The following is a 56,898-nucleotide window of genomic DNA, read 5'->3' on the forward strand; positions in this document are numbered from 1 at the left end:
TCAACCAGTCTCGAACATTCCTTGCCCCTTGGGTATAGGGATGTTCGTTACTTTTAGCGTTGGCTCCGCCTCTCCTATGGAGAATCGCATTTCGCACTTCAAGAAAAACTTCGCACTGTCCAGTCATGAACAGAATCTCTTCAACTCCCTTCTCCAACGCGCATTCAAAGGCGACCTCTAACCCATGCCAGCCCGAGACTTCTACCACGCGATCGCGATCGCAAAATTCGTCATCTCTAGACCCAACTGTTTGAAAATCACTAAAGCCCCTAAAATTTCCATATATGCTTTCAATGTTGATTATGACAAAGCCATCTCAAGAAGTGCATAAAGCCGCACCGCAGCGCAGCCAAGTCTTAGAAGTGCTGCGCAAAATGAAGCCAGTGCTGAAAGAAAAATACGGCGTGACTCATCTAGGAATTTTCGGTTCAGTCGCACGAGACGAGGCCACAGCCCAAAGCGATGTAGATGTCGTTTTCGAGATAGAGCAGCCTAATCTATTCATCTCTGTAAATATCAAAGAAGACCTAGAAGCCGAGCTTAAGATCTCCGTTGACTTAGTGCGCTACCGAGAGCGAATGAATACTTATTTGAAAGCCAGAATCGAAAAGGAAGCGGTGTATGTCTGATCCATCCCTCATTCACGAAAAGCTGATTCAAATAGAAGAAGCGCTACAGCGCGTTAACCGACGCTTTTCTTCCATAAAATCTCCGAGCGATTTCTTAGATAACGAAAGCGGAACAGATATGCTAGACGCCATTGGCATGATGCTGATTGCCATTGGCGAAAACCTGAAGAAAATTGACTATGAAACGGATGGAGAACTGCTAAAACGCTACCCATCCGTCAATTGGCGCGGCGCAAAAGGAATGAGAGACATCCTTTCTCACCATTACTTTGACCTTGACGCGAACGAAGTCTTTAATATTTGCCAAACAAATATTCCTGAGCTTGCAACCGTTATACGAACAATGATTGACGATATAGACGAAGGATAAACCCACCACCGTCGAATATATATTCTTACTCCTATGACAAACTTCACCTTCCTCCGCGATTCCCCCCCACCCTCTACTCTCACGCCACCAAAGCCGAAAGCCTCATCCACACTGCCCCGCGCGCCAGCGGCTTCTGAAGTGGACCCCAGCCTGCTCGAGTCGCCTCACACCGACACCCACACAGCAGGGCTAGACGGCGTATTCAATAACGACGAAGCCAAGACAATCATCAACATCGTCCACTCATTCAATGCGTCGGTAGATACCAAATTTCCTTCAAGCGAGGCCGCCGTTAAAGCCCGCCTAGAGAGATTATGTAAGGGTTTGCGCCAGCCAGCTGGTCAGTGGCCCGAGTGCTAAGGCAGGTAAAAAGGAAGCGACGTGGATTTTGCCCACGTCTAGCAGATTGATGCCCAAGCCCAAAATCATAATGCCGCCGATGCCAGTCACTAGCAAGATGCTCGGTGCGGTAGTTGGGTCGGGAATAGCTTGAGCCAATCCGCTCGCTAGAAGAGAAAGCCCGCCCTGATAGAGCAGTACCGGCAGCACTGAAAAGCCAACGCCAATGCCGTAGGTGCCCGTCAGCGCCACAGAAACCAGGCCATCCATCGTGCTCTTGACAACTAAAATGGTGCCATCTCCCAGTAGCCCATTGTTCAAGCTGCCCAAAATCGCCATCGGGCCAATACAAAATAGCAGGCTAGCGGCCACAAAGCCCTCGGTAAAGCGACTGCCGCCTCGAAATTTAGTCTTCAACCAATTCCCCAAATCAACCAGCCGCGCTTCTATTTGCCACCATTCGCCCAGCAGTCCACCAAAGACCAGGGAGAGCAAAGCCAAAATTACTCCCTCTACGCCACCAGCGCTTGCCTCTGAGAGGGCTTGAGCCATTGAGATACCGATAAATATAGTCGTCAGCCCGACGGCCTGGGTAATCATGGTCTGCATTCTTGGCGATAGGCGATCGCGCAGCAAAAGTCCGCAGCCAGTACCCAGCAGCACCAGCGCAATATTCACCCAGGTGCCGCTCGTCTTTGCCCAAAAAGTTAACATTGAGAGGTTCTTCGCATCGGGGTAATCTGCAAATTGAAAGCCATATCAGGAAATGCTATGCCATCAGTCAGTTTGATTCGCGCAGAAACCTACGAGATTGAGGCGTTGCATCAGCATTTGGTCGCGCTGCTAGCACCGATGGGCGGCATCGAGCATTTTGTAAAGCCAGGCGATCGCGTCCTGCTCAAACCCAACCTGCTCACCGGCGCTCGCCCCACCAAAGAATGCACAACCCGCTCTGAGATAGTGTACTGCGTTGCCAAGCTCGTGCAGGCCGCTGGCGGTAACCCTTTTTTAGGCGATAGTCCTGCTTTTGGCAGTGCTCGCGGCGTGGCCGAAGCCAACGGCCTGCTGGAATGGGCCAACAAAGCCGATCTGCCAATTGAAGAGATGCACGGCCAGCGCTACCCGATTGAAAGCGCAGAGTTTGACAACCTTTTGCTCTCTAGAGAGGCGATGGCCGCCGATGTGGTGATCAATTTGCCCAAGGTAAAATCTCACGTTCAGCTGACGGTGACGCTGGGGGTGAAAAATCTGTTTGGCTGCGTGCCCGGCAAGATGAAAGCCTGGTGGCATATGGAAGCCGGTAAAGACAGCGATCGCTTTGGCACCATGCTGGTAGAGACAGCGCGGGCGATCGCTCCCGAACTAACCATCCTTGACGGCATTATCGGCCATGAAGGCAATGGGCCTAGCGGCGGCGAACCCAGAGCCTTAGGCGTATTAGCCGCCGCTGATAATGTATTTGCGCTAGACCGGGCGATGGTAGAAATTTTGGGCGTAGCCCCTGAGCGCATTCCAACGCTGGTGGCGTCGCAGCGGCTGGGCCTTTGTCCGCAGCTCTCAGCCATCGAATTTCCGCTGATGCAGCCTGCAGACCTGAAGATTGCAGACTGGCAGCTACCTGAGAAGATGATGCCGATAGACTTCGGTGCGCCGAGAGTGCTGCGTTCTACCTTTAAGCATTTGTACATCCGCTTTATCAAAGAGCCTATGGCCGCTTATGCCACTCGTTAGGGCGGTGATGAGAGCGATCTAACGAGTGGCCGCTGCGTATTGGTGCAAAAAAGCATCGGCAAAGAGCGTACGGGGTCTCCTAGCCGATGCTTTTGACTTGTTACCGCTGGGCACATGGCTTAGCAGATGGCTGCTGAGCTGAGCGTTAGCCTCTTAAACGGGGGTTAACTTCTTTAGCCATGCCTTTAAAGGATGCGAAGCTTGGCCCCGGTCGGCGACGGCTGCCGTTAGCAGCCGGCATGAGGTAGTCAGTCGCGAAGTTGGTAGGGCTGTCGTCTACCGCATTGCCTTCGCTGTCGGTCTTTTTGCTAGCAGCGGCGATCGCACTCACAATAATCTCTTCTGCCGAGCGCGGCTGAGATTGAGCCGATGGCTCTGGAGAATCCGATGCCGCGCCATTCTCAGACGACGCTGGCTGAGCTGACCTTTGATCGGCCTCTTTATTGGCTGCCTTCTTCGCCTTGTTTTTGCCCTTATCGGCAGCGGCTCGGGCTTTGTCTGCTGTCTCGTCAGTGGCTGACTGCACCTTACTGACAACCTCAGCAGAGACATCTTTGGCAGTCTCCACGGTCGCTTTTGCCGCTTTAGAGGCGGTTGATTTCAAATTTTTCACGCCTTTTTCAGCAGCGTCATCAAGTTCTAGAAAATACTTTTCTTTACCGAGTCCTATCGTCTTACCAATCGTCTCGAATATCCCACCAATCATGGTAACTTTCCAGCTATGTTCTTTAAAACTATGGCAGGTTGCTGAGCAATACTTACCCTTAGGTAGTCCGCAACCTCTATGTCAATTATTGATTTTCGTTGCTTGGCAGCACAAGGAAGCGTTACGTCTATTTACAAAAATTCTCGCTAGCGGGCGGTTAGCCACTATAGCGTTGGTCACTTTGCCCACTAAAAAGGTGCCCTGAGATGTATAGATCTCAAGGGCACCCGGTTTTGACTGGTTTTGACTGTGCTTTACAGGCTGACCACATGGCCAGCCAATCGGCCAGTTAGTCAGCCGCTGAAATCAGCTCTCGCTTCTCTGAAATGGATGAAGTCACGACAATCTTGCCATCTTCACCGACATCGACGACGGCTGTACTGCCGTCTTTAATGCGACCCGAGAGGATCTCTTCAGCCAGGCTGTCTTCCAGCAGTCGCATGATTGCGCGGCGTAGCGGTCTAGCGCCGTAACTGGGGTTATAGCCCTCTTCGACCAGTCGATCTTTGAACTTCTCAGTCACCTCCAGCCTAATGCCCTGCTCTTCTAAGCGGACGAAGACCTCTTTGAGCAAGATGACAGAGATTTCTTTGACTTCGTCCTTGGTGAGCTGACGGAAGACGATAATCTCGTCGAGCCGGTTTAAGAACTCTGGGCGGAAGTATTGCTTGAGTTCTTCGTTGACCAGGGAGCGAATCCGGTTGTACTGCGACTCTGCCTGGTCGGCCTCTAGCTCAAAGCCCAGACCGCCGCCACCTTTTTCGATGACTTTGGAGCCAATGTTAGAGGTGAGAATCAGCAGCGTGTTTTTAAAGTCTACTGTGCGGCCCTTAGCGTCGGTCAGACGACCGTCTTCTAAGATTTGCAGCAGCATGTTAAACACGTCGGGGTGAGCCTTCTCAATCTCGTCGAAGAGAACGACAGTGTATGGACGACGACGCACTGCTTCAGTGAGCTGACCACCCTCGTTATAGCCAACGTAGCCCGGCGGCGAACCAATCAGCTTAGAGACCGTGTGGCGCTCCATAAATTCGGACATGTCGAGGCGAATCATCGCTTCTTCTGCGCCGAAGAAGTAAGCCGCCAGCGACTTGGCTAGCTCAGTTTTACCGACACCCGTGGGGCCAGAGAAGACAAAGCTGGCAATCGGTCGGTTGGGGTTTTTAAGACCCACACGCGCTCGGCGAATAGCCTTAGAGATGGCTCTGACGGCTTCGTCTTGACCAATCAGGCGCTGGTGGAGCACATCTTCCATGTGCAGCAGCTTTTCAGTCTCGCTCTCAGTGAGCTTCTGTACTGGTACGCCCGTCCAAGAGGCGACAATGTGGGCGATGTCCTCTTCAGTTACCTCAGGCGAGGTTTCTTTAGGATTTTCTTCGTCTTCGGTCTTTTTGTTTTGAGCGATCGCCCGGATCTCAGACTTGATTTCCATTTCGCGATCACGCAGCTCTCCGGCCTGGTCAAAGTCCTGAGAGCGCACGGCGTTGTCTTTGTCTTTGAGCACTTGGCGCAGCTCTTTGTCTAGCTCTTTAGCCGCCGGGGGCAGCTGAGAGTTGAGCAGGCGCACCCGCGAACCGGCTTCGTCGATCAGGTCAATTGCCTTATCGGGTAAGAATCGGTCAGCGATATAGCGATCAGAAAGCTTGGCAGCGGCCTCTAAAGACTCGTCTAAAATCTTTAGCTTGTGGTGCTGCTCGTAGCGATCGCGCAATCCGTGAAGAATCTCAATCGTCTCATCAACGCTGGGTTCACCTACCATCACTGGCTGGAAGCGGCGCTCTAGAGCAGCATCTCGCTCAATGTGCTTGCGGTACTCATCGAGCGTGGTTGCGCCGATGCACTGCAACTCACCGCGAGCGAGGGCAGGCTTGAGAATGTTGGCCGCGTCGATTGCGCCTTCAGCCGCACCTGCACCAATCAGCGTATGCACTTCGTCAATCACCAGGATTACATTCCCAGCGGAACGAATCTCATCCATGATTTTCTTCAGGCGCTCTTCAAATTCGCCGCGATATTTGGTACCGGCTACTAATAGACCGATATCAAGCGTAACGACGCGCTTATCTTCAAGAATATCGGGAATGTCGCCATTGCCGATGCGCTGAGCTAGCCCTTCAGCTAAAGCGGTTTTACCCACGCCGGGTTCACCGATCAACACGGGGTTATTTTTAGTACGCCTGCCCAAAATTTGGATGACGCGCTCAATTTCTTTCTGACGGCCTACGACCGGGTCGAGCTTGCCGTCAATGGCCATCTGAGTCAGGTTGGAGCCAAACTCGTCTAGCGTTGGCGTCTTAGTGCGGCCCTGTCCGCTGCTGCTAGAAACTTCGGCAGTTTCTCCCAACATGCGAATGACCTGAGTGCGTACCTTAGAAAGATCGACGCCTAGATTTTCGAGGACGCGGGCAGCAACGCCTTCGCCTTCGCGGATGAGACCTAGCAGTAAGTGCTCTGTGCCAATGTAGTTGTGCCCAAGCTGACGGGCTTCCTCAAGCGATAGCTCAAGAACGCGCTTAGCCCGGGGGGTAAATGGGATCTCAACGGCGACAAAGCCAGAGCCACGGCCAATGATTTTTTCGACTTCAATCCGAGCGTCTTTTAAGTTGACCCCCATGGATTTCAGTACTTTGGCGGCGACTCCGGTCCCTTCTCCGATCAATCCTAGAAGAATTTGCTCTGTACCCACAAAGTTGTGACCGAGGCGGCGGGCCTCTTCTTGGGCGAGCATAATGACCTTAATGGCCTTTTCTGTAAAGCGTTCAAACATGGCGGTATTCCATCACCTGCTGCTGGCTGGTTAGGCTGATTCTAGCACAGCAAAATTTCAGAGGACGGTGGCGGTATTCACTACCCTCAGAGGAAACTGCCTTTTTAGCAGATAAAAAATCTATTTTGAGCCGACGTTAGGAAGCGGCTGATTGGAGATGCACAAAGTGCTATTTCAGGCGGTAACGGTTTGAACAAGTTTTTCTTAAATTCAGTGTCGGTCAGACCTGGAGATCGAAGATTTTTGAAAATACTTAAAGCTTTTACGGTGGAAAGTTTCTATGTCAGGAAGCCTGATGTTAGGAAGACGTGCTGGTTTGCGCTGAGGTGAGCGATCGCCTCTTGCTGGTACCGCCTGATTTGGGCCAGACAGTCCTCACTTTGCAGTCCGCTGCACCATAGAATCTGAGCATTTTCGCCATCGGCGTAATAGCGCTTGCGCTCTCCGGCTATTTGAAAGCCAAATTTTTGATAGAGGCTGAGGGCGCTCTGATTGGAGGCCCGCACTTCTAAGGTGGCGCGGGTTAGCCCCCGGTGATAGCCGCACAGCAGCAGATCACACAGCAGCAGCTGGCCCAGCTTTTGGCCCTGGTTGGCCGGTTCTATCACCAGCGTCGTAATATGCGCCTCCTCTAAAATGGCCCACAGACAGCCAACGCCAATGAGGGCAAGCGACGATGATGTTTTGATGTCTTGACTGGCTAGCTCATGGGCGGCCAGATCAGCGGGTCTCGGGCGAGTCAAATCAGCAGCATTGGCCGAACTGACCAGCACCTGCAGATCGCTGTGAGGACTGTCGAGTTCTCGCTGATAGCCTGAGCGCGTCCACAATCCGCCCAGGCAGCGCTGATCGAGCGCCAGGACGGCGGGCAGATCGGCTTCTATCAGCGGTAGGCAGGTAAAAAAAGGCAATAGACTGGCTCCCAGAGTATGGCCCAGAAGCTGACGCGCACAGGTCGGCCAAAATTGTACACTGATTAACTAAAGTCTATTTACCTTTCGCCCCGCTATGGTCTCCACTATCTCAGCTACGCCTGAAAGCTCTCGTCACCCGGCGTCAGGTCGGCAGGAGTCTAGCCGACAATACCTGGCTGACCCGACCACTGCTTCTCCCAACCAGCGTCTGCTGCCGCTGAGCGCAGATGTGAACGACGACGATCATCTGACGGTGGGCGGCTGCGATGTGGTGGCGCTGGTCGAAACCTTTGGTTCGCCGCTCTATATTTTAGATGAGCACACGCTGAGGACGGCCTGCCGTCAATATAAGGAATCGTTTGCGCGGCACTATCCAGACGAATCGCTGATTGTTTACGCATCTAAGGCTTGGAGCTGTTTGGCCGTGTGTGCGATCGCCACCCAAGAAGGCATTGCCATTGACGTGGTCTCAGGCGGTGAATTGCAAACCGCGATAGAGGCTGGAGCCCAACCCGAAAATCTCTACTTTCACGGCAATAATAAGTCTCTAGACGAACTCACTCTGGGTTTAGCGGCAGGTGCGCACATCGTTGTCGATAACTGGCATGAGCTAAAGTCGCTCGACCAGCTCGCACAGCAAACGGGCAAAGCAGCCACCCTTTTACTGCGGCTCACTCCTGGCATTGAGTGCCACACGCACGAATACATTCGCACCGGCCACATTGACAGCAAGTTTGGCTTTGATCCCGACCAGCTAGAGGAAGTGTTTGCCTTTATCGCTGAGCGGAAAGCAAGCCTGCGCTGCGTTGGTCTGCACGCTCACATTGGCTCACAGATTTTTGAGCTGCAGCCTCATCACGACCTGGCTGACGTGATGGCAGGCTGGTTCCAAACGGCTAACCGCTATGGCCTGCCGATTGAGCAGCTAGACATTGGCGGCGGCTTGGGCATTCGCTATACCGAGTCGGACGATCCGCCCAGTATTGACCAGTGGGCTAAGACCGTTTGCGAAAGCGTGGTGACGGCTTGTCAGGCGCGCGACTTGCCGCTGCCAAAGCTGCTGTGTGAGCCAGGGCGATCGCTGATCGGTTCTGCCTGCGTTACGGCCTACACCGTGGGCGGACAAAAAACGGTGCCGGGCATCCGTAACTACGTTGCTGTCGATGGCGGCATGTCCGACAATCCGCGCCCGATCACCTATCAGTCGGTGTATCGCATTTTGGCCGCTAGCCAGATGTCTGCGCCCCTGAGCGAAACAGTTACCGTCGCCGGTAAGCATTGCGAATCGGGCGATGTGGTGATTGAGTCGGCCAGTCTGCCGCCGCTAACGGCTGGAGAAGTGCTGGTGGTGCCTGCGACCGGCGCATATAACTACAGCATGGCCTCTAACTACAACCGGGTGCCCCGGCCTGCTGCCGTTTTGGTCAATCAGGGTGAGGCCGCGCTGATTTTACGCCGGGAGACCTATGCCGACCTAGTGCGGCAAGACTGCTTGCCCGAGTCGCTGCAGCCTGCGCGATAAGGAATTTTGCCAGCGGGGCAGCCGCCGCCCTGTGGGAAGATGCTTGAAACAGTTGAGGCAGTCAACGGCAGTTGACGGCGCTGGCGCGGTGCTTAAATGGCGATAACGGTGAAACAGGTCTGACTCTTGCGCACCATCATTGATATTGGTTTAGTAGTTGCGCTGGTCTACATGGTGCTGCTGGTGATTCGCGATCGCCGCACGACGTGGATGGTGCAGGGGCTGATTATGCTCATGGCAGCCACACTTTTGAGCAGAGTGCTCGGGCTACAGCTGCTGCATTTTGTCATGGAAAAGCTGCTGCTAGGGGCATCGGTCGCCCTGGCGATGATGCTGGTCCCCGAATTTAGACGGCTGCTAGAGCAGCTCGGACGCGGTGAAGTTGCCCAGCTCTTTGCCGCTCAAGAAAGCCACCTGTCCACGGCCAATAACGTGATTGACGAGCTAGTAGAAGCCGTTAAGGGGCTCTCGCAAAATCGCACCGGGGCGCTGATGATTTTAGAAACTGACGAACCGATTGAGGAGATTGATTTTTCGGTGCCGGGCGTCAGGCTCAATGCCGACCTGTCACGCGAGCTATTGCAAACCATTTTTCAGACTACGACGCTGCTGCACGACGGGGCTGTGCTGATTCGGGGCTCACGAATATTAGCAGCAGGGGTGATTTTACCCATCTCTGAAAAAGACGCCTCCCGGCAACTCGGCACCCGGCACCGGGCAGCAATGGGCATTACCGAACGGGTAGAGCACTGCCTTTGTGTCGTTGTTTCTGAAGAAACCGGCTCAATTTCGGTTGCCGAGCAGGGCGTCTTAAACCGACCGCTGACCAGCAGCAAACTGAGAGAATTGCTACTTGATAAATTTTCGCCCTCAGTAGATGGTGATACCGTTGCTCCACAGCTACGCAGTTTGGGCCGACGGCTGAGCCTGAAGGGTCTTAACTATCTCAGCTTTGTCAAGCGCAAGCTGCCCCGCCCCACTCCCAGGAAGAGAAATGACAGCTAATTCTAGTGTCTCTACTGCTTCGACCGCGCTGCCCCAAGACTTGGAGCAAGGCCGGATGCCTGCGCATGTCGCGGTCATTATGGATGGCAATGGGCGCTGGGCGAAACGACGGGGTCTGCCGCGCATCATGGGCCATCGCAAGGGCGTCGATACGCTCAAAAAGCTGCTGCGCTGCTGCCGGGACTGGGGCGTGGGGGCGCTGACGGCCTATGCGTTTTCGACTGAGAATTGGGGCCGGCCAACGCACGAGGTCGATTTTTTGATGACGCTGTTTGAGCGAGTGCTGCGTCAAGAAATTAAAGAAATGATGGCGGAGGATGTGCGCATTCAGTTTGTCGGCAACTTAGCGGCGCTGCCGGATACGCTACAGCGAGAAATCGACCGGGCGGTGACGATGACGCAGGCGAATCAGGGCATTCGCTTTTCGGTCGCGACGAACTACGGCGGCAGGCAAGAGATTTTGCAGGCTTGTCGGGCGATCGCCACCCAAGTCCAGCAGGGCCACCTCCAGCCCGAAGATATTGACGAATCGCTCTTTAGCCGCCACCTGTATACCGCCAACATCAGCGACCCCGACTTATTAATCCGCACCAGCGGCGAAATGCGCATCAGCAATTTTCTACTGTGGCAGCTCGCCTATTCGGAGTTTTACATTACCGATACGCTGTGGCCTGATTTTGATACGGACGAGTTTCACCAGGCAATGAAGGCATTTCAGAAGCGCGATCGCCGCTTCGGCAAAGTCAACGACAGCGAAGAAACCTAGCCATACCGCAAGATAGATGTCGGACTGGTAGAGCGCTTGGAGGGCGTCACTATCTGAACGAACTGAAACGGACGTTGGTTAAGGTACAAGCCGTGACAGGAAGTGAAAGAGCTACCAGACTATTTCTAAGCTCAAGCCCATAGCGGCTCAATATCTGGCAGTAGCGTGATCGCTAGAAATCGAGGTTGAGAACGGCAGCAGCTACCGCTACCCAGTAGAGCGATTCGACTTTAGCCACTGGAACGGCATACCTACGTACCCACAGAACCCAACCCAACCGATCCAGATTTAGAAACCAGCGTGCTGCGGCCCATTCATGGGCGTCAACTTGAGATCGGAAAAGTTAATACTTTCGCTTTTTCTGGTTAGGCCTCAGGGTAAATCCGTTTTTCGGTCTCTATATTTAGGAATCCCAAACTTTATGAAGTAGCCTGTCGCTACACCAGAAGCAATCGGAGCAATATACTTATAAGCTGTCCAAACAAAGCTGTTCGCATTGTCAGAGCTTGGGCAATAACCCCTTGAATCGTTAAAATCTCTGCAAAAGAGGGGGCCAAGAGCCAGCATATTGATGAACACCCATGCTATGGCTATCAGAGTCATCGAAAACAGCCATATCCGAGCCGCTGCTGCAACCTTGTTTTTCCCTTTCAGGGATTTATGTACAAAAGCTGTATATAGGACAGAGCTTGGTAGGAGGACAGCACTAGCGATTATGACAACAATTAAAAAAGACATGAAAGGCACCTTCCCTACTTTTCACTGGCATAGCTCAGCGTAGATTAAGATTGCCCAGCACCAACTTAAGATGAGACTAAGAAGACAGAAAACAGCTCTATTCTTATAACGAGACCTAACAAAACGTATTTTGGGCTAATCAGGAAAACATCCGTGATTCTCTGAAGATTAGAAGATTAGATTTTGTATTTACTTATGCTAGTGGCGGAGTCCGTAATAAGCAAAGTGAGGCAATATTCCGAATTCTTTCGGTTCTAATCTTGTACCCTCGTCACCCAGCAAAAAGCATGGGTTTAATCAGTAATATTACTGGTCTCGCAGAGTTGATTAGAAAATTGACTATTGAGACAAGTTTTATGTGGATAGGCGTTCGGTCAGATGTCAGTGGGATTGGGACGCATCTCTACAGTCAAGCTCAGCCAATGCCCTCAATTACTGGATGAAAGTAAAAAGATAGGCTGATGACGGCGTAAGTGGCGAGTAGCAGCGTGCCTTCTAGCCAGTTGGATTTGCCATCGGCGCTGATGGAGTTGGCGACCAGTACGGCAACGACCACCGAGAGCAGTTCAAAATTATTAAAGTCTAAGTCCATCGGCTGGCCCATGAGTGCGCCGATGATGACGAGTAGCGGGCCGACAAAGAGGGCAATTTGTAGGCTGGAGCCGACCGCGACGTTTACGGAGAGATCCATTTTGTTTTTGAGGGCGACGGTGACGGCGGTGGCGTGCTCGGCGGCGTTGCCAATTACCGGCAGAATGATGACGCCGGTAAATAGTTCAGAAAGCCCTAGCTGCTTAGAGGCGACTTCTAAAGTGCCGACCAAAAATTCGGATTCTATCGCTACGGCCAAAGTCGCGGCCAAAAGCACGCCGACCCAAAGCTTTAGGTTGGGCTTTTCGCCATGCTCCTCATGTCCGTTTTCATGGGCTTTCTCCGCGTGAGAATTTGACTCAGGATCTGTACCTTCGACTGGGGCTTCCGCCATACCAACGTCGTACAAGTAGGCGTGGGTTTTCATCGAAAATAGCAGGGTGAGGCCGTATACCAGCATGAGCACGACGGCCACTGCGATAGAAAGGCGCTGCAAAATCGGTTGTTCGATTCCGGTCGAGGTGAAGTCGACGGCGGTGGGCAGCAAAATTGCAATGACTGCTAAGTTCATCGAAGAGGCGTTGAGGCGGGCGATGGTGGGCTGAAAGGTTTGCTCTTTGAATTTGAGGCCGCCCAGCAGCATGGAAAGGCCCATCACCAGCAGCAGGTTGCTGATGATGGAGCCAGTGATGCTGGATTTGACGACATTTACCAGGCCCGCTCGGAGAGCGAAAATGGCGATGATTAGCTCGGTGGCGTTGCCAAAGGTGGCGTTCATTAACCCGCCTAGCGAGGGGCCGACGACGATGGCGATTTCTTCGGTGGCAGCGCCCATCCACCCGGCGAGTGGGATAATGGCTAAAGCTGCGGTGACAAATACAATCAAGTCGCCCCAGCCTAAAAAGTGAGCCGCCAGGGAAACCGGGATAAATCCTAGAAAACCGAAGAAAATTACATTTTTGATGGACATCTAGCAGCTCCGAAAGAAGTAGGCAAAGCGGCGATGCTCCACAGGAGCGGCTTCGCCATCGCACCCACAGATTACCCAGCGGGAATCATCCTACCAAAATACGTTGTTTTAGACAGAGTACCGGGCGGATAAGGCGATGAAAATGCTATTGAAAGGGCTAGGTTTGCTGGTGGGATTGCCGACAGCGGCGATCGCGCTTTTTTACTTTTGGGGCACCTCCGGCAGCGGCAACAAGCAAAACTATGCGGCTACTGTCAACTACTCCGCTGGTGGTCTGAACGAGGGCGAGGTGGTAATGCTAGATGAGGTTAGTCATACCATTGTGAGCTATAACCTGGGCTATCTCTCAGGGCTGGCAAATAATACGACGGCTAAAACCGACAGAGATTTTTTTGAGGCAAATCAGCGACAGGTAATCGCGGCTCTCAAGCAGGTTAAGCCAGATATTGTGGCCTTTCAGGAGATTGATTTTGACTCGAAGCGTTCTTACGGCGTGAATCAAGCGAAGGCGATCGCTCAAGGATTAGACCTGATTAATGGCGCGATCGCCATCAGTTGGGACAAAAACTACGTGCCGTTTCCCTTCTGGCCGCTGTCGGCGCACTTTGGCAAAATTCTCTCTGGTCAGGCCATTCTCAGCCGCTGGCCCTTTCCTATTCAAAAAAACAGTCGGGTGGTGCTAGAAAAAGTTGCCAGCAATCCTTTTTACTACAACGCTTTTTATTTAGACCGGCTAGCTCAGGTAGCAGAAATTTCCCTCTACGACAAAACTCTCATTGTGATTAGCGTTCACTTAGAAGCGTTTGATGAGCCGACTCGGGTTAGTCAGACCCGGTTTGTGCGATCGCTGGCTGAGGACTACGCCAAAACCTACCCGGTGATTGTGCTAGGCGACTTCAATAGCTCACCTAATCGAGCGGAAGAAACCGAATTCTCTATTAAGGAGATGGCAGCATCTGAGCAGTTTGTCTCAGCCGTGCCTGAAGCAGACTGGGGTAAAGCCGCCGCCACGTTTCCCTCTGACCAGCCTGAGTACAAGCTAGATTACATTTGGTACACGCCCAGCACCATCGAAGTGCTCAAGACTGAAGTCGTTAGCGCAGCGGGCGAAGCCTCTGACCACTTGCCGCTGATGATGAACTTTCGGCTGAAGCAGTACTAGCAACGTGGCATGATTCAAAGGCATTAGCACGTTCCTTTACTTTAGTTTTTTCATGCTTGGCCTTGCCATTCACACCACCAGCCCTCAGCTTGGATTGGCGATCGCCGCTATCGATTCACAAGAGCCGATAGCGCGTCATCAGGTATGGGACTTGGGCCGGGATGTTTCTAGCCATTTGCACGTCAAGCTCATAGAATTTATCGCACCCTACACATGGCAAGACTTGAGCTTTATCGCGGTGGCAAAGGGGCCAGGCGGCTTCACCGGCACTCGAATTGGCGTGGTGGCAGCGCGGACATTGGCGCAGCAGCTAGAAATTCCTTTGTTTGGAGTGTCTGCTTTGGCGGCGATCGCCGCTCAATCACTCGCGCAAACCACCTTCGACTGCTCTGGAGACGTTGCCGTCTCTATGCCCGCCAAACGAGAAGCTGTTTATGGCGCTATCTACCGGCCCGATGAAGCAGGCGACTTGACGCCATTAGTCGCTGAGGCTGTCGTTCCGCAAGGTGAGTGGGCAAACATCGTGGCGACGTGGAAACAGCCGCTGAGAGAAGTCACTATGGAGGCAGGTGTGGGGACGGCGAATTCGGTTAGCGGGGTGATGGCTTTGGCTAAGTGGCGCTGGGAACGCGGCGATCGCCCCGAATGGGCATCAGTGCTTCCCTTTTACGGACAACACCCGGTTCACCGCTAATCTAGATTTGCCAATCATTTTTTTCGCTCTGTGACTAGCGTCAGGCTGCTCCAAGCCCCAGCCGCATCGTAGCTGCGAATCATCCGCTGGCGAGTATTGGCATCTAGCAGCCAGCCCACTTCTAAAAATAGCGGTTGGCGCGGGGTGATGCGCAGCGGACAGGTGGCAGAGGCACCATCGGGCAGCAGCAGTATCTGTACTGGCTGAGATCTGCCTGTGAATAAGATTTTTTGGCCCTCGACCGTACCCGTAGAGCGAATCGGCGGCGAATCACCAAAAGTAATTGTCTGGCGAACCTGCTTGTCGCCTGTCATTTCGACCGTGAGCTGAGTGTGCTGCTGCTGCTCAGGTCGCAGATCGGCATACTGAGTCACCGATTCCCCTTGCCAGGTGCCAACCAAGTCTGATAGCGCTAGCGGTTCCCTTTCGGGAGTTTCAGAGCCCTGCAAGCGCTCTCGAATTAGCGTGAGTTGCTTCAGGTCGGATTGCTCGAATAGCTGCACCAGGCGCAGACGGCGATCGCCCGCAATCAATCCTAGCTCTGCGCCAAATTCGGAAAAAGGGCCCCACTGGATCGTGCCCTGCGAAAATGCGCCGTCTTCAAAAAACAGCGTAGACCGGCTGAGCGAGCGATATTCTAAGACGGTGGTTTGGGTGGGTTCGCTTGGCGGATAGCGACGAATCTCTTGGCGCATGGCCCGATCATTATCTTGAGGAATCAGCGCCACCTCAGTCGGCAGATCAGCCAAAACTTTCCCCTCAGGAGAAATCTGCGTGAATGACCCTTGCCAGGTACCGACATTTTTTAGCAGGCGCTGCCATTGAGAAAGGTAGGGTTCGCTCATAAGCCGGGTAGCGTGTCGATAGGGAATGGGCCATAAGACTCAATAACAGAGTATTTTCTTACAATGTGAGTCACCGGCTGAACAGTCGAATTGTGTAATTACTGATATCTTCGCTGATATCTTCTAAGGGGCCTCTGCCTTCTAAACTGTAGAGCGGCGATCGCCAAATTCACCTGGGACTCTCATGACTTCAGATTCATCTAACGCCGCTACTTTGCCTGCGAAGGACGAAGCAACCGGGCTTGGTACCTTTGGCGGGGTGTTTACGCCCTCTATTTTGACCATTTTAGGCGTGATCATGTATCTGCGCTTTGGCTGGGTAGTCGGCCAGGTGGGGCTGTGGCCGACGCTGCTGATTGTGACGATCGCCACCTCAATCACCTTTTTAACGGCGCTGTCGATCAGTGCGATCGCCACTGACAAAGTCATCCGAGCCGGCGGCGCGTACTTCATGATCAGCCGCTCGCTAGGGATCGAAACCGGGGGGGCAGTCGGGATTCCGCTGTATTTTGCCCAGGCCCTTTCGGTGGCGCTGTACACCATTGGTTTTGCTGAGAGCGTCAATACGATTTTTCCAAACCTGACAATTGTGCCAGTAGCGCTGATTACGACGGTGCTGGTGACCGCGCTAGCGTTGATCTCAGCCGAGGCCGCGATTAAGGCGCAGTATGTGATTATGGCGGCGATCGCCATCTCGCTAGTCGCCCTGTTTTTCGGTCACGATGTGACGATTGATCCCTCCGATGCAATCAACGCGGCAAAGGTGCCTAAGGTAGGCTTTTGGGCGGTATTTGCCGTCTTTTTCCCGGCGGTAACCGGAATTATGGCTGGCGTCAATATGTCAGGCGACCTCAAAGACCCGATTCGTTCAATCCCTCGGGGCACGCTGGCCGCTGTCGCCGTGGGCTACGTCATTTATATGGCCATTCCCTACATTTTGGTCAGCCGTACCCCGACCGCCTACAACGCCCTGCTCAACCCGGATATGCTGGTGATGAAGCGGATTGCCATTGGCGGTCAGTATTTAATCGACTCCATTGTGCTGGGCGTGTGGGGGGCGACGCTTTCGAGTGCGATCGGCAGCATTTTAGGCGCACCGCGAATTTTGCAGGCGCTGGCTCGTGACAACATTTTGCCCAGGCCATTACGCTGGCTCGGTAAGGGCAATGGTCCGACGGACGATCCTCGATATGGCACGCTCTTTACGCTGGGAATTGTGCTGGCAGTGGTGAGCTTGGGGAGCTTGGATGCGATCGCCCCAGTTCTCTCTATGTTCTTTCTCACCACCTACACGGTGCTCAACATCGCGGCGGGCATCGAAGGTTTCTTACAGAGCCCCTCTTTTCGCCCGACTTTTAAGGTGCCTTGGTCGCTATCTTTATTAGGCGCGATTGGCTGTATCGCCGTGATGTTTTTGATCAACCCGGTGGCGACCATTGTGGCGCTAATTATCGTCGGGCTGATTTACTTCTGGCTGGAGCGTCGGCAGATAGAAAGCACTTGGGGTGACGTGCGCCAGGGTGTGTGGATGACCATTGTACGAACGGCCCTGCTCAACATCGACGACAACGCCGATCCGAAAAACTGGCGGCCTCACCTGCTGGTCCTCTCAGGCACGCCGACCAAACGGTGGTACCTGATCGAAATTGCCCGCGCCTTTACCCACAACCGGGGGCTGATAACGGTCGCCAGCGTGCTGCCTAGCGGCTCTCGCAGCATTGCTCAGCAGGAAAAAGCCGAAGTCACCCTGCGCGACTTTTTAGATCGTAAAGGCGTCCAGGCTTTCGCCAAGATCATTACCGCCGACGATCCGTTTACCGGCGCGCAAAAGCTGATCGAAGCCTACGGCATGGGGCCGCTGGTGCCGAATACTGTGCTTTTAGGCGATACCGAGAATCCGGAGATCGAAAGCATCGAGCGCTATTGCAACACTATTCGGATCTGCCACGAGGCCCAGCGCAACGTAATTATTTTTCGGGGCGAAAAAAATGAAGCCGACGATACTGAATCCTTTTTACCGCCGATGTTTGTCCGTGATGAAAAGCGCCAGATAGACGTGTGGTGGGGCGGACTGCAGTCCAACGGCGGGCTAATGCTAATTTTGGCTTATCTCTTGCGAACCAGTTGGCTGTGGCGCGCTGCGGAAATTCGCTTGAAGCTGGTAGTGCCCAACCAAGCCGCCGCTGAAGCTGCGCAGACTAACATGGAGAGTCTGACCAGCAGCCTGCGCATTGGTGCGACTTCTGAAATCATTCTGGCTGAAGATCGGCCCTTCGATGCCATTCTGCAAAAGTCCTCTGCTGCCGCAGATTTAGTGTTTCTGGGAATAGCCGTTCCCTCGGAAGATTTTCCGCAGTATTACCAAACTCTGAGAGATCGGACTGAGGGCCTGCCGCCGACGATTCTGGTGCTGGCTTCAGAAAACCTGGATTTCTCTGAAATGCTGAGTAAGGAGTAGATGGGCACTGTCGCGATCGCTAAGATGGCTTGGTGAGCAGCGCGTCTACTGACAGATGGAGCAAGGGGAAGGCTGCGGAGATGATTTCGTCTCCCCCCTGGTAGATCGCTTCCTGATAAGTCTTGTTGGCGAGCGTCAGCACCATGATTTGGCCTCGATGCGGATCAATAATCCAGTATTCCGGAATTTGCCACCACTCGTACTGCTGCCGCTTCCAAACATAGTCTCGCTGGTAGCTAATGCTAGATTTGCTGCCCGGACTCACTACTTCAGCGACAAAGGCGGGGGCGGGCATATCAAAGAAGATGGCTTTTCGGGTAATTTCCAGGTGCTCTGGCTGCATTACCATCAGGTCAGGCTTGCGGTTGACCCATCTGTCGCCTACGGGTTGAACCTGAAGTTCTTTATCGCCCCGGCGAATACGCCTGATAAATGAAACGCCATACGCCTTTAAGAAGGCTTCGATAAGGGTATAGGCAATGATGCGATTTAATTCATCTTCTGAGGCCACTTCTATCACTTCTCCTGTACTGAGCAGGCGATAGTCTTTTTCACCGTAGAGCTGCTCATCGTCTAAGTAGTCCTGGTAGCTTCGGTAGCGAGGAAGTGTGTAGGTCATTGACGTTGCCTGTTGTGCGCTAGGGTTGGGCATGGCAATTTAGCCAGGTGACGAAAGCGGCATGTTTCTTGGTTGCGAGTCCTGCTGGTGTGGGCGCTACCTGGGAGTCATTTTCCTATTGTATTAAATCTCGATGAAATCCCTTAACCCGATATGATCAGAGCATTCGCAAATCTATTTAGAGCGAGGTTCGGGCATTGATGAGTTTATTGCGTACGCTAGGGGCCAGAGCGCTGCTGGTTTCGGTGATGATATTACTGCTGGTCACTGGCATGAGTGACCCTGCCTGGGCGCAGGACAACCGGGTGGACTATACCCTCACCAATCAGTCTGGCGCTGATTTTTCGGGCAAAGATCTCTCGGGCACCTCCTTTGCAGCGGCGGAAGTGCGCGATGCCAACTTTGCTGGGGCCGATATGAGCGGCACTATTTTAACCAAGGCGACGTTTATGCGTACCGATCTATCGAACGTCGATTTTACAAAGACCTTTGCTGATCGGGTGATTTTTGATGGCTCTGATCTGACGAATGCGATCTTTATTGAGGCGATCGCTACCAGCAGTTCTTTCGCCAATACTATAATTACCGGCGCAGACTTTTCTGATTCAATTTTGGATCGCTATCAGGTAAAGCAGATGTGCGATCGCGCGGCGGGTGTCAACCCAGTGACCGGCGTGGCTACTCGCGATAGCCTGGGCTGCCGGGACTAATACATGAGCAAAGGAGGGCTACAGCTTACGCTCTATTGTCTCAGTCAGCTGCTGCATCGTCAGATCTAGCTTTTCAGTCGGTGTGGGCTCAGCCACGACTTCTTCTTTGCGCTTAAAGCGCTCAAACAGGCGCACGAGTAAGAACAGCACAAAGCCAATCACCACAAAGTTAATCACTGCCGCTAGAAAAGTTCCGTATTTGATGCCCCCAGCTGACAGCTCAGCAATGTTCTCCGCACCAGCTGCCTTCAAGGCTGGATTTAGAAGAATAGGGGTGATGATATCTTCGATGAAAGAAGTGACGACTGCCCCAAAAGCAGCCCCAATCACAACGGCAACTGCCAGGTCTACAACGTTGCCGCGCATCAAAAATGCTTTAAAGCCGTAGGCGAAACTGCTGACGGAGCTGATCGCTCTAGCTCTGGTCTGTCGGTTGGCCATTTTGGAACGCCTAATTTATAGAACTGGACTGAATGCCGTCAGAATATCAGTATTCTCTGGGCGTTCCAAGCGTTTTTGTTGCTCAGACCAGTCGATACTCTGCGACCATGACTGGTCTGAGCAACTGCCGTCTGTATTCTCAAGCGGCTACCTGAGACCTTTACAATTAAAAAGTGATTTAACGACCTAGTTTATGGCCACTGTTGTCGTCGCGACGGGCAATCCGGGCAAGCTGACCGAACTCAAAGACTATCTGCAGACGCTGGACTGGACACTAGCGCTCAAGCCGCAGGATTTGGAAGTAGAAGAAACGGGTAAAACGTTTATCGAGAACGCCCGGATGAAAGCTTCGGAAGTGGCGATCGCAACTCAAAACTGGGCGATCGCCGATGACTCTGGCCTCTCAGTCATGGCGCTAGGCGGTGCACCGGGCGTATACTCAGCCCGCTACGGTCACAGCGACGCCGACCGCATTAATCGGGTGCTCAGAGAGCTAGGCGATGAGCCCGACCGCCGAGCAGAATTTGTCTGTGCCATTGCCCTCGCCCGCCCAGACGGCACCATCGCCCTTGAAACAGAGGGCCGCTGCCCCGGCGCAATTCTCACCGCCGGACAGGGTGTGGGTGGCTTTGGCTACGACCCCATTTTCTATGTGCGCTCTCAGGGTAAAACCTTTGCCGAAATGACCCCGACCGAAAAAGAAAAATACAGTCACCGGGGCATTGCCTTTGAGCAGCTCCTGCCCGCTCTCAAGCAGTTAGAGATGGACATCTAGAGATACGCCAGTCATGACATACCCGGCAGTCAGCTCTACTACAAAAGGCCACCTCATAAATGAAGTGACCTTGTGAGATGATCCCTATGACTAGCCCTGATCGTGCCAGTCGTCAGACCGCTTTCAGACCGCTTAAATAGACAGGCTAGACGGCGTTGTTTTTGTTTAACAGATCTTGAACCTGACCTAGAGCGGCTCTGAAGATATTAAACCCTGCCCAGCTCGCAGCGATTAGCACTGGCGATAACACAGCCACAACACGAAAATCCAAGTCCATTTTTAGCCCTCTCTGTAAAAGTCTGCTTAAAAGGTTGTAACAATCCTCTCATATAATCTACACCATTCCTCATAAAACAGGCCAAGCTCGAAATTTTTAAACACTGTATTCAAAATAACCGCTGCTCATATCCTTACCCCTCGTGACCCTAAGCTGATGACAGACACCCCCTCTAGACCTGTGGCAATCGTGACTGGAGCCTCTAGCGGCATTGGACTAGCGATCGCCCGACGCTTGGCGGCTGCCGGGTACGATTTGGCCATTTGTGCCCGCCGTCAGGATCGCCTCTCAGAAGCCGCTGAGACCTTGCGCCGTCAGGATATTGACGTGCTCGCTCAGACCGTAGACCTGCGGGATGAGGCTCAGATCTTGAGCTTTTTTGCCGCTGTAAAGGGCCGCTGGGGCCGCTTAGATGCGCTGATTAACAATGCTGGGCTCGGCTATAAAGAGCCGCTAATGACCGGCAGCACCGCCGCCTGGCGGGAAATACTCGATGTGAATGTGCTGGCTCTGTGCATTTGCACGCGCGAAGCGGTCACCCTGATGCAGCCTGCGGGCACGGGTCATATTTTGCATGTCAGTTCGATGTCGGGGCACCGGGTACCGGCGATCGCGGGCATTTATTCAGCCACTAAGTTTGCCGTGCGATCGCTTACAGAAACGCTGCGCCGAGAGCTACGCGCCGCCGATAGCCGCATTCGCATCTCGTCTATTAGCCCCGGCATTGTCGAAACCGAATTTGCGCAGAAATATCATCAGAGCGCTGAAAAAGCTCAAGCAACCTACAGCCAGTTTCCAGTGCTGCAGGCGGTTGATGTTGCTAATGCTGTGGCCTACGTGCTCAGTCAGCCCGACTATGTAGAAATCAACGACATCCTCATCCGCCCCACTCAGCAGACCAGCTAATCCTGCTCGTGCTCAACGCCTAGCCCACCACTTATGCCTAGCCCACCAGTTCTAGCTCATCTTCGTGCAGGTGCGCCTTAAACGGACGCTTGGCCCCTTCCACTTCAAATGCGGTCACAATTTTGTAGTTAGGGCTGATCGGTCTACCTTTCCAATCGGAAAGAATGGCGGCAACGGTACCTTCCATGCCTTCGACATTGTGAGGCTGGTTACGGTGTTTGGGATGATTAAACAGCGTCAGGGGAGATTTGATGCGAACGCGATCGCCAACTTTCATGAGAGATATCAACAGAAGCTACAGGTCAAAAGCGCTTGAGAACTTAGGGCATTGTCCAAATTTAAGAGGGCAGCGCCCTCTACAAGCCTGCTTTATCGGGTGAAATCTATTCTCTCACAGCAGCGGACGTTCTCCGGTTGAGCCCAGATGATGAGTTCAGCGAACGGCTATGTAGACCCTTCGCTCTCAGAGGCATCGGGCTCAGGCGCATCGGGTAGCGCTGGCTGATCTTCAGGCAGCGGTGGCTCTGACTTTAAGGGTTCAAAAGTACGCCACAGCAGCCAGCCAATCGCGCCAATCGCGCCCAGCACAGCCACCGCCAAAAGCGCTGTGATCAGCTTTCGACCCACTGAGCGCTTGCCTGCTGGCGGCGTCTCAACAGCGGCCATTTCTTCTGCGGTCAGAGGCGTATCGTCATCTTCAGTTTCGCCATAGAGCAGCGCCCTAGAAGCGGCGGTCATTTCTGCAAACGGCTGGGGCGGGACGCCCCCGGCGGGCCGTCCGCCCTCTAGCTGCGGCATGGCCTCCCTTCCCAGTCTGGTGCTGCTCTCGTCGCCGGTCGCCGCGCCGGGTTCAGCCATTTCTTTGGGCAGGTAAACATTTACCAGCACCACGGCCACGTTGTCATGGCCGTTTTTTTGGTTGGCCAGCTCTATCCAGGCATCTACGGCAGCTTCAAGCGGCACAATCTGCTGCACAATCAGCCCAATATAGTTGGCCCAAGATGCCTCTACCTGATGATTATCACTGAGGCCATCTGAGCACAGCAGTAAGACGCCATCAGAGTCAAACAAAAAGCGCTGAGTGTGTGGGCGCAGCTGGTCGAATTCGCGCAGGCCCAGGGCTTGGGTGAGCGCGCTGGCATCGGACCGCTGCAAAGCTTGGGCGTAAAAGCTGTGACCGGCGCTGACTTCTCGGCCCGCGATGTCATCATCGACGGTGAGTAGCTGGCAGTGTTTGGGCGTAATCCAGTAGGCCCGGCTATCGCCGATGTGAGTGAGGTAAAGCTCATTGACTTCTGCAGGGCCAGCGGGGGTGTCAATCCGCTGCGGCAAAATCAGCGCCATCACCAGTGTTGTTCCCATGCGCTGGCGGTCGGCGCGGCCTTGCTGATCGTTTTGCTGCGCGACTAGATTATTAGCCACTCGGATGGCCGCTTCAATCTGATCGATGACGACTCGCGGAGGAATGGCTTGCTCTTGTTCCATCGCTTCGGTGAGCAGACTGCGGAGCTGGAGCTGGAGCGATCGCACCACCATTTGACTGGCCACTTCACCACCCGCATGGCCGCCTACCCCATCGCAGACAATCGCCAGCCGAGGCAGCAGCGGTAGATCAGCAGCGCTCGTGCGCTTTAGCTCTATGCGGCTGGGGTAGCAGGCATCTTCGTTGCGAGGTTTTTTAGGTCCAGTGCTAGTTGCGCCCGCAATCTGAAACTCAATGGCCGCGCCTGCGGCTGCTTGCAGTAGCTGCTCATTGATCTGCGCTTTAATCGCTGTCAGGTCAGGCTCATCCGCCTGTAACATTTCGCAGACAGACACTAGCAGCTCGGCCACAGCGGGTTTGGCACCGGGTAGATAGTAGCGCTGCCACGTCAAGCCCAGCTCGCTCAAAGGCGGATCACCCGGGTTGACCGATAGCCCGATCAGGCGCACTCGCCACGCCTCAACCCGGATATTGCTTTTTTTCAGCAGGCTGGCGGCAGCTCCAAAACTTTTCAGGGGCTCCCATAGGCCAACCATTTGCCAGAGCCAATAGAGCTGACGAAAGGCGGAGGCTTCCGGCCAGACTTTGCCAATGACGGGCATTAGCTGGCCCTGGTGGTTAACCGGCACATTGCTAAGCAGCAGCACTGCTTCCCCTGATGCCTGGTGACAGATGCCATAGACACCCGGCAAATTGAGCTGGTAAGCATAGGCTTTGAGGTAGGGCAACGCAAAGTTAGGCACCGGATCGGGCGCTTTGGGCGGCTGCTCGGGCTGGGTGTCGAGCCAGATAGAGGGGCCTACCACCTGATAGCGACCGTCAACGCGATCGCCAATCGGAATTTTGTTGGTGCCATGACCCAAGGCCCAAACGTACTGTCTGAAGGGATATTTGCTCTCTTCGCCGTTCATAGAGGAGGACTGCCCGGGGGCGAGTGCCGTTAATTTAGGTCAATGGTAAGGGAAAAGGGATTGAGCGCAAATAAATTTGGTGCGATTGAGACAAGGTGGCCGCTATAGCGTTGGTCACTTTGTTGAGGTCCATCACACCGGCTGAAAGCCTTATGTTGCAACGAGCAAAGTGACTCGCGGTTCCCGAATGCACCCGGAAACCGCTATGTTTTCCTGCAAATCACCTTCGTTAGAGGCCTACTCGCCTCGCCGCTGCCAAAAATTAGTAGCCGATCATCTGATCGCCTCTCTCGGGAGTAAAGTTCCATTTCTGGTACGTCAACACTGATCAGTCTGCTGGATTAGGCTATGGATAGAATGACTTATAACGACCTCTGGGCGACAAGCCCACGCACCCCCCTATGAACGCCGCCTTGCTATGGGTAATCATTGGCGCAGTGCTCTGCGCAATGGAAATACTGCTGCCGACTGCCTTTATTGAGTCAGCCCTGGGAGTGAGCGCGTTTATAGTGGCGCTGCTAACGACGGTAGTACCCAGCCTAAACTACCAGATTGCGCTGTGGATGCTGCTTTCGGTTGTAATTTTTTGGGCGCTCAAGCGGTTTATTCCCAACCGCACCGCTCCCGCCCTGCGAGACGCGACCGAAGCGAGAACCACCACCGCCATTCCGCCAGGGCAGTCAGGCAGAGTCATCTACGAAGGCAACTCATGGCAGGCACGCTGTAGCGATGACCAGGTCTCCATCGATCCTGATCAGGAGGTCTTTGTCGTCGAGCGACAGGGCAACACGCTAATTGTGATTCCTTTGGCTACCCTGCGGTGAATCTGATCGCCCCTTGCCCACGTTACAGCAGACCACCACACGCTAGACCACCACACGCTAAAACACCACTTATACAGGAACTAATATCTCAATGAACCCCTTTGCACTGCTAATTATGTTGGCACTCGGCGGTGGCGTTGCCGCTAATTCCATTCGCATTATCAACCAGGGCGACGAAGCGCTGGTTGAAACCCTGGGGCGCTATAACGGCAAAAAGCTCAAGCCCGGCCTTAACTTCACCGTCCCCTTTGTAGATCGCATGGTTTACAAGCAAACCATCCGCGAAAAAGTGCTCGATGTGCCTCCTCAGCAGTGCATTACTCGTGATAATGTCTCCATCAGCGTCGATGCCGTTGTTTACTGGCGCATTGTCGATCTAGAAAAAGCCTATTACAAGGTAGAGAGTCTGCAGGCGGCGATGGTCAATCTGATACTTACCCAAATTCGCTCTGAAATGGGCCAGCTCGAACTCGACGAGACCTTCACGGCCCGCGCCGAAATCAATGAACTGCTGCTACGTGAGCTAGATATTTCTACCGATCCGTGGGGGGTAAAAGTCACCCGCGTCGAGCTACGCGACATTGCCCCTTCTAAAGCTGTGCAAGACTCAATGGAGCTGCAGATGACCGCCGAGCGGAAAAAGCGAGCCAGCGTCCTCACCTCTGAGGGTGAACGCGATTCGGCCATCAATTCAGCTCGGGGCCGGGCCGAATCTGCCGTGCTCGACGCCGAAGCGCGACAAAAATCCGTGATTTTAGACGCCGAAGCTGAGCAAAAAACCATCGTGCTGCGCGCTCAGGCCCACCGGCAAGAGCATGTTTTGCGCGCTCAAGCCACAGCAGAAGCGGTAGAGGTGCTAGCTCAAAAGATCAAGACTGACCCTAACGCTCGTGAAGCCTTGCAGTTCATATTGGCCCAAGAATATTTAGCGATGGGCCGTCAGATTGGCGAGAGCGAGAGTAGCAAAGTTATGTTCCTCGATCCGCGTAGCATTCCGGGTGCCCTGGAGAGTATGAAATCCATCGTAGGCGAGGAGGCCGACAACCAACGCCTGGGCTAGACCCACACATCGTTCGCTGCCGTGAATTCGCTATCGGTCTCGCCTGTATTCACCACGCCACGAGGCTCGATTAACATAGCTTGACACTCACTCTCCGCGTGAGGACGGTGCTCCACACCTTTCGTAATAACAACCATCTCACCTTTCGTAAGGGTAACGGTACGGTCGCGAAACTCAATTTTCATTTCGCCTGCTATCACCAAAAATACCTCGTCTGTATCAGCATGATCGTGCCAGACAAAATTCCCTTGAAGTTTCACCAGTTTGAACTGGTAGTCATTCATCTCGGCCACCACTTTCGGTGACCAGTGATCAGAAAACTTAGCAAACTTTTGTGCGAGATTAATTGCGTCAGCCATTCTTTGAGTTCTACCAAAAGCACCATCCATAGCTTACTTTTCAGCTTCGCGAAGTGGTGCCGAAGAACTGAGCGGCAGAGGTGCTTGGGTGATTGCACGGCAGATCTGTTAGCTACCTGAGAGTATGCAGCCGACTATCGCGAATCTGCACGATGGGGTAGCTGAGCTGGCGCACCATGACTTCGTCGTGGGTGGTGATGACGACCGAAATGCCGATGCTGTTTAGCTTGCGCAAAATATTGATCACTTGGCGGGCGTTGTCGCTGTCGAGGTTGCCGGTGGGTTCGTCGGCTAAGAGTAAGGGCGGGGTACCGACGACGGCGCGGGCAATGCTGGCCCTCTGCTGCTCGCCGCCCGAGAGCTGAGCGGGAAATCGGTCGGCTTTGTCTTGCAGGCCAACCATTTTTAGGGCAACGGGCAGACGGCGGTTGATTTCTTTGCGGCTGTAGCCCTGCGCGTGCAGCACAAAGGCCACATTCTCGGCGACGGTGCGGCGCGGGATTAGCTTGTAGTCTTGAAAGACGACACCGATGCGACGGCGCAGCATGGCTAAGCGATCGCCCCGTAGCTGAGTAATATCCTGACCATTGATACAGATGCTGCCTGCAGTCGGGTTTTCCTCGCCGTAGAGCATCTTGAGCAGCGTCGATTTGCCTGCACCTGACGGGCCGGTGACAAAGAGAAAGCTGCCCCGTTTTACGGTAAGAGTGATATCAAGTAAAGCCGGGGTGCCATTGGCGTAAGTTTTGCTGACGCGATTGAGCGCAATGATCGGTACGGCTGCGTTTGGCTGTGGCGATCGCCCTTCGGTGAGCGCAGTCTCAGCGGTGATCACAGCAGGCGCTGCTACCTGGAAAGCACCGACTGGACCGACGGCTGGAGACGGCTGAACTTTAGGCTTACGCGAGAGAATAGAAACCATAGCGGGAATGACTCGGGGAATAAAGTCCGAAGGGGGATCGCACTAAATTCAAGGTTCCCTAAATCAGCCACCGTTGATAGTTCGGCTAAGAATTGCTGATGCCTAACGCGACGGGTACCAGAGCGCAGACCAGGCAAACTGAGGGAGTGCCAGCATTCGCCGCCAGCGCCAGGGCTCTTGATAGAGCCGGTAAAGCCATTCCAAGTGAGCGCTGCGCATCCACTGCGGTGCCCGGGCTTTCATGCCTGACCAAATGTCATAGCTGCCGCCTACGCCGATCCACACCGCCTGAGGGCACAGATGCCGGTGCTCAGCAATCCAAAACTCTTGGCGGGGCACACCCAGACCCACAAAGATCAGATCTGGCTGTACCTGCTTTAAATCGGTGAGGAACTGATCTAAAGCAGGGCCTTTGGCGTAGCCGTGCTGAACGATGGCTAAATTGAGTTGGGGCGATCGCGCTCTCCAGCGCTCAGCCGCCGCTGTTACCACCTCCGGCTTGCCCCCATAAAAAGCTACTTTCTGATTAGGATCAAGACTCTCCAGTAAATCAGCCGCTAGCTCTATGCCCGGGTAGCGCCTGATCGACGGCACTGCCGCTGCGATCGCAGATCGCCCTTGCAGCCGAAAGTACAGCTCAATTCCCGAGCCATCAGGTGCGACTAAATCAGCCTTCTCAATGAACTGGCGTAGCTGCGGGTCTTGCTGAGCCTGCATACACATTTCAGCATTAAGCGTTACCACGTGCGTGCCCTGCCGCTGCTCCACCCGGCGGCGCAGCCAGCCCACATAGTCTTCAGACTGATGAACGGGCAGGCCCATCACCGACAGCGTTTTTAATTTTTCGGATTCCGCCACAGCCATTTGCTGGTCTTGCCTGCCTGATTGAGGAATGTAGTATAAAGCCGCCCTAATCATACCGTGAGGCTAGTCACACATCTGCCAGCCTGACTGCGATTTTACTGAAGTATTACCGCTGTGTTAATAGTCAGTTTCCTCTTCATATTCCATGACTTTTTTCTTCGGAATATTCAGCGGCTTAGCTTCGATCAGCTCTTCTTCTCTCACTGGCTCATCCCAAATATCGCCGACCACATCCACATCTTCTACAGGCAGATCAACTACGTCTTGACGAGGGGCTCTCTGGGGCGGTCTCTGCTCTCTTCTTTGCTCCATCCGCTGAGGAGGCGATTCCTCACGCCGCCGCTCTTCTACTGCGGGGCGGCTACGAGCGCTCTGCGGCTGGCCCTCATTGCGCATACCAGAAGGCAGTTGATTAGAAGAAGATACTCGCATCATCGCACCGTCGCTGAGGCCGCGTTCCCAAGGCGCATTCCCTAGCCCCAAGCGCTCTAGCAAACCAACGCTGAGCTGCACCAGTTTTTCTTCACTGCCTTCAAAGACGATGATGCGGTCAGGCCCGGTGCTGACAATTTCTTCTACCGGCAGCTCATAGGTGCTCACGACCTGATCGGGAATCTGCGGCAGCCCTAAAGAGGCCACTACCAAAGTCTCTAACTTGCCGGTAATCACATTAAACTTAAAGCCCCGCACCCGGCCCAGTACTTCGCCAGATTCGGTAATGACTTCGTTGTTAACAATGCTGCTAAACGGGGCCGTATTAACATCGCCATCAAGTGCGGTGTCGTCATCGACGAGCAGCACATCCCCCATTTGCCGAATGTCGCTGAGCAGCATGACTCGCTCATTGCTGGCGATCACCTTAGAAAGAATATTTTCTTGCAGGCCCAGAGCCACGACTTCTAGACGGTCTAAATCCACCCACATCTGACTGACCACCCCCAAGCGGCGACCATTGCTGCGGGTGATGACCTGGGTGCCTACAATGTCAGAGCGGAGTCGGCTTTGTTCAAAAGTCATGACTGTTCAAAAATTGCCTCGAAACGGCATCACGCAGCTTGAGGGACTATACCTTATTAACTGACTATTGTATCGAATTGCCTACGCTTTGCCCGCTGGGGAATGCCGAACTCCTCAGGCCGACCCTGCCCACTATCCTCTAGCTGCTCGCTTTTGCTAAGTTAATGCCCAGCACCTGGGTGTAAGCGCCTCTGGCCTGCGTGACGCCAATGGTGCGCTCTGCTGATTCGATCATCGGGCGGCGCAGACTGACGACGATGAACTGCGCTTGTTGGGCCTGCTGCTGAATCATTTTCGAGAGCCGCTCGACGTTGGCCCCATCTAAGAACATGTCAACTTCGTCAAAGGCGTAGAAGGGAGACGGACGATAGCGCTGCAAGGCAAAGATAAAGCTCAGGGCCGTTAGCGATTTTTCGCCCCCTGACATCGAGGCCAGGCGGCGAACGGGTTTGCCCTTGGGGTGAGCGACCAGGGTGAGGCCACCGTTAAAGGGAGCGTTCGCATCGTCAAGCTGCAAGTGGCCGTCGCCATCGGAGAGTTCGGCAAAGATCGTCTGAAAGTTTTCGTTGACTGCGTCAAACGCCTCGCGGAAGGCTTCTGTGCGCAGCGTGGTGAAGTTTTCAATCCGCAGCAGCAGCTCCGTGCGCTCTTCTTCTAAGGTGGTGAGCTTTTCGGTGAGTTCTTCCAGGCGCTCTAGGGTGCGCCCGTATTCTTCGAGGGCCAGCATGTTCACCGGCTCCAGGGCTTCTAAGCGGCGCTGCAAAGACTTGAGCGATTTGCCCAGCTCTTCTAGCGTCAGGTCTGGGGGAATTTCGGGCAGGGGATCAGGCAGTTCTAAAGACTGTCTTTGAATGGATGCTTGCAGGTCGTGCAGCTGCTGCTGACGCAGGCTCTGGGTTTCCTGTAGCTTTTGAAGCTGCCACTGCTGCTGCTGCTGCTGGTTTTGCTCGTCTTTATACTGGCGCTCGACGCTGTCTCGGGCGTTTTTCTCTTGCTTCAGCCGGTCGTCAAGGATGGTTAAAGCCTGCTGACTTTGGGCAATGGTTTCGGTGAGGCTTTGCTGCTGCTGATTGACGGCTGATTGCTGATTGATCTGCTGCTGCTGCTGCTGGCGCAAGGTTTGAATTTGCTCACCGCCGAGCTGAATTTTTTCCTGCAGTCGCTGCTGCTGCAAGGCCAGTTCTTGCTGCTGCCTTTCGGCGGCTTGTAGGCGCTGCTGCTGCTCAGTGAGCCGGGTTTCAAACGCCCGCACTTGCCCCTGGGCCTGCTGCCATTCGCTGTGAGTTTGAGAATTTTCGAGATCTGCTAGCGCCTGACGCCGCTGGGCTAGCACTTGCTCTTGCTCAGGTAGGGTCTGCTCAATTTCAGCCAGCCGCGCCTTCGCCTGAGCCTGCTCCCGGTCGGCCTGGTCGAGCTGTTCTTTGGCCTGAGCGAGCCTTTGGCTCAGCGCCTGACGCTGAGTGGTGGCCTGGCTGGCTTTAAGCTCTGCTTCCCGGTAGGTTTGCCGAATTTCGATCATGGCCTGAGATTTGGTTTTAGCAGCCAGGGTGAGCTGGGCCACTTTTTGTTCGCAGCGGCTGAGAATGCTGGCGATTTCGGTGAGGCGATCGCGCAACCCCCGAGCCTCTTCAGACTCTCCCGGTGCAACCGTGCCAAAGTGCATTCGCCCCCGGCTGCGCAAGCTGCCACCCGTCATCGCCCCGCTCGATTCTAGAATTTCGCCCTCTAGCGTTACCATTCGGTACTGGCCCAGGTTGCGCCGCGCCGCTGCCAGATTTTCAAAGACCACTGTGCTGCCAAAGACGAAGGCAAACACATCGGCATATTGGCGATCGCACTCAATCAGATTCACGGCGTAGTCAATAAATCCCTCGGGCCGATTCCACTTGTCAGCCGCTCTAAACTGCGGCACCCGAATTTTATTCAGCGGCAAAAAGGTCGCCCGTCCGGCCCGGTTTTGCTTCAGCAGGTCGATGCCTTTCGCGGCTACCCGGTCGTCTTCTACCACCATAAAGCCCAAGCGCCCGCCCGCCGCAATCTCTAGCGCCAGCTGAAACTTCGGATCGACCCGGCCTAGCTCCGCTACCAACCCGCACAGCCCGCCGAGCCCGCTTCGCTTCAGCGCTTCTGTTGCCTGCGTTCCTTGAGACTCCTTAATCGCCTGCTCTTGCGCCTCTAGCCGGTCTAGCTCTCGCTGTTTTTCCCGCTGCTCTTGCAGCAGTCGGTTCAAGGTCTGCGTCTGCGTCTGCATCTCCGACTCTACCGCTGCGATCGCCTGCGCCGCCGCCTGAATCGCTGCCTGCCCAGCCGCTTCATCTCCCTGGCTTCCCGGCTCCCCAGCGCCCAGCGCCCCCATCTCTGTCTCCAGCGCCGACAGTGCCCGCCGCTGCGCAATCCCCTGCGCCTCTAGCTGACTAATGCGCTCTTGCAGTCGCACCCGCTCAGTCCGCTGCGGCTCTAGCTCGCTCAGCAGCGTCTCTACCTGACGGCGCAGATTGGTCTGCTGCTGTACCCAGGCTTGCGATTGGGAGGCGATCGCCGTCGTCTCCTCACGCTTTGCTTCTAATTGAGCGATCGCCCGGTCGCGGTCAGCTCTAATGTCAGCCAGTTCCTTTTGCGTCAGCGTGGTCAGCCGCTGAGAGAGCACGCCGAGTTCGCCCTCCTGCGTTTGCATATTCGCCTGAATCTCGGCTAGCTGACTAGCCAGATCTCGCGTAGACGTGCTCAAGTTCTCGGCCTGACGAACCAGCTGCCGCAGCTCTGCCTCCTGTGTGGCAATCTTTGCCTGCAGCGCCAAATACTCTTCTTCGCCCAGTGCCTTCACCTGAGCATTTAGCGCTGTCAGCTCGGCAGCGGTTTTCTCCATCTGCTCGGTCAGTGCCGCTATCTTTTGCTCAGTCGCTTCGCCTTCCTGGTGACCCTGAGCAATCTGGCTCTGAAGCTGCTGAGCCTGCTGCTGCTGCTGCCGCCACTGCAAGACGCCTTCCCACTGCTGCTTTTCTTGCAGGGTGGCCTTGATCTGCTGATATTTTTCCGCCTTTTTGCGGTCTTGATCGAGGCGCTCTAGCTGGTCTGTCAGCTCGGTTTCGACGATGCGAAAGCGCTCTTCGCGGTCTTTGACCACGTCTAGCTTGACCTTGGCCTGATCGATTTTGCGATCAAATGAGGCGACCCCGGCTAGCTCGTCAATAATTTCTCGCCGCTCTCGGGCGTTCATTGAGATGATGCTGGTTACGTCGCCCTGCAGCACCACGTTGTAGCCTTCGGGATAGATGCGAAAGCGCTGTAGCTGGTCGTGTAGCTGGTTGAGCGTACAGGGCGCGCCGTTGATGTAGTAGTTAGAGGTGTAGGTGCCCTGAACAGTGACGCGCAGCCGCCGGGTGACCTGCCACTCTTGCGGTGGCGGACTGCCGTTGGCATGGCTACCGCTATTACTACTGCCATTACTGTTGACGCTACCGTTTGAGCTAGCGCCGTTGGCTGCGCTCCCATCCAGGCCATTGCTGACAGGGTCAGTGCCCGCACTGCCCAGCTCATCGCTCAGATCGTTTCCCAGATCGGGCTGTAGCTTGTTTAAATCTTCAGCAGTGGGCTCATCTTCACTAGCTTCACCAATTAGCCTGTCTGCGACATCGCTAATGTCAAAAGTTGCTGTTACAACGGTCTCTACAGTAGAGCGGCGTTTGGCCTGATTTTGGTTGACCAAGTCGGGCAGGCGCTCGGCCCGCATGCCGCGAGAGCTGGCTAACCCCAGGCAAAACAGCAGCGAATCTAGAATATTTGATTTGCCAGAACCATTTGGGCCAGAGATTACCGTAAACCCTGGCAGCAGTGGGACATCTGTCGCCCCACCAAACGATTTGAAATTTGAAAGTTCGACTCGTTTGACGTGCACTCAGGCGTCGCACTGTGCAGTGCGTACGTATGTACTCAATAAAATAGCATTGGTTAAGTCGTATTCTTAACAGAGAATGGTGCAAAGATCACGCTTTTCTCCAAAAAGTCTGAGCTTGTAAGGGCGACTGACTGGCAAAATATAGCGGCGCGCGGATGCATTCGTAAGTCGCGAGTTACTTGGCCCGTTGTCGGATAAGGGTTTCGCCTGTAATGCTGTATTTCAGCTAAGTAACCAAAGCTATAGAGCCGACTGAACCATCCCTAATTGCCCTTTTTGAGCTTATCGAGTGTCTTCTACGCCTGACCTACCTCAGCTTGCTTCTCAGTCGTCACCTGGCCCTGCTCTGATCGGCATTGACCCGGGCCGTGCTAAGTGCGGTCTGGCGGTGGTGGGGCTAGATCGGGCGCTGCTCTATCACCAGGTGGTGCCGGTCGATCAGGTCACTGAGACGATTCAGACCCTGCGCGAGAGCTACCCGATTTCTAATATTGTGATGGGCGACCAAACGGGATCTAAGCAGTGGCAGCAGCGGCTGGCAGAACTGCCCAATGCGCCGCGAATTATCTTAGTAGATGAGCGCTATAGCTCTTTGGAAGCGCGCGATCGCTACTGGCAAATGTACCCCCCCAAAGGGTTGGGCAAGCTGGTGCCGCAGAGCCTGCGCAGCATTTCCAGGCCAATTGACGATATCGTCGCAATCTTGCTGATAGAGCGCTATCTGAAGCGGCTCTCGGGTGAAGACTAGCGCCGCGAAGCTCAAATACTGCACAGGCTGAACCCTGCTAGAGCTGAGCGCGAATGGTAAACGAATAGTCGCCCCCGGGTTCTAGCTGATAGTCAGACTGCTCTAAAAATCGGCCTAGCGGCTCCTGAATTAAAGCTCTGCCCAGCGAAGGCTCTACCGTGAGCTGCCCCTTGCGAAACCGCCAGCGAAACTGCCACTGAAAATCATTCGCACTGACTTCGCCTTCAATCTTGCCGTTTTGCCAGGACTGATGGGTGATGCGGACATGGGCTGTGGTGGCGGGCAGGTGTTTGCTAGAACTCACGCGGGCGGGGCGCTCCTGGGAGGGTGGGCTGAGGGGGAAGGGGGAAGGGGAAACTTCTCTTTTAAACAAGATAGCGGGCGGTCTCTTCTGTAACTACCCCTATAAACCTGAAAGTTTTGTTAAGAAATATTTTTCGTAACGACTTGTTATAAATCAACATAACTGGCCGTTGTCTTTGTGCCCTCTATTCAAGGTATTGCTAAAGACGGTAGCCTATGAGGTATTCACCTCCTCGCCTTTAAAGAACATACCGTGCCCAAGGTTGGCATTATTTATAACGACATTAAGCCTATCGCTAATGAAGCGGCTCACAGTCTTTGTGATCGGCTTAAGGCAATGAACCATGAGGTTTGTCTGGCGACCGGTGTAGCCGGAATTTTGGGCTATTCGCAGGCGGGTAAGCCGGTGTGTCATACACCGATAGATAGCCTGGTGCCGCCTGGTTTTGACCAGGCGATGGATTTTGCAGTGGTGTTTGGGGGCGATGGTACGGTGCTGTCGGCTTTTCGTCAGGTTGCGCCCAAGGGCATTCCGCTGCTGGCGGTGAATACGGGGCATATGGGCTTTTTGACGGAGATCTATCTCAATCAGCTCAACCAGGCGGTTGATCAGGTGATTGCGGGTAAGTATGAGATAGAAGATCGGGTGATGGTGCGGGTGCAGCTCTATAGCCACGATCGCCTGGCCTGGGAAGCACTCTGTATGAATGAGATGGTGCTGCACCGGCAGCCGCTGACCAGCATGTGTCATTTTGAAGTGCGCGTGGGCAACCATGCGCCGGTCGATATTGCTGCCGATGGCATCATTATTTCGACGCCGACGGGCTCTACGGCCTATTCGCTCTCTGCCGGGGGGCCGGTGATTGCGCCGGGGGTGCCAGTGCTACAGCTGATCCCGATTTGCCCGCATTCGCTGGCTTCTCGGGGGCTGGTGTTTCCCGATTCGGACCCGGTGACGGTTACTTCTGCTAACCCCGAATCTTTGGTGATGGTGGTCGATGGCAATGCGGGCTGCTATGTAGTGCCTTCAGATCGGGTGAGGTTGGCGCGATCGCCCTACTCAGCCAAATTTATCCGCCTCAAATCGCCCGAATTTTTTAGAGTGCTGCGTGAAAAGCTCGGCTGGGGGTTACCCCATATTGCCAAGCCGACTTCGGTAGAGCTACCCTGAGCGGCATAAGCCAGAAGATAACTTAGAGAAACTGCCATGAGTAGTGTGCCGTCTGCCTCAGCCGCTGTCACCGGGGGTCTGCCCCAAGTGCTGATTGTAGAAAGTGATGAGAGCCTAGCCAGCGAAATTGGCGTCGATCTGCACGAAGCGGGCTACGCGCCACTCAAAGCCTACAGCCTGGCAGCGGGGATGACGGCTGTCCGCACGGCTCTGCCTGCCCTGGTCGTGGTCGCTCGCCGCCTGGCGGAAGACTCGGGTTTGGCGCTATGCCGCCAGCTCCGCGCCGAGCAAAACCGCGTACCCATCTTACTGATGATGGCTCACGATGCTATAGACGACCGGGTTGCCTGCTTAGAATCGGGCGCAGACGACTATTTTTTGGCTCCCTATCGCAGCGACGAATTTATCAAGCTGGTCAATGCCTACTTGCAGCCCAGCGCCACCAGCGGCGAGCAGCTCCGCTTTGCCGATCTCGTACTCGACCTGGCCCATCGCCACGTGCTCCGCAATGATCGGGTGGTTGAGCTGACGATGAAAGAATTTGAGCTACTAAAGTATCTAATGGAGCATCCGCGCGAAGTCCTGACCCGCAAACAAATCTTAGAAAGCGTATGGGGCTACGACTTCATCGGTGAATCGAACGTAATTGAAGTGTACATTCGCTATCTACGCCTCAAAATCGACGGCGAAAACGAAAAGCGCCTGATCCAAACCGTCCGCAGCGTCGGCTACGTCATGCGAGAAAGCTAACCCCGCCTCCTGCTTACTGCTTAACTGTCTCCTCCCACCCCACACCATGCCCATCTCCCCCTGGTCCCGCTACGCCGCCCTCCCATTCCTCCTCAGCGCTCTCATCACCAGCTGCTCTGTGCCCGATGGCCCCAACTCTGAGGCCGCGAGCCCGATGCCAGCGCCCGAAGCGAGAGCCGCCGACCCAATTACCTTAAATGGGCCGGGTCAACTGCTACCTGTGACCGCCACTGCTGAAATCAAGGGTGAAATGTTTGATTTGGAAGTAGCGGAAACGCAGCCGCAGCAGGCTTTGGGCCTGATGTTTCGCTCTGCTCTGCCCGATGATCGGGGGATGCTGTTTCCGTTTGATCCGCCCCGGCGCACCAGCTTTTGGATGAAGGATGTGCCAGTGCCTTTGGATATGGTGTTTATTCGGGGGGGTGAGGTAGTGGCGATCGCTCCCGAGGCCCCCCCATGCCCTGCTTTGCCCTGTCCTTCTTATGGCCCCAACGACCAAATTATTGACCAGGTGTTGGAATTACGCAGTGGTCGGGCGGCTGAAATCGGCTTGCAGGTGGGCGATACCGTAATGATTCGGAGTTTGCCTGCGGGGGAGTAGGCGGACAATGCTTAAGCAAATCGATAAAAAAGATCGCAGATTTGCATATCTACCGTAGAATTACGGAATTAAATAAACCCTGCTGCTTCTTTAGCTCCAGAAGATGAAAATTGGGTTCACTAAATCTCAAATTTGGCGAGTTTGTTTAAGCCTGAGTTAAACAATCTGCGATAAGCCTGACTTGATGTAGGTGATCTGCTAATTTGGCTTTGCGCCGTTGAGTCTTCTGGTTTTTCTGAGCATGTCATCTCTATAGATATATATAGCTGTGTGTTCAGGGCGGTATCCATTAAAAAGGTTTGGCTTTAAAGTCACAAAAGCGTTACTGTGTGCTCGCGAGAATTTATAACTGAGTTTTCAGATTCTCTACTGGCACGGTTTTGCTCTAGATAAAGAGGCCAACTTTTTAGAAACTCTGGCTTTAGACGGAGTTCTGTTTTGTAGCTATACGCAAAATTATTAGTATAAATCGCTGCAGCAAGACTCTTCCTTTTACCCATCTACAACCCAACTCCATCTACCTTTAATAAGACAATGATTTCGAGCGATTACACCAAACTCATTCGTTTTTTGCAAGACGAACTGGCGATTCCTCCCACGTCTATTAAGCTGGCGCTGCAGCAGTGCAGAGAAGACCTTGGCCCTCTGCCGATGGTGCTCTGGCAGCAGGGCGTGTTGACGGTGCAGCAGCTTGAAAGAATTTTTGACTGGATGGAAGTAGCTTAGTGGGCAGTGCGGCCTCGCTTCAAGCGGCTGCGCTGCTCTACTGACATATCAATTTTGTAAAAAATAGCGGGATTTACAGCAGTTTGCTGTGATGGATGCAATATTCGTAGAGTTGCTCTGCCGTTGCAATCTATGACGACTGATAGCCCGCCGCCTAGCCCTGAGTCGCGTTTCGTCACTAAAGTTGCCAATGCCATTATCCAGTGGACGCCAGTGGGTGGGAGTGGCTGGCTGCTGATTCATTTTTTGCTGCGGCAAGACTGGCTGTTTTCGCTGCTGATGTTTCCAGTGATGCTGGTGACGGCAGTGTGGGCGAAATATACCGAAAACTTTATTGAAACTTTTAGCCAAAGTGCGGGAGAGCGAGGCAAAAGTGATGCCAGGTCTCTTTCGCGGTGGCTAGGGCAGATGAGTCAATCGCTGCAGTGGCGCTTTGCCAATGCAGATGATCAGTATCGACGGGCACAGGCGGACGCTTGCCGGGACTATCGAATTGAGGGCGTAGGCGAGGCCCGGTGGAATGCTGTGCCGATGATGGAAGAGGTGTACGTGCCTTTGGGTCTGAGAAGCAGCTTTGCAAGAGGGGGCTTTGTCGGGGCGATGCGCTCGGGTGAAATGGGCGCTGAAGGATTGAAGGCTGAAGGATTGAAGGCTGAAGAAGAGAAGCCTCAATATATTTGGGATTTGCTGCGGCAGTCAAAGCAGCGGCCTGGTTACCGGCGGATTGCGGTGATTGCGCGGGGTGGATTTGGCAAGACGACACTGCTGCGCCACATTACCTATCGCTATGGGCTTAATCCTCATCGCATTTGCCGTGACAAGCAGGTGCCAAAGCTGATTCCGGTGCTGCTGTATTTGCGAGTTTGGCGAGATGTGATTGCGCGGGCAGATGCACCAGACTTGCCGACGCTGATTGCCGATTATCATGTGCCTCAGCTACCGGGGAAGTTGCCGGGTTTAGATGCTGACTGGGCGATAAGTTTGCTCAGTAGCGGTAAGGCGCTGGTGATGATCGATGGTTTTGATGAAGTGGCAGCAGATCAGTGCGAAATAGTGAGCCGTTGGATCGATGCGGCCATTCGGGAATATGGAAGAACGGCCACCTTTATTTTGACTTCGCGCCCGGCGGGGTATGAGCGCTACACCGGGGAAGCGTCTTGGACGCCAGTGGAGGTAAAAGAGTTTGATGCGGAGCAGCGCAACGACTTTTTGCAGCGGTGGTATTACTGCCAGGCGCGTCATGCTCGCGGTGGGCGTGAGACAGCAGATGTGAAAGATACGGCTGTGAAAGCGGCGAATAATTTGATTGAACAGATAGAGCGGCGGAAAGAACTAGCGAAAATGGCGGACAATCCGCTGCTGCTTTGCATGATTGCGACCTACCATCGGTTTCACCCGACGCGCAGGTTACCCATCGCACGGCCCCGGCTATATCAGGGCTTTTGCCAGATGCTGCTAGAAGATCGGCCTGCCTCTAAAGGAATTGAGATGGTGCTGTCGGCTGAAAAGAGTCAGGCGGTGCTGCAAGGGGTAGCACTGGAGATGGTGCAACAAGATCAGATTGCGCTACCGATGGCTGAGATGGCGCAGTTGGTAGAGCGAGAGTTGGGTAACTGCGCAGCAACGATGAATCGCTCAGCAAACACCGACAAGTTTATTGAACAAATTGAAGAAGTGAGCGAGCTGTTTGTGCGCAAACAGTCTTCAGATGAGTATGAGTTTGCTCATCGCAGTTTTCAGGAGTATCTGGCAGCGGTAGAGATCAAGCGAAGACAGGAAGATAGTTTGTTGCTAGGGCTGAGTAAAGAGTGGCGTGATACGGCAGTGCTGTATGCGGCGCTGGCAGAGCCGACGAATTTGATAGAGCAGCTATGCGAGCGGGGAGACCGCGAAGCGTTGGATTTGGCTTATGATTGCTGGCTGGAGAAGCAGAACCTAGTGCCGACAGCAACCCGCGAAAGGTTACAAGAAAAATGCTATGCGCAGCTAGAGCAATATATGGTTGCGGGCGACTGGAGAGCAGCCGATCAGTACAACTATCGGCTGATGATTCAGGTGCTAGGGAAGCGGTACGGAGATTACTTCTCAGCGGCGGAACTGATGACCTTTCCCTGCGCCGATTTGCTGCGGATAGACGGGCTATGGACAAGACACAGCAACGGGCGATTTGGCTTCAGCGTTCAAAAAGACATTTATGTTAGATGTGGCGGCGTGCTGGATGGCAAATACTACGAGAAGCCTTTTGTAAAATTTATTCAGGCTGTAGGCTGGTGCAAAGCAGACGCAAAGCAGTACGATAGCCTTAACGAGCTGATCGGAGATAGTGCGTTGCGAGACTACGATCAATTTATTTTTTCGTCAGAGAAAGGTGTTGAGGGGACATTTCCCTATTTTGTCGGTGGGGTGGTTGGGGTTGGTTTTTATTGGGGTGTTGGGGGAGTGGGGGATCTCTTTTCTCGCATCCAGACTTGTGAACTGTAGCACAAGGTAGCTTCAGCCCATTTTTAAATTTCGTAAACGCTAGCTATTCATACCAATCCTGGTCGTTTCATCAATTCAGTACCTGGCACCGTGCGATCTCTGGGTTGAGCGCATTTGCCTGTAAAAAACGGTCAGTTACAGCCTGAATTTCTTCTAGCGGAATGTCCCAGTTTTCCCACAGAGACTTTTGACCAGGGCTTTGCTTCTTTTTTGGCCTGCGGCTAAGCTTTATGCCCGCTAGTAGCTGAGTGCCCCAGTGATTTTTGCGCTCTGGCTTGGGTTTGGGTTTATATCGCTTGCAAAAGCGCCGGTAAGCTTCAGCGCATAGTTCCAACGTAGCCCCCAACGCCAAAAAGGCCGGGTGCCACTGCGTAATGCCATCCTGCGTGAGTCGGTCGTAAGTGCCGTAGTTGCTAAAGTCGTAAAAAAAGCCCTGCTGCATATTTGCCGCCTTTGGGTTGGCATGAATGTAGCGAATGGTATTGAGCGCTCTGCGATAGTCGCTCATCGGGAAGCCGCTGCTGTGATAGCGCTTCTCCCAAAAGTGACCTGTGCGGTTGAGCAGCCGATTGAAGCACATGGCGCTATACCAATTCAGCCAGTGCATGATTTTAGGCAAGTCTGCTGGCTGCTGCGGCCCGATCAGATAGTGAATATGGTTGCTCATAATGCACAGCGCATAGAGCCTGAATTCATATTTCGCCTGACATTTTTGAATGGCATAGAGCAACACCTCACGACACTCAAACCGGGTCAGGCGAAACTCCCGGTTGTTGCAGCGCACCGTGACGTGATAGCAAAAGTCAGGCTGTAGTTGACGCGGTAATCGGGCCATTGCCATATCATTCCTCAGTAACTGCCAAGATTAACTGCCAAAATTTCCTGTCAAAAATAGTTGCGCCGTAAAAATAAGACTGCTACGCTAAAACGCATAGCTGTTGCCTGGTAGAAGAAAGGCTCTTGGCAATAGCTTGACCAACCGCTCGAAAATTTAGTCGCTGCCGATGATTGCTTGAGACCCAATCACCGACAGCTAGCCCACTGAACTGACGAAACCAGTCCAGGTGGCTACGGCCATGATGCCATAGCCGCCCTGACTTTTGACAAGTTTGGGCGGCTAAATTTTCGTGCTTTTCTTCCTAAAACAAATAGAAGAGAACATGAAAACAATGGCCTATTTCGCTAGCGATCTGCTCGGCCCCCGTCAGAGCAGCCTACAGACCGATCCCTTTTTACTCCGCACCGATCCGCGCCCCGACGCGCCGCCAAGAGAAGACCTGCGCCACATTTTGCTAGGCAGCCCAGCGGTCATTCAGCAAACGATTCACCTGCTGCATCGGCTAAATTACGCTGAGCCAGGGCTATGGAGCCCGACAATAGCAGTGGAGGGGCAGCTGGTGATTACGCCAGCGCAGGGAGAGGCGATGAGTTTGTTGCGGCGGTTTGTGTAGGAGGTAGGAGAAGGAGACAGGGCTTTGACTACGCTCAGCCCTCGGTTGTTGCCTAATGCTTTTCTAAGGCATCCTTACCGCATCTGCGCTGACCCAGCCGCGCGCGCCTGATGCAAACTGCACCTGTGCCCACATGCGGCCATCGTCGCCTTTGGCGGTGTTGAGCACGGTGACGCGATCGCCCACCAATCCATAATGCGGCGAGTTAGAAGAAGAAGACGGCGCTGAGTGTACGTCTACCTGGTCGCCGGGTGAGCCGCCCTCTAGCTGAGGAGTCTGCGTGGGGGTTGGTGTGGGTTCGGGTGGCTGCGTCGGCGCGGGAGCGGGGGCAGGTTGTTGCGTGGGTGCTGCTGGTTCGGGTGCAGGCTCAGGTGCGGGCGGGGCGGCGCTGCCCGAAGACGCATAGGCCGAAGAGACCCAGCCTTCGGCACCCGAGTCGTAGCGCACGTAATACCAGGTCGCGCCATCGTCGCCCTGAGACTGTCGCAAAATGGTGGCGCGATCGCCGCTCACCCCCGACCCAGAAGACGAAGCGGCAAATGAAGGACTGTCGTACAGCGCAATCTGGTTGCTAGACGAACTGCTCAGCGTGATTTGTTCACCGCTCCGCGCGTCTGATGTTGCAGACGAATTCTCTTCAGGAATCTCCTCGCTATCTGTTGCGTCATCTGATGAGTTTTCTTCTTCGCGCTCCTGACTATCTGCCGCTTCCTCTTGATCTTCTCTATCTGACGGTCTCGCAGGTCGGTCGGCTGACTGTATGCGAGCCGAGTCAGTCGTCTCTTCTCCTGTCCGAGTCAAGAAAAATCCGCCCGCGATCGCACCCAAACTCACAACCGCAACGAGTAGCCCTAACAGAATCGGTGAAAGCCCTTTGCGGCCTGACTGACTTTGAGAGTTGTTATCTGCTTCGCCAACCTGCGTCGGCTCCATTGCCTGTTGATAGGTTGAAGGGTCTCTATTAGTAGGGCCTCTATTCGTAGGGCCTGTTTGAGTAGGGGTTGTCTGAGAGTAGGGTGACTGGGCAGGGGCCGCTTGAGCTGGGGAGACCACCACTGTTTTTAGCGTGCTGGCCTGGTCTCTAGCAGGCGGCTTGGCCGGGGCGCTGATCGGATTAACCGGAATGATCGGCAGTTGGCTAGGCGGGGCAACGGCTCCCGGTAGCGCAGAGAGGGCGGCTAACATTTGGCTGGCGCTGCTGTAGCGATCGCGTGGGTGCGATCGCACCGCCCGATCAATCACATCTACTAGCCCCGAACTCACATGCCCGGCCACTGGTCGCCAGATCAGCTCTCCCGTCTGCGGATCAGAGTCTAAAGACTGCGGTAGCTGGCGCGTCAGCAAGAAAATCGCCGTCAGCCCCAAACTGTACAAATCGCTAGAGGGAATCGGTCGCCCCGCCGCCTGCTCAGACGGCATGAAGCCCGGTGTGCCAATCACAATTGAGCTGCGCGGGCTGTTGTAGCTGCTCACAACGGTGCCCATCGTCTCGCGCACCGCCCCAAAGTCGATCAGCACTGGCTGCTGCGTATCGGCCCTGAGCATAATATTGTCTGGTTTCAGATCGCGGTGAATAATCCCTTGAGTGTGGATAAAATCGAGCACGGGCAGCAGCGCCACCAAAATTGACCTCACCGCCGCTTCTGAGAGCGCCCCTTGCTGGGCGACTAACGCCTCTAGCGTCGTCCCTTCGATCCACTCCTGCACCAGGTAAAAGCGCTGATTTTCGCTGAAGTAGGCATACAGCCGGGGGATTTGCTTATGATCTTCGCCCAGCCGTTCTAAAATAGCGGCCTCACGCTGAAACCGGGCCTGCACCACCTGATAAATTTCTGGTTTGGTGGTCAATGGCTTGAGCTGCTTGATGACGCATCGCCGCCGCGAGGGCATCTGCACATCGTCAGCCAGGTAAGCATGGCCAAATCCGCCTTCTCCCAACGTGCGGACTACCTGGTATCGGTTGTTGATGAGCATCAGTAGCGATCGCCTCAAAGCGCGGCAACAGCGACATAGAAAGCGGGCAGCCAAAGACTGACTGCGCTAATTCTATGAGCTGATCTAGCATAGTCTAAGCCTGCGGGTTCGCGGCGCATCACGCCAGCGGATGATGATTTGGTAAAACTAAGCGCCATCAGCATCAAGCTAAGTGTCATTAATCAGCGCCTGCCTCCGTAGAATAAGCTCCTAAAATATAGAAAAGCCTATCCCCCCGCCTCTATGACTGCTTCTAAAGCTGCGGAGCCGACCAACCCATCCGCATCACTTCAAAATCATGGCGTTCCCGAACGGCTCGCCAAGCATACAGTTCGCTACGCCGACTACCGCGAAGTCAGCCGCGAAGCGATGACGCCGATGATGCGCCACTACGCTGAGGTCAAAGATCAGCACCCCTACGCCCTGCTGATGTACCGGGTTGGCGACTTTTTTGAAACCTTTTTTCAAGACGCGATCACCATTGCCCGCGAATTAGAGCTGGTGCTCACCAGCAAAGACGCCGGTAAAACGATTGGCCGGGTGCCGCTTTCGGGCATTCCTCACCACGCACTAGAGCGCTACTGTACGCAGCTAGTCGAAAAAGGCTACGCGGTGGCCATTTGCGATCAGGTCGAAGACCCGGCTCAGGCGCAGGGGCCGCTGGTAAAGCGCGAGGTCACCCGGATCATCACCCCCGGCACAGTACTAGAAGAAGGCATGCTCGCCGCCCGGCGCAACAACTTTTTGGCGGCGGTGGTGATCGCCGGAGAGTACTGGGGACTGGCCCATGCCGATGTCTCTACCGGAGAATTTCTCACCACGCAGTCTACCGACTTAGAGGCGCTGGCTCAAGAATTAATGCGGCTACAGCCCGCCGAAATTTTGGTGCCGACGAACGCGCCAGATTTGGGGGCACTGCTGCGACCAGGCGAAAAGTCTGACCGACTGCCCGACTGCTTGCCCGCTCAGTTTTGCTACACCTTTCGCTCGCAGACGCCCTTTACCAAGACAGAGGCCCGGCAAAGACTGCTGGAGAGCTTTCGCCTGCGATCGCTCGAAGGCACTGGCTGCGATCACCTCCCCCTGGCTACCCGCGCGGCTGGTGGCCTGCTCGAATATCTAGAAGACACCCAAAAATCCACGCTGGCCCCGCTGCAAACCCTCTCAACCTATGCCATCACCGAATATTTGGTGATCGACCATCAAACCCGGCGCAATTTAGAAATCACTCAAACCTGCCGTGACGGTATGTATCACGGCTCCTTGCTGTGGGCGCTTGATAAAACCGTGACCGCAATGGGCGGACGGGCGCTGCGTCGCTGGTTATTACAGCCGCTGCTGAGCTTAGAAGGCATTAGCGCCCGGCAAGATACGGTTGAAGAGTTGGTCACTAACGGCAGTCTGCGTCAGTACTTGCAGCAGTTGCTCAAGCAAATCTATGACCTGGAGCGGCTGGCGGGTCGGGCCGGGTCAGGCACAGCTAACGGGCGAGACTTAGTGGCAATGGCGGATTCGTTTGCCCGCCTGCCCGATCTGGCAGCGCTGATGAACCATGCCGACTCGCCCTATCTGGTGAGGCTACAGTTTGTGCCGCCTGAGCTAGAGCAGTTGGGGAACGTGCTGCGATCGCACTTAGTCGAAAACCCACCGCTCTACCTGACTGAAGGCAACCTGATTCGCGATGGCATCAATCCGCAGCTCGACAAACTGCGATCGCAGGTCACCGCCGATCAGCAGTGGATCGCCAACTTAGAAACGACTGAGCGCACTCGCAGCGGTATTTCTACCCTCAAAGTCGGCTACACCAAAGCCTTTGGCTACTACATCAGCATCTCTCGCAGCAAATCGGCGCAAGCCCCCGACGACTACATTCGTAAACAAACCCTCACCAACGAAGAGCGCTACATCACCCCCGAGCTAAAAGAGTGTGAAAGCCGCTTGCTACATCTCAAAGAAGAGATTCATGAGCTGGAATATAATCTGTTCATTCATCTGCGCGAACAGGTCAGCGAGCAGGTCGCGCTCATTCGCAAGGTAGCCGCTGCCGTCGCCGCTGCCGATGTGCTGGCCGCGCTCGCCGAGGTTGCCATTTACCAGGGCTACTGCCGTCCGGAGATGGTGTCTGGTCGCCCTGTCTTTGTTGAAAACGGTCGCCATCCGGTCGTAGAACAATCGCTCCCGGCTGGCTTTTTTGTTCCGAACGATACCGGGCTAGGCAGTGTGGTCTCCAGCGCCGATCAGCTCACGCCGGATCTGATTATTCTCACCGGACCAAATGCTAGCGGTAAAAGCTGTTATTTACGGCAGGTCGGGTTAATTCAGCTAATGGCGCAGGTCGGGAGCTTTGTGCCTGCAAAGTCGGCGATGTTGGGCGTGTGCGATCGCATTTTTACCCGCGTCGGCGCTGTTGATGATCTAGCTACCGGCCAATCTACCTTCATGGTAGAGATGAACGAAACTGCCAACATTCTCAACCATGCTACCCCGCAGTCTCTAGTACTGCTCGACGAAATTGGCCGAGGCACCGCCACCTTCGACGGTCTCTCGATTGCCTGGGCCGTCGCCGAACATCTCGCCACCGAGATCGGGTCGCGCACTATCTTTGCGACGCACTATCACGAACTCAATGAGCTAGCCTCCATTCTCTCTAACGTAGCCAACTATCAGGTCACCGTTAAAGAGATGCCCGATCAGATTATCTTTTTGCATCAGGTGCGTCCGGGCGGCGCTGACAAATCTTACGGCATCGAAGCCGGTCGCTTAGCCGGACTGCCCGCCTCGGTGATTAGCCGGGCCAAGCAGGTGATGGGCCAGATAGAGCAGCACAGCAAAATCGCCGTTGGTCTCAGGCAGCCACAAGGTGAGGATTTTACAGAAGAAAAGCCTGAAGAACAGCTAGACATATTTGGATCTTAAGAGCGCCTAGTCAAGGGGGAAATCATCAGCACTTTTATCTTGCAAAACGCTGTAGATATCTATTTCTAGAGAAAGCTGGTAGATTTCTCGCTTGGAAAGCGCAGTGCTTTGAGCGAGCTGACGACTTGCCTCAGAACGGGAAAGCCCCTGAGCAATGAGGTTTTGCAATTCAACAACAATTTCTGTCTCTGAGAGGGCAGGTGATGTTTGAGGCGTAGGGGCGATCACGACCGTAAATTCTCCTTTGGGCACAACCGTTTCATAATGTACCAGCGCTTCGCCTATCGTACCTCGCCAAAATTCTTCATATCGCTTGGTCAGTTCTCTCGCCAGCGTAATTTTCCGCTCTGTAGAGAGCACTTCTCCTAAATCTGTCAGCGTTTTGACCAGTCGATGCGGACTTTCATACAGAACAACGGTGCGCGGTTCTCGCTTGAGCGCGTCGAGACGTTCTTGACGAGATTTACCTTTGACCGGGAGAAAGCCTTCAAAGACGAAGCGATCGCTCGGCAACCCAGCCGCCGCGATCGCTGTCACCACCGCCGACGGGCCAGGAATGGGAACAACCGTCAGCTCATGCGTGACGCAGGCGCAGACCAGTTCATAGCCAGGGTCAGAAATGCCGGGCATACCGGCGTCGGTGACCAGGGCGATCGCCTCTCCCTGCTGCAAGCGGGCCACTAGCTGCGGAATCCGCTGCTGAGCGTTGTGATCGTGATAGCTAATCTGCGGCGTGGTGATCTGAAAATGGTGCAGCAGTTTACCCGTGTGGCGCGTGTCCTCAGCGGCGATCACATCCGCGCTTTTGAGCACGCGCAGGGCGCGCAGGGTGATATCTTCCAAATTGCCAATCGGGGTGCCCACTAAATACAGCGTGCCGGGTTGGAGCGGGGCAGAATCGGTCACAGAAGCAGGGCCAAAATACGCTTTATAGTGAAGATCCTACCGCACCAAGCCCCGCCGATTAGCGCTATGAACGGACTCTTTATTGGCCTGACCACGCTCGACTGTCTCTATCAGGCCGATCATCCGCCTGCGGCTAATGAAAAAGTAGTGGCTGCTAAAAGCCTGCTGGTGGCGGGCGGCCCGGCGACTAATGCGGCTGTGGCGTTTGCGCATTTGGGCAGAGCCAGCGGTCACAAAGCAATGCTGGCTTCGGTTTTAGGCGAGCATTCCCTCACTAGCCTGCTGCGAGAAGATCTGCGCGGTCAGGGCGTGACGCTGCTAGATCTAGACCCGGCAAAACTATCGCCGCCGCCGGTTTCATCCATTGTGGTGACGGCTGCTACCGGCGATCGCTCGGTAATTTCTCACAATGCGGCGGGAATGCAGGTTAAGGCCGAGCAGATATCGCCCGATATTTTAACTGATGTAGACATTGTGCTGATTGACGGTCATCAGATGGCGGTGGGGGCGCAGGTGGCACAGTGGGCCAAGGCTAGCGACATTCCGGTGGTGGTCGATGCGGGTAGCTGGAAGCCCGGTTTTGAAACGGTGCTGGCCTGGGCGGATGTGGCGATCGCCTCGGCCAACTTTTTGCCGCCGCACTGTCTCACTACTGCCGATGTGCAGGCTTATCTCAAGGCGCTAAACGTACCCAAAATCGCCATCACCCGAGGCGCTCAGCCCATTGACTACGCCGATGCCGAGAGCAGCGGTGAAATTGAAATCCCCTCAGTGCGAGCGGTCGATACGCTGGGCGCAGGCGATATTTTTCACGGCGCGTTTTGTCACTTTTACCTGGCGCACACCTTTACAGAATCTTTGCTAAAGGCCAGCCGCAGCGCTTCTTTTGCCTGCCAGTATTGGGGCACCCGCGACTGGACTAAGATTTACCAGATGGTTGATGTAAAAGATGAAGGTAAAGATGAAGCGTCTGAGAAATAACGCCGTCCTGATGGGCGAGAGCCAGCGCGTATCACTAGGCTAGCTAGTATACTGGCGATGCCGCTGGGCCTGCCGCCATATAAGGCGGTCACAGAGCACAATCGCTGCCTGCCGTTATTTGGATGCCGCTTTATGCCGTTTGAGAAAGAAAAAGCAGTCGCGATCGCTGCTGCTACTGCCGCTGCCAAAGTTTGTGAACAGGTGCGCCAAACGATGGTGCCCGAAGCCATTGAAAAAAAAGACCGCAGCCCAGTGACGGTTGCTGACTTCGGCGCTCAGGCAGTCGTTTGCAAAGCCCTGCTCGAAGCCTTTCCAAACGATCCGGTCGTGGGCGAAGAAGACGCGGGTGAGCTGAAAACCCCAGAGATGGCCGAGCGCTTGCAGCAGGTGACCAGCTACGTTCAGCAGGTTGCGCCCGAAGCCACGCCTGAAGCGGTTACCCAGTGGATTGACCACGGCAATGGCGATGTTGCCGCTCGCTACTGGACGCTAGACCCGATTGACGGCACCAAAGGCTTTTTGCGCAAAGACCAGTATGCGGTGGCGCTGGCCCTGGTAGAAAATGGTGAGATAAAAGTCGGTGTGCTGGCTTGCCCGGCTTTGACCATTGGTGACAAAACGGGCATTCTACTTGTCGCGGTGCGCGGCGAAGGGGCGACCATGCAGGCGATCGCAGGCGGCAATCCCGAACCTATTCAGGTGACCAGCTCTAGCGATGCAGAACATTTCCGCTTTGTGGAAAGTGTGGAATCGGGGCATGGCGATCAGAGTTTGCAGAGTGCGATCGCTCAAGCTGCTGGCATTACTGCCGAATCCATGCGCATGGATTCTCAGGCCAAATACGCCGCCGTCGCCTCAGGCCAGGCCGTTCTCTATCTGCGCCTGCCCTCACCCAAATCGCCCGACTACCGTGAGAAAATTTGGGATCATGCCGCTGGTGTGATCGTCGTCGAAGAAGCGGGCGGACGGGTTACCGATATGACTGGCAAGCCCTTAGACTTTTCTAAAGCTGCCAAACTGGTAGATAATCGCGGCGTAATTGTCAGCAACGGTGAAATTCACGACCGCGTTTTATCAGCGCTTAAATAGGCCGCTGGGTAAATGAAATACTTTGCTGTGCAGTCCCGTTGGAAACGAAGTTTCGCTGTCGCTCTTAGCCTTTTCTTTCTACATACCCTGCCGACGAGTGCCGGAGATCTCCTTTCCCAACTGACAAGTCCTGTCTACCAGGATTCTGTTGCTATTGGTGAAATTTTATCTCGAAGCAAAAAACAGTTGGTCTTCGAGCATAGTCGTGTTTTGCTAGGTAATCGACTCCCTCGGACAGTCACGCTCACAGGTTTCACGCCGTCTCAAATCGACGACTTGAGCCCTGGAGATTTTGCTGTATTGTTCTTATCAAAGGGCAATAGTCGAGGGCTTTATACTCTGGGTCAGAATGTCTTTAAAGTGACTAGCCTAGAGCCTAGCGAAGCGAAAATTCTCACGGGGCCGCTAGGAGGAGCGGATCGCTTAGCATATAACTGGTTTATTAATAGCTGCGGCAAAGATAGAGAGTTTGCTTTTGACTACAGTGGTGAAAAGGCCGTAGTTTACACTCGGCAAGCAAACAGTCTGCATCCCATTGGGATTTTGCGCGATAATCAGTGGAAAACGCTCGCCGACCCTCCTGTTTGTGAGCCGGTAAGGTTTGGTTGGTGGTCTTCACTATTGCAAAAGCTGGGTCTCTGACGCCGCAATCTTAGAGCGACCCAAAGCAACCTTCAACCGTTGCCTTAGTTGTAGTCTCTTACAGAGCAGCTACCCATTTAAGTCTTCAAAGCTTTCTGCTTACTTTTCTGAGGCTCAGATTCTTCTAGCGTGTTGGAATTTGCCTTGCCCAGTCCTGGCAGCAGCCGCCTCGCCATTGCTGGGCTTTCTTCTAGTAAAAACTGTAAAAAGGTTTCAGCAACGACCGAAAGCTGTTTGCCCGCTAAGTTAGCGACATACCAGTGGCGCTCAATCGGGAAGCCTTCTACGTCTAAAATGGCAAATTCGCCCGTGGTGCCTTCGGAGATGATGGTGTGCTGCGAGAGGACAGAAATGCCGAGGCCGCCTGCGATCGCCTGCTTAATCGCCTCGTTACTCCCTAACTCCAAACTCACCTTCACATTGATATCTTTTTCTTCAAACAGTTTTTGCACCGCCATACGGGTGCCCGAACCGGGTTCTCGCATAATGAAAGGCTCATTGTTAAGCGCTTCAATCGGAATATTTTTTTTGCGAGCGAGCGGATGCCCCGTCGGAGCCAGCACAATCAGCGGATTTTCTAAAAACGGATGGATATTTAAGTCGGGCTGAGTAGGCGTTTGGCTAATGATGTAAAGGTCGTCTTCATTGGCTGCCATACTCTCTTGCAGCCGCTGGTGATTGGTCACCTTAAGCGAAATATCAATGCCCGGATAGCGCTTGCAAAACGGTCCTAACAGCCGAGGAACAAAATATTTAGCCGTTGTAATCACCGCTAGCTTGAGCTGCCCTTGCTTCATGCCCTTAATGTCAGCAATCGACATTTCAAACTGCTCTAGCCCCTGAAAAATATCTTGACAGGTAGACAGCAGCTTTTGCCCAGCTTGGGTCAAAAACAAACGCTTGCCAATCTGCTCAAATAGCGGCAAACCGACCGCTTTAGTCAGCTGCTTTACCTGAATAGAGACCGTTGGCTGAGTAAGATATAGCTCTTCAGCTGCGCGGGTAAAACTGCCGTGGCGGGCGGTCGCTTCAAAGACTTTGAGCTGATGGAGCGTTGCATGGATCACGGCGACAGTACCTCTAATTTCATCATCGGCTGCTGAGCTAGCTGGCGGCAAAGTCCCTTTCACATCTGCCTGAAACAGAGTGATGTACGGGCTTGTATAGAAACAAGTCTATCAAACAATGAAAAAACTGCCGAGAAATTCTATGCAGCAAAAAGCGCCTGCCAAAAATTGACAGGCGCTAAGCTTACAGATCGCGGATAGAGCCGTTGCGTCTAATCCGGCCCGACGGGCTGAAGGTTATGAGCTAGGCAGGTTGCGGCTGCTGTAGGCGTCACCGCTGTATATCGGTACGCGAACGGCATAGTCAGTTGGCTGGCCGGTTACGGTTCTAGCGAGCTGCTCAAACGACTCAGAGCGCCAGTTTCGCTCATGAATGGGTTTGGTCTGCTCGCCTAAGAAGTAGGCTTGGGTACCAATGACGGCTACGGCAACCCAGCCGATGGCAAAGAGTGATATTAAAATCGCACTCATCATATGAGAGTCCTTTGATAACTTATGTAAACAATCTTAACATAAATGTTACAAGTTATGTAACTTACTTGATTTTGTCCGGTCAGGTGACATCGTTTGAAACGTAAAGCTGAGAAGACAATGCCGATTTATTTCTTTTGGGGTGCCGACGAATTTCGGCTGAGAAAGGCGGTGACTGTGCTGCGCGATCGCACCCTCGATCCGGCCTGGGCTAGCTTTAACTATGACCGCATCTCACCCGAACTGGCCGACGCCCCGATGCAGGCGCTCAACCAGGTGATGACCCCGCCCTTTGGCAGTGGCCAGCGATTGGTCTGGCTGGCGGATACGACGCTGGGGCAGCGCTGCCCGGAGCAGGTCATGACCGAGCTAGAGCGCACCCTGCCCCGAGTGCCAGAGACCGCCGTGCTGCTGTTGACCAGTGCTAATAAGCCAGATGGCCGGTTGAAATCGACCAAGCTGCTGAAGCAGTATGCAGAGGTGCGTGAATTTGCGGCGATCGCCCCCTGGCAAACCGATCAGCTCATTGACCAGGTAAAGCGAGTCGCGCAAGAGATGAACCTGCGGCTCAAACCCCAGTCGGCAGCGCTCCTGGCTGAGGCGGTCGGCGCTGATACCCGCAGGCTCTATAACGAGATAGAAAAGCTCAGTCTGTACTGGAGTGAGCAGGGCCAGATTAAAACAGAGCCACTGCCGCCGGAAGTGATCACGCAGCTAGTGGCCGTCAGCACCCAGACCAGTTTTCAGCTGGCTGAAGCGCTGATTGCCGGGAAGACTGCCCAGGCCCTCAGTTTGGCAACCGATTTGCTGGCTAACAACGAGCCCGCGCTGAAGGTGGTCGCCACGCTGGTTGGGCAGTTTCGCACCTGGCTGTGGGTGAGCCTGCTGGCAGCAGAGGGCGAGCGAGATGTGCGGGCGATCGCCAAAGCCGCCGAAATCAACAATCCCAAGCGGGTGTTCATTCTGCAAAAGCAGGTGCGCGGCTGCTCTCCCACTCAGCTACAGACGGCACTTTCACTGCTGCTCGACCTAGAATTTGCGCTAAAGCGGGGGGCCTCTGACGAAATTACGCTGCAAACTAAAGTGATTGAGATAGCGAGCTGTTTTTAGCCGGGAAGCAGCGGTTTGCAATCAGCAGGATATGTAATGGGTCAGCCTCCTCTAAAATGACAAGATACCCATGACTACAACCGCATTTAGACGCCAAGCTCTATGCCTGACCAGCTTTTCTAGCTTTTTCTAGCTACTGTCAGGATCGCCTATCAGCTAAGTAACGCTCATGACTTTGTTCTCTTCCCGTCACAACTTCGCCCGCCTGCCCGTTCGCCTGAAGTCTGTAAGTGCGATCGCTCGTCAGTTTGCGATTGGCGCATTGATCCTTACGCCCTTAGTCTTGCTCGCTCAGCGGCCTTCAGCTCAGGCCCAGGCGCTGATTACCGATGAAGACGTAGCCGACTATGCCCGCGCCGTTGCTGCCATCGAACCGCTGAGGCAGGAAGCCTTCGCCACCGCCAGCGATATTTTGATCAGTGCCGACAGCAATCTCAGCCTGCTGGACTACCCGCTGAACTGCACAGAAGCTCAGCTAGACGCGATGCCCGACATTTCCAGAGCCGACCGGGTATCGCTGCGTACGGTGCTGGTAGAGTTTTGCAATGAGGCTAGCCAGCTAGCCGAAGAGAACAACCTGACGCCCCTCCGCTTTAATACAATTACCACCGCTCACCAAGAAGACCCTGACCTGACGGCTCGCATCCAGGCTGAAATCGGCACGCTCTAGACCGTTTCATACAATTATCATCTGTCACCATACTCAGGCGCTACAATGGTTTACTGCCCCTGAGCTGACTGCTGGGGGATGCCCTATCCTCTCTGCCCCCCATTCTTATGCAGTTCATCGACCAGGCCGAAATTGAAGTAGAAGGCGGCACAGGTGGCGACGGCCTGACTGCCTTTCGCCGGGAGAAGTATGTGCCTGCTGGAGGGCCTTCTGGCGGCACTGGCGGCAAAGGGGGCTCAGTTACACTGGTCGCCGATAGCAATCTGCAAACTCTGTTAGATTTTCGCTATGCTCACCGGTTTCGCGCTGAAAACGGCGAGCGCGGCGGGCCAAAGAATAGAACGGGGGCCAATGGGGAAGATCTGATCATTGAGGTGCCTTGTGGCACATTGGTCTACGATCTCAACGCTGACCAGCTAATGGGCGACCTCACCGAGTCGGGACAGGAGTTGGTGATTGCCCCTGGGGGAAAAGGGGGGCTGGGCAACCGCCACTTTTTAAGCAATCGCAACCGCGCGCCCGAACAGTCTCAGCCCGGTGCCCCTGGCGCTATTCGGCGGGTAAAACTGGAGCTAAAGCTGCTGGCCGAAGTAGGCATTATTGGCCTGCCGAATGCAGGCAAATCCACGCTGATTTCGACGCTGTCATCAGCCAAGCCCAAAATTGCCGATTATCCGTTTACGACGCTCATTCCTAACTTAGGCGTCGTGCGTAAGCCAACGGGCGACGGTACTTTATTTGCCGATATTCCAGGGCTGATTGAGGGGGCTCATGCCGGGCAGGGGCTAGGCCACGACTTTTTACGACATATCGAACGCACAAAGCTTTTGCTGCATTTAGTCGATGGTATTGCACCCGACCCGGTGGCTGACTATCACACCATTCAGCAAGAGCTGATGGCCTATGGGCAGGGGTTGCCTAGTCGCCCGCAGCTGCTGGCAATTAATAAGGTAGACGCGCTGCTAGAGGAGGAAGTAGACGCGCTGGCTACAGAGCTGTCGCAGGTCACTGGGGAGAAAGTTTTTCGGATCTCAGCGGTGAGCCGTCAGGGTACAGACGAGCTGTTGCAGGCAGTCTGGCAGTTGTTAGATGAGACTAATGCAGCGATCGCTGCCGAAGCCGCCCGCACCGCCGCCGCTCTGATCGAATTCAACACGCCGTCTTTGCGCTCAACCGAACTGTCTGAACTAACGAGTGATGCCTGATGAGAGAGGTGGCGGAGCTACGAAGCGTTTAATCGGTATCGCCTAGCTGCAGTGCATAGAGTTTGGCATAGACCTTGTCCTGTTCGATGAGCTGTTGGTGGGTGCCGCTTTCGACGATGCGGCCCTGCTGGATAACCAGTACCTGATCGGCCTGGGTGACTGTGCTGAGGCGATGGGCGATGACAAAGCTGGTGCGGTTTTTGAGGAGAGTGGCGATCGCATCTTGCACCAACGCTTCTGTCTGCGTATCGATGCTGCTGGTAGCCTCATCTAAGATCAAAATCTGCGGGTCGATCAGCACCGCGCGGGCAATACTCATGAGCTGCCGTTGTCCCTGGCTGAGCGAGGAACCCTTTCCGCCTAGCACGGTCGCATAGCCCTGGGGCAGCGTCGTAATAAATTCATGCACGTTGGCCACCTGAGCCGCCGCTTCGATCTCGGACTGCGAAGCGGTGGGATGGCCAAAGGCGATGTTTTCGGCAACCGTACCGCTAAAGAGCACATTGTCTTGCAGTACAAAGCCAATCTGCCGGCGCAGGCTGGCCTGAGTCACCTGGCGAACGTCTGTATCGTCGATTCGCACCGCGCCCTGGCTCACATCGTAAAAGCGCAAAATGAGGTTGATAATGGTACTCTTGCCCGCCCCCGTCGGCCCGACTAGCGCGATCATTTGCCCTGGTTGAGCGCACAGACTAACGCTGTCTAAAATCGTCTGTCCGGGGACGTAGCCAAAGCTAACCTGATCGAACTCTACTTTGCCTTTGATTGGCGGCATTTCAACAGCGTCAGGCTTATCATTGAGCAGTTCGGGTTCGTCGAGTAGTCCGAAGATGCGTTCTAGGCCAGCGATCGCACTCTGCGCCTGCGTATAAAACTGACTGAGAATTTGAATCGGCCTGAAAAACTGTTGCACATAGAGCAAAAAGGCAGTGACCGTGCCCACTGTGGCCGCGCCTGTAACTGCTAAGTAGCCGCCATAGGCCAACACCCCAGCGGTAGCCAGCGTATTGAGAAAATCAATCGAAGGGAGAAAGGCTGCTGTCACAGCAACTGCCTGCACGTTAGCATCTCGATTCGCCGCATTGAGTGCTTCAAACGTGTTGATGTTATATTCCACCCGGTTAAACGCTTGGGCTTCTTTGACGCTGCTGACATCTTCTTCGATGCGAGCGGAGAGATCGCCAATGGTTTCGCGCGTGACTCTAAACCTGATTCTGGCCCAGCGAGAGAAAAGGCTAGTCGTGAGAATCATAATCGGCACGACTAAGTTGCTCAACAGCCCTAGCTGCAAATTGATCAGCAGCATGGCAATGATAATGCCGACCAGGCTAAACGTTTGGCCCAAAATTTGCGGAATGCTTTGACCAAACGCCTGATTGATCACGCTGACATCGTTGAGCAAGCGGCTCATCAGGTCGCCCGCTTCGCTTTTGTCAAAAAAGCCAATAGAGAGACTTTGAATCTTGGTGAAAATATCTTGCCTTAGCTGGGCCAGCACCTTTTGAACAATTGCGCCGACTCGAAAGATCTGAGCGCGAATGGCAATTGTGCCAATCAGGTAAATAACGGCTAGCCCTGCAATCATCCACATCAGCCCCGAGAGATTGCCCGGACTGATGAGATTATCAATAGACCAACCAATGAGAAAAGGGCCGACTGCTTGAGTCGCGGCGCCGATGATGACCGCCCCAATCGCAATGGGTAACTCACTACGATATGGCTTGAGATAGCCTAAAAAGCGCCGAAAGGCCGAAAGTTGTTTAGTGGCTTTTTGTTCAGGAGCAACCGGGGCACTGCGCATAGTTAAAGAGGCGTAAAGGGCTATTCGGCTAAGGCAGCAGCGGGCTGTTTCATCTGCGATTCTAAAATGGCACCGTAAAGTGAGCTTGTTTTCATGAGCTGTTCGTGGGTGCCTTGGGCAGCAAGCTTACCTTTGTCAATCAACAAGATGCGGTCGGCGCTTTGAATGGTGCTAATGCGCTGGGCGATGACGAAGGCGCTACAGGTGCGCTCTTGCATGAGCTTGTCTAAGTCGGTTTGAATTTGGGCGGCGGTTTCGGCATCTACCGCAGAGGTGCTGTCGTCGAGAATAAGAATGTGGTAGTGGGTGAGTAGGGTGCGAGCGATCGCAATCCGCTGCTTCTGACCGCCCGAAAGCCCCACCCCGCGCTCACCCACAATCGTATCGTAGCCCTCTGGCAAGCTCTCAATAAAGTCATGAATATGCGCTGTTTTTGCCACTTCGATCACGTCTTCTAAAGCGGCGTCTGGCCTAGCGTAGGCGATGTTGTCGCGGAGCGTTCCTGAGAACAAAGTGGTCTCTTGAAAGACGATGCCGATGCGCGATCGCAAACTCTCCAGGTCAA

At 54.3% G+C, this 56,898-nt stretch carries 53 protein-coding genes (1 of these 53 only partly in view); 28 read left to right on the top strand and 25 right to left on the bottom strand.

Annotation, left to right across the window (positions count from 1 at the left end):
* Positions 1-302: 302 nt before the first annotated feature.
* Entirely contained in the window at positions 303-629 is a 327-nt protein-coding gene (locus CKL79_RS13305; RefSeq protein ID WP_205879085.1) for a nucleotidyltransferase family protein, read from the top strand.
* Positions 622-999, top strand: coding sequence for a HepT-like ribonuclease domain-containing protein (locus tag CKL79_RS13310; protein ID WP_121970067.1), 378 nt, complete (start codon positions 622-624; stop codon positions 997-999). The genes CKL79_RS13305 and CKL79_RS13310 overlap by 8 nt, the downstream gene beginning before the upstream one ends.
* Before the next feature lie 312 nt (positions 1,000-1,311).
* Here CKL79_RS13310 and CKL79_RS13315 read toward each other — a convergent pair whose 3' ends face one another.
* Complete coding sequence (locus CKL79_RS13315) at positions 1,312-2,052, bottom strand: DUF554 domain-containing protein (protein ID WP_121970068.1); 741 nt, start codon at positions 2,050-2,052, stop codon at positions 1,312-1,314.
* Positions 2,053-2,109: 57 nt separating this feature from the next.
* Between CKL79_RS13315 and CKL79_RS13320 the strand changes: the two genes are divergently transcribed.
* Positions 2,110-3,069, top strand: a complete 960-nt coding sequence (locus tag CKL79_RS13320) for a DUF362 domain-containing protein (RefSeq protein ID WP_121970069.1) — start codon at positions 2,110-2,112, stop codon at positions 3,067-3,069.
* A gap of 145 nt (positions 3,070-3,214) precedes the next feature.
* On the opposite strand, the gene CKL79_RS13325 is transcribed toward CKL79_RS13320, so the two are convergent.
* The 3 genes from CKL79_RS13325 to CKL79_RS13335 form a co-directional block, all read right to left on the bottom strand.
* A complete protein-coding gene (locus CKL79_RS13325) occupies positions 3,215-3,775 on the bottom strand; it encodes a hypothetical protein (protein WP_121970070.1) in 561 nt (186 codons plus the stop codon).
* A 289-nt stretch (positions 3,776-4,064) separates the two neighbouring features.
* The gene (locus CKL79_RS13330; protein ID WP_121970071.1) at positions 4,065-6,542 is read right to left on the bottom strand and encodes an ATP-dependent Clp protease ATP-binding subunit; all 2,478 of its coding nucleotides are present in this window, start codon (positions 6,540-6,542) and stop codon (positions 4,065-4,067) included.
* A 278-nt stretch (positions 6,543-6,820) separates the two neighbouring features.
* Positions 6,821-7,453 carry a GNAT family N-acetyltransferase gene (locus CKL79_RS13335; RefSeq protein ID WP_121970072.1) on the bottom strand — a complete coding sequence of 211 codons (633 nt, stop codon included), beginning with the start codon at positions 7,451-7,453 and terminating at the stop codon, positions 6,821-6,823.
* A 97-nt stretch (positions 7,454-7,550) separates the two neighbouring features.
* On the opposite strand from CKL79_RS13335, the gene lysA reads away from it, so the two are divergent.
* The 3 genes from lysA to CKL79_RS13350 all read left to right on the top strand — a co-directional run bounded on the left by lysA (position 7,551) and on the right by CKL79_RS13350 (position 10,749).
* On the top strand, positions 7,551-8,978 hold the full coding sequence (lysA, locus tag CKL79_RS13340; RefSeq protein WP_121970073.1) for a diaminopimelate decarboxylase: 1,428 nt from the start codon (positions 7,551-7,553) through the stop codon (positions 8,976-8,978).
* Positions 8,979-9,104: 126 nt separating this feature from the next.
* Entirely contained in the window at positions 9,105-9,983 is an 879-nt protein-coding gene (cdaA, locus tag CKL79_RS13345; protein ID WP_276300225.1) for a diadenylate cyclase CdaA, read from the top strand.
* Positions 9,973-10,749: an isoprenyl transferase gene (locus CKL79_RS13350; protein ID WP_121970074.1), complete on the top strand. Its 777-nt coding sequence runs from the start codon at positions 9,973-9,975 to the stop codon at positions 10,747-10,749. The genes cdaA and CKL79_RS13350 overlap by 11 nt, the downstream gene beginning before the upstream one ends.
* A 372-nt stretch (positions 10,750-11,121) precedes the next feature.
* Here CKL79_RS13350 and CKL79_RS13355 read toward each other — a convergent pair whose 3' ends face one another.
* Positions 11,122-11,487 (bottom strand): hypothetical protein, encoded by a 366-nt coding sequence (locus CKL79_RS13355; RefSeq protein WP_121970075.1) that lies wholly within the window; start codon positions 11,485-11,487, stop codon positions 11,122-11,124.
* Positions 11,488-11,902: 415 nt separating this feature from the next.
* A complete protein-coding gene (cax, locus tag CKL79_RS13360) occupies positions 11,903-13,048 on the bottom strand; it encodes a calcium/proton exchanger (RefSeq protein WP_121970076.1) in 1,146 nt (381 codons plus the stop codon).
* Positions 13,049-13,184: 136 nt separating this feature from the next.
* Between cax and CKL79_RS13365 the strand changes: the two genes are divergently transcribed.
* The gene (locus CKL79_RS13365) at positions 13,185-14,210 is read left to right on the top strand and encodes an endonuclease/exonuclease/phosphatase family protein (RefSeq protein ID WP_121970077.1); all 1,026 of its coding nucleotides are present in this window, start codon (positions 13,185-13,187) and stop codon (positions 14,208-14,210) included.
* A 52-nt stretch (positions 14,211-14,262) separates the two neighbouring features.
* Positions 14,263-14,904, top strand: a complete 642-nt coding sequence (gene tsaB, locus CKL79_RS13370; RefSeq protein ID WP_121970078.1) for a tRNA (adenosine(37)-N6)-threonylcarbamoyltransferase complex dimerization subunit type 1 TsaB — start codon at positions 14,263-14,265, stop codon at positions 14,902-14,904.
* Between the two features lie 14 nt (positions 14,905-14,918).
* Here the strand turns inward: tsaB and CKL79_RS13375 are convergent, their stop codons facing one another.
* Positions 14,919-15,749 (bottom strand): DUF3598 family protein, encoded by an 831-nt coding sequence (locus CKL79_RS13375; protein WP_121970079.1) that lies wholly within the window; start codon positions 15,747-15,749, stop codon positions 14,919-14,921.
* 184 nt (positions 15,750-15,933) lie between these two features.
* On the opposite strand from CKL79_RS13375, the gene CKL79_RS13380 reads away from it, so the two are divergent.
* The gene (locus CKL79_RS13380) at positions 15,934-18,207 is read left to right on the top strand and encodes an amino acid permease (protein WP_121970080.1); all 2,274 of its coding nucleotides are present in this window, start codon (positions 15,934-15,936) and stop codon (positions 18,205-18,207) included.
* Between the two features lie 19 nt (positions 18,208-18,226).
* On the opposite strand, the gene CKL79_RS13385 is transcribed toward CKL79_RS13380, so the two are convergent.
* Entirely contained in the window at positions 18,227-18,859 is a 633-nt protein-coding gene (locus CKL79_RS13385) for a Uma2 family endonuclease (RefSeq protein ID WP_121970081.1), read from the bottom strand.
* 167 nt (positions 18,860-19,026) lie between these two features.
* Between CKL79_RS13385 and CKL79_RS13390 the strand changes: the two genes are divergently transcribed.
* Positions 19,027-19,536, top strand: a complete 510-nt coding sequence (locus CKL79_RS13390; RefSeq protein WP_121970082.1) for a pentapeptide repeat-containing protein — start codon at positions 19,027-19,029, stop codon at positions 19,534-19,536.
* An 18-nt stretch (positions 19,537-19,554) separates the two neighbouring features.
* On the opposite strand, the gene mscL is transcribed toward CKL79_RS13390, so the two are convergent.
* Positions 19,555-19,977, bottom strand: coding sequence for a large conductance mechanosensitive channel protein MscL (gene mscL / locus CKL79_RS13395; protein ID WP_121970083.1), 423 nt, complete (start codon positions 19,975-19,977; stop codon positions 19,555-19,557).
* Between the two features lie 193 nt (positions 19,978-20,170).
* On the opposite strand from mscL, the gene rdgB reads away from it, so the two are divergent.
* Positions 20,171-20,752, top strand: coding sequence for an RdgB/HAM1 family non-canonical purine NTP pyrophosphatase (rdgB, locus tag CKL79_RS13400; protein WP_121970084.1), 582 nt, complete (start codon positions 20,171-20,173; stop codon positions 20,750-20,752).
* Positions 20,753-20,897: 145 nt separating this feature from the next.
* Here rdgB and CKL79_RS13405 read toward each other — a convergent pair whose 3' ends face one another.
* Positions 20,898-21,029 carry a photosystem II protein Y gene (locus CKL79_RS13405; protein ID WP_121970085.1) on the bottom strand — a complete coding sequence of 44 codons (132 nt, stop codon included), beginning with the start codon at positions 21,027-21,029 and terminating at the stop codon, positions 20,898-20,900.
* Positions 21,030-21,209: 180 nt separating this feature from the next.
* Between CKL79_RS13405 and CKL79_RS13410 the strand changes: the two genes are divergently transcribed.
* Positions 21,210-21,935, top strand: coding sequence for an SDR family NAD(P)-dependent oxidoreductase (locus CKL79_RS13410; RefSeq protein WP_240518852.1), 726 nt, complete (start codon positions 21,210-21,212; stop codon positions 21,933-21,935).
* 37 nt (positions 21,936-21,972) lie between these two features.
* Here CKL79_RS13410 and CKL79_RS13415 read toward each other — a convergent pair whose 3' ends face one another.
* Positions 21,973-22,212: a ferredoxin-thioredoxin reductase variable chain gene (locus tag CKL79_RS13415; RefSeq protein ID WP_121970087.1), complete on the bottom strand. Its 240-nt coding sequence runs from the start codon at positions 22,210-22,212 to the stop codon at positions 21,973-21,975.
* 167 nt (positions 22,213-22,379) lie between these two features.
* Entirely contained in the window at positions 22,380-24,329 is a 1,950-nt protein-coding gene (locus tag CKL79_RS13420) for a protein phosphatase 2C domain-containing protein (protein ID WP_121970088.1), read from the bottom strand.
* A 401-nt stretch (positions 24,330-24,730) separates the two neighbouring features.
* Between CKL79_RS13420 and CKL79_RS13425 the strand changes: the two genes are divergently transcribed.
* Together CKL79_RS13425 and CKL79_RS13430 are read left to right on the top strand one after the other, a co-directional pair.
* A complete protein-coding gene (locus tag CKL79_RS13425; protein ID WP_121970089.1) occupies positions 24,731-25,153 on the top strand; it encodes an NfeD family protein in 423 nt (140 codons plus the stop codon).
* A gap of 91 nt (positions 25,154-25,244) precedes the next feature.
* Complete coding sequence (locus tag CKL79_RS13430; protein ID WP_121970090.1) at positions 25,245-26,213, top strand: SPFH domain-containing protein; 969 nt, start codon at positions 25,245-25,247, stop codon at positions 26,211-26,213.
* Here the strand turns inward: CKL79_RS13430 and CKL79_RS13435 are convergent.
* From CKL79_RS13435 to smc, 5 genes are all read right to left on the bottom strand, one after another.
* Positions 26,210-26,602: a cupin domain-containing protein gene (locus CKL79_RS13435; protein ID WP_240518853.1), complete on the bottom strand. Its 393-nt coding sequence runs from the start codon at positions 26,600-26,602 to the stop codon at positions 26,210-26,212. The genes CKL79_RS13430 and CKL79_RS13435 overlap by 4 nt on opposite strands.
* A gap of 82 nt (positions 26,603-26,684) precedes the next feature.
* On the bottom strand, positions 26,685-27,494 hold the full coding sequence (ftsE, locus tag CKL79_RS13440; protein WP_121970091.1) for a cell division ATP-binding protein FtsE: 810 nt from the start codon (positions 27,492-27,494) through the stop codon (positions 26,685-26,687).
* 102 nt (positions 27,495-27,596) lie between these two features.
* Positions 27,597-28,358 (bottom strand): WecB/TagA/CpsF family glycosyltransferase, encoded by a 762-nt coding sequence (locus CKL79_RS13445; RefSeq protein WP_121970123.1) that lies wholly within the window; start codon positions 28,356-28,358, stop codon positions 27,597-27,599.
* A gap of 117 nt (positions 28,359-28,475) precedes the next feature.
* On the bottom strand, positions 28,476-29,375 hold the full coding sequence (locus CKL79_RS13450) for a PRC-barrel domain-containing protein (RefSeq protein ID WP_121970092.1): 900 nt from the start codon (positions 29,373-29,375) through the stop codon (positions 28,476-28,478).
* Between the two features lie 139 nt (positions 29,376-29,514).
* Positions 29,515-33,270 (bottom strand): chromosome segregation protein SMC, encoded by a 3,756-nt coding sequence (gene smc / locus CKL79_RS13455; RefSeq protein ID WP_121970093.1) that lies wholly within the window; start codon positions 33,268-33,270, stop codon positions 29,515-29,517.
* Positions 33,271-33,559: 289 nt separating this feature from the next.
* Here smc and CKL79_RS13460 point away from each other — a divergent pair, with 289 nt between their 5' ends.
* A complete protein-coding gene (locus CKL79_RS13460) occupies positions 33,560-34,018 on the top strand; it encodes a resolvase (protein ID WP_121970094.1) in 459 nt (152 codons plus the stop codon).
* 37 nt (positions 34,019-34,055) lie between these two features.
* On the opposite strand, the gene CKL79_RS13465 is transcribed toward CKL79_RS13460, so the two are convergent.
* The gene (locus CKL79_RS13465) at positions 34,056-34,322 is read right to left on the bottom strand and encodes a DUF3146 family protein (RefSeq protein ID WP_121970095.1); all 267 of its coding nucleotides are present in this window, start codon (positions 34,320-34,322) and stop codon (positions 34,056-34,058) included.
* A gap of 252 nt (positions 34,323-34,574) precedes the next feature.
* On the opposite strand from CKL79_RS13465, the gene CKL79_RS13470 reads away from it, so the two are divergent.
* The 5 genes from CKL79_RS13470 (at position 34,575) to CKL79_RS13490 (ending at position 40,050) form a co-directional block, all read left to right on the top strand.
* Positions 34,575-35,492: an NAD(+) kinase gene (locus CKL79_RS13470; RefSeq protein WP_121970096.1), complete on the top strand. Its 918-nt coding sequence runs from the start codon at positions 34,575-34,577 to the stop codon at positions 35,490-35,492.
* A 36-nt stretch (positions 35,493-35,528) separates the two neighbouring features.
* Positions 35,529-36,242 carry a response regulator transcription factor NblR gene (nblR, locus tag CKL79_RS13475; protein ID WP_121970097.1) on the top strand — a complete coding sequence of 238 codons (714 nt, stop codon included), beginning with the start codon at positions 35,529-35,531 and terminating at the stop codon, positions 36,240-36,242.
* Positions 36,243-36,288: 46 nt separating this feature from the next.
* The gene (locus tag CKL79_RS13480; protein ID WP_121970098.1) at positions 36,289-36,843 is read left to right on the top strand and encodes a DUF192 domain-containing protein; all 555 of its coding nucleotides are present in this window, start codon (positions 36,289-36,291) and stop codon (positions 36,841-36,843) included.
* Positions 36,844-37,377: 534 nt separating this feature from the next.
* A complete protein-coding gene (locus tag CKL79_RS13485) occupies positions 37,378-37,569 on the top strand; it encodes a DUF2949 domain-containing protein (protein ID WP_121970099.1) in 192 nt (63 codons plus the stop codon).
* Between the two features lie 132 nt (positions 37,570-37,701).
* Positions 37,702-40,050, top strand: coding sequence for a GUN4 domain-containing protein (locus CKL79_RS13490; protein ID WP_121970100.1), 2,349 nt, complete (start codon positions 37,702-37,704; stop codon positions 40,048-40,050).
* 70 nt (positions 40,051-40,120) lie between these two features.
* On the opposite strand, the gene CKL79_RS13495 is transcribed toward CKL79_RS13490, so the two are convergent.
* Entirely contained in the window at positions 40,121-40,885 is a 765-nt protein-coding gene (locus CKL79_RS13495; protein ID WP_121970124.1) for a transposase, read from the bottom strand.
* Between the two features lie 334 nt (positions 40,886-41,219).
* Here CKL79_RS13495 and CKL79_RS13500 point away from each other — a divergent pair, with 334 nt between their 5' ends.
* On the top strand, positions 41,220-41,501 hold the full coding sequence (locus tag CKL79_RS13500) for a hypothetical protein (RefSeq protein WP_205879088.1): 282 nt from the start codon (positions 41,220-41,222) through the stop codon (positions 41,499-41,501).
* Positions 41,502-41,564: 63 nt separating this feature from the next.
* Here CKL79_RS13500 and CKL79_RS13505 read toward each other — a convergent pair whose 3' ends face one another.
* Positions 41,565-43,475, bottom strand: coding sequence for a protein kinase (locus tag CKL79_RS13505; protein ID WP_121970101.1), 1,911 nt, complete (start codon positions 43,473-43,475; stop codon positions 41,565-41,567).
* A 243-nt stretch (positions 43,476-43,718) separates the two neighbouring features.
* On the opposite strand from CKL79_RS13505, the gene mutS reads away from it, so the two are divergent.
* Positions 43,719-46,391 (top strand): DNA mismatch repair protein MutS, encoded by a 2,673-nt coding sequence (gene mutS, locus CKL79_RS13510; protein WP_121970102.1) that lies wholly within the window; start codon positions 43,719-43,721, stop codon positions 46,389-46,391.
* Positions 46,392-46,397: 6 nt separating this feature from the next.
* Here the strand turns inward: mutS and rsmI are convergent, their stop codons facing one another.
* Positions 46,398-47,297, bottom strand: a complete 900-nt coding sequence (gene rsmI, locus CKL79_RS13515; protein WP_121970103.1) for a 16S rRNA (cytidine(1402)-2'-O)-methyltransferase — start codon at positions 47,295-47,297, stop codon at positions 46,398-46,400.
* A 66-nt stretch (positions 47,298-47,363) separates the two neighbouring features.
* Here rsmI and CKL79_RS13520 point away from each other — a divergent pair, with 66 nt between their 5' ends.
* From CKL79_RS13520 to CKL79_RS13530, 3 genes are all read left to right on the top strand, one after another.
* Entirely contained in the window at positions 47,364-48,278 is a 915-nt protein-coding gene (locus CKL79_RS13520; RefSeq protein WP_121970104.1) for a PfkB family carbohydrate kinase, read from the top strand.
* 132 nt (positions 48,279-48,410) lie between these two features.
* Positions 48,411-49,367, top strand: coding sequence for a 3'(2'),5'-bisphosphate nucleotidase (locus CKL79_RS13525; RefSeq protein WP_121970125.1), 957 nt, complete (start codon positions 48,411-48,413; stop codon positions 49,365-49,367).
* A gap of 12 nt (positions 49,368-49,379) precedes the next feature.
* Positions 49,380-50,009, top strand: coding sequence for a hypothetical protein (locus CKL79_RS13530; RefSeq protein WP_121970105.1), 630 nt, complete (start codon positions 49,380-49,382; stop codon positions 50,007-50,009).
* Between the two features lie 77 nt (positions 50,010-50,086).
* Here CKL79_RS13530 and CKL79_RS13535 read toward each other — a convergent pair whose 3' ends face one another.
* Together CKL79_RS13535 and CKL79_RS13540 are read right to left on the bottom strand one after the other, a co-directional pair.
* A complete protein-coding gene (locus tag CKL79_RS13535) occupies positions 50,087-51,076 on the bottom strand; it encodes a LysR family transcriptional regulator (protein WP_121970126.1) in 990 nt (329 codons plus the stop codon).
* A gap of 237 nt (positions 51,077-51,313) precedes the next feature.
* On the bottom strand, positions 51,314-51,547 hold the full coding sequence (locus CKL79_RS13540) for a hypothetical protein (protein WP_121970127.1): 234 nt from the start codon (positions 51,545-51,547) through the stop codon (positions 51,314-51,316).
* Between the two features lie 120 nt (positions 51,548-51,667).
* Here CKL79_RS13540 and holA point away from each other — a divergent pair, with 120 nt between their 5' ends.
* The 3 genes from holA to obgE all read left to right on the top strand — a co-directional run bounded on the left by holA (position 51,668) and on the right by obgE (position 54,532).
* Entirely contained in the window at positions 51,668-52,657 is a 990-nt protein-coding gene (gene holA / locus CKL79_RS13545) for a DNA polymerase III subunit delta (protein WP_121970106.1), read from the top strand.
* A gap of 169 nt (positions 52,658-52,826) precedes the next feature.
* Complete coding sequence (locus tag CKL79_RS13550) at positions 52,827-53,327, top strand: DUF4168 domain-containing protein (protein WP_121970107.1); 501 nt, start codon at positions 52,827-52,829, stop codon at positions 53,325-53,327.
* Between the two features lie 107 nt (positions 53,328-53,434).
* Positions 53,435-54,532 (top strand): GTPase ObgE, encoded by a 1,098-nt coding sequence (gene obgE / locus CKL79_RS13555; protein ID WP_121970108.1) that lies wholly within the window; start codon positions 53,435-53,437, stop codon positions 54,530-54,532.
* Between the two features lie 28 nt (positions 54,533-54,560).
* Here obgE and CKL79_RS13560 read toward each other — a convergent pair whose 3' ends face one another.
* Together CKL79_RS13560 and CKL79_RS13565 are read right to left on the bottom strand one after the other, a co-directional pair.
* Entirely contained in the window at positions 54,561-56,333 is a 1,773-nt protein-coding gene (locus CKL79_RS13560) for an ABC transporter ATP-binding protein (protein ID WP_121970109.1), read from the bottom strand.
* Positions 56,334-56,353: 20 nt separating this feature from the next.
* On the bottom strand, positions 56,354-56,898 hold the 3' portion of the coding sequence (locus CKL79_RS13565) for an ABC transporter ATP-binding protein (protein WP_121970110.1). The gene runs 1,207 nt beyond the window's last position; the window shows 545 of its 1,752 coding nt (coding positions 1,208-1,752); the start codon falls outside the window, past its right edge; it ends in the stop codon at positions 56,354-56,356.

The sequence above is a fragment of the Leptolyngbya sp. BC1307 genome (assembly GCF_002286735.1).
GTDB lineage: Bacteria > Cyanobacteriota > Cyanobacteriia > Phormidesmidales > Phormidesmidaceae > Phormidesmis.

What these genes read in the sequence shown, in the direction of transcription:
- CKL79_RS13525 (WP_121970125.1), top strand. Translation starts at nt 48,411, where the DNA reads ATGCCGTTTGAGAAAGAAAAAGCAGTCGCGATCGCTGCTGCTACTGCC.
- CKL79_RS13430 (WP_121970090.1), top strand. Translation starts at nt 25,245, where the DNA reads ATGAACCCCTTTGCACTGCTAATTATGTTGGCACTCGGCGGTGGCGTT.
- CKL79_RS13450 (WP_121970092.1), bottom strand. Translation starts at nt 29,375, where the DNA reads ATGACTTTTGAACAAAGCCGACTCCGCTCTGACATTGTAGGCACCCAG.
- nblR (WP_121970097.1), top strand. Translation starts at nt 35,529, where the DNA reads ATGAGTAGTGTGCCGTCTGCCTCAGCCGCTGTCACCGGGGGTCTGCCC.
- CKL79_RS13425 (WP_121970089.1), top strand. Translation starts at nt 24,731, where the DNA reads ATGAACGCCGCCTTGCTATGGGTAATCATTGGCGCAGTGCTCTGCGCA.
- CKL79_RS13380 (WP_121970080.1), top strand. Translation starts at nt 15,934, where the DNA reads ATGACTTCAGATTCATCTAACGCCGCTACTTTGCCTGCGAAGGACGAA.
- CKL79_RS13310 (WP_121970067.1), top strand. Translation starts at nt 622, where the DNA reads ATGTCTGATCCATCCCTCATTCACGAAAAGCTGATTCAAATAGAAGAA.
- CKL79_RS13350 (WP_121970074.1), top strand. Translation starts at nt 9,973, where the DNA reads ATGACAGCTAATTCTAGTGTCTCTACTGCTTCGACCGCGCTGCCCCAA.
- CKL79_RS13500 (WP_205879088.1), top strand. Translation starts at nt 41,220, where the DNA reads ATGGCCTATTTCGCTAGCGATCTGCTCGGCCCCCGTCAGAGCAGCCTA.
- cax (WP_121970076.1), bottom strand. Translation starts at nt 13,048, where the DNA reads ATGTCCATCAAAAATGTAATTTTCTTCGGTTTTCTAGGATTTATCCCG.
- CKL79_RS13490 (WP_121970100.1), top strand. Translation starts at nt 37,702, where the DNA reads ATGACGACTGATAGCCCGCCGCCTAGCCCTGAGTCGCGTTTCGTCACT.
- holA (WP_121970106.1), top strand. Translation starts at nt 51,668, where the DNA reads ATGCCGATTTATTTCTTTTGGGGTGCCGACGAATTTCGGCTGAGAAAG.
- mscL (WP_121970083.1), bottom strand. Translation starts at nt 19,977, where the DNA reads ATGGCCAACCGACAGACCAGAGCTAGAGCGATCAGCTCCGTCAGCAGT.
- rdgB (WP_121970084.1), top strand. Translation starts at nt 20,171, where the DNA reads ATGGCCACTGTTGTCGTCGCGACGGGCAATCCGGGCAAGCTGACCGAA.
- CKL79_RS13375 (WP_121970079.1), bottom strand. Translation starts at nt 15,749, where the DNA reads ATGAGCGAACCCTACCTTTCTCAATGGCAGCGCCTGCTAAAAAATGTC.
- ftsE (WP_121970091.1), bottom strand. Translation starts at nt 27,494, where the DNA reads ATGGTTTCTATTCTCTCGCGTAAGCCTAAAGTTCAGCCGTCTCCAGCC.
- CKL79_RS13485 (WP_121970099.1), top strand. Translation starts at nt 37,378, where the DNA reads ATGATTTCGAGCGATTACACCAAACTCATTCGTTTTTTGCAAGACGAA.
- CKL79_RS13405 (WP_121970085.1), bottom strand. Translation starts at nt 21,029, where the DNA reads ATGGACTTGGATTTTCGTGTTGTGGCTGTGTTATCGCCAGTGCTAATC.
- CKL79_RS13325 (WP_121970070.1), bottom strand. Translation starts at nt 3,775, where the DNA reads ATGATTGGTGGGATATTCGAGACGATTGGTAAGACGATAGGACTCGGT.
- CKL79_RS13355 (WP_121970075.1), bottom strand. Translation starts at nt 11,487, where the DNA reads ATGTCTTTTTTAATTGTTGTCATAATCGCTAGTGCTGTCCTCCTACCA.
- CKL79_RS13420 (WP_121970088.1), bottom strand. Translation starts at nt 24,329, where the DNA reads ATGAACGGCGAAGAGAGCAAATATCCCTTCAGACAGTACGTTTGGGCC.
- CKL79_RS13385 (WP_121970081.1), bottom strand. Translation starts at nt 18,859, where the DNA reads ATGCCCAACCCTAGCGCACAACAGGCAACGTCAATGACCTACACACTT.
- CKL79_RS13505 (WP_121970101.1), bottom strand. Translation starts at nt 43,475, where the DNA reads ATGCTCATCAACAACCGATACCAGGTAGTCCGCACGTTGGGAGAAGGC.
- CKL79_RS13435 (WP_240518853.1), bottom strand. Translation starts at nt 26,602, where the DNA reads ATGGATGGTGCTTTTGGTAGAACTCAAAGAATGGCTGACGCAATTAAT.
- CKL79_RS13305 (WP_205879085.1), top strand. Translation starts at nt 303, where the DNA reads ATGACAAAGCCATCTCAAGAAGTGCATAAAGCCGCACCGCAGCGCAGC.
- CKL79_RS13330 (WP_121970071.1), bottom strand. Translation starts at nt 6,542, where the DNA reads ATGTTTGAACGCTTTACAGAAAAGGCCATTAAGGTCATTATGCTCGCC.
- tsaB (WP_121970078.1), top strand. Translation starts at nt 14,263, where the DNA reads ATGCTTGGCCTTGCCATTCACACCACCAGCCCTCAGCTTGGATTGGCG.
- CKL79_RS13315 (WP_121970068.1), bottom strand. Translation starts at nt 2,052, where the DNA reads ATGTTAACTTTTTGGGCAAAGACGAGCGGCACCTGGGTGAATATTGCG.
- CKL79_RS13365 (WP_121970077.1), top strand. Translation starts at nt 13,185, where the DNA reads ATGAAAATGCTATTGAAAGGGCTAGGTTTGCTGGTGGGATTGCCGACA.
- CKL79_RS13520 (WP_121970104.1), top strand. Translation starts at nt 47,364, where the DNA reads ATGAACGGACTCTTTATTGGCCTGACCACGCTCGACTGTCTCTATCAG.
- obgE (WP_121970108.1), top strand. Translation starts at nt 53,435, where the DNA reads ATGCAGTTCATCGACCAGGCCGAAATTGAAGTAGAAGGCGGCACAGGT.
- CKL79_RS13480 (WP_121970098.1), top strand. Translation starts at nt 36,289, where the DNA reads ATGCCCATCTCCCCCTGGTCCCGCTACGCCGCCCTCCCATTCCTCCTC.
- lysA (WP_121970073.1), top strand. Translation starts at nt 7,551, where the DNA reads ATGGTCTCCACTATCTCAGCTACGCCTGAAAGCTCTCGTCACCCGGCG.
- CKL79_RS13550 (WP_121970107.1), top strand. Translation starts at nt 52,827, where the DNA reads ATGACTTTGTTCTCTTCCCGTCACAACTTCGCCCGCCTGCCCGTTCGC.
- mutS (WP_121970102.1), top strand. Translation starts at nt 43,719, where the DNA reads ATGACTGCTTCTAAAGCTGCGGAGCCGACCAACCCATCCGCATCACTT.
- CKL79_RS13320 (WP_121970069.1), top strand. Translation starts at nt 2,110, where the DNA reads ATGCCATCAGTCAGTTTGATTCGCGCAGAAACCTACGAGATTGAGGCG.
- CKL79_RS13560 (WP_121970109.1), bottom strand. Translation starts at nt 56,333, where the DNA reads ATGCGCAGTGCCCCGGTTGCTCCTGAACAAAAAGCCACTAAACAACTT.
- CKL79_RS13415 (WP_121970087.1), bottom strand. Translation starts at nt 22,212, where the DNA reads ATGAAAGTTGGCGATCGCGTTCGCATCAAATCTCCCCTGACGCTGTTT.
- CKL79_RS13530 (WP_121970105.1), top strand. Translation starts at nt 49,380, where the DNA reads ATGAAATACTTTGCTGTGCAGTCCCGTTGGAAACGAAGTTTCGCTGTC.
- CKL79_RS13495 (WP_121970124.1), bottom strand. Translation starts at nt 40,885, where the DNA reads ATGGCCCGATTACCGCGTCAACTACAGCCTGACTTTTGCTATCACGTC.
- CKL79_RS13445 (WP_121970123.1), bottom strand. Translation starts at nt 28,358, where the DNA reads ATGGCTGTGGCGGAATCCGAAAAATTAAAAACGCTGTCGGTGATGGGC.
- CKL79_RS13390 (WP_121970082.1), top strand. Translation starts at nt 19,027, where the DNA reads ATGAGTTTATTGCGTACGCTAGGGGCCAGAGCGCTGCTGGTTTCGGTG.
- CKL79_RS13540 (WP_121970127.1), bottom strand. Translation starts at nt 51,547, where the DNA reads ATGAGTGCGATTTTAATATCACTCTTTGCCATCGGCTGGGTTGCCGTA.